We start from the raw sequence: 57,671 nt of genomic DNA on the forward strand, positions 1-57,671 counted from the left end.
TTAATGATTCTTCATATACAAATGGATGTTTTTTCCTTTCCTCCGGGAATAGTTCTGCTAATTCACTTCCTAGTTTTACATCGTCAATACCTAGCCGCTTAAGTCCTCTCGTCCACGCTTCCATACGATAGCTTGGAACAATTTCTTTCATTCTCTGGAAGGAGTCGCCTTCATCATTAAAATCCCCCCAAAGACCTTCAAAAGGATTAATACCGATTGTTTGTGTGAATTCATATATATCATAAGTTTCATAAAGTTTCCTGGCTTCGAACCTGACAGCTTCTTCAAGTACCACCGGATCAATATCATGTTTTTGTGCGGCATTTTCACAGGTTTTCTTGAATGCAACTGCCACACTTTTATTATCCCATAGCAACGTATCATCCAAATCAAAAATAATTGCTTTAATCATAAATGACCATCCCCTATTTGTTTTATATATAAGTATACATTAGATTACAAATTCTTTATCCAAACTACAAATATCAGTATTGTTAAAAATGCATATAGTTGATATCAGTTTGGGTTGTTTGTCGTTTAACTACTAAATGCTTTGCTTCATTCAAAGAAAAGGATAGCACCTTAGAGGGCTACCCTTTTCTACTTTCTTATTGAAGAAACGGTTACGCTTTTACCGGTTCAGTAACTTTGACTACCCAACCAAATGGATCTTCTACTTTTCCAGTTTGAATACCTGTGAGTGTATCATAAAGTTTTTTAGATAATTCACCGGTTTCATTATTATTAACGACCATTATTTCATCGCCCCAATTAAGTTCTCCAATTGGTGAAACAACCGCTGCCGTTCCTGTACCAAACGCTTCTTCTAACGTACCATCCATGTGTGCTTGCCTTAATTCTACCATTGAAATTTTACGTTCAACGACTGGGATATCCCAGTGTTTAAGTAATTGAAGGATTGACTTTCTCGTAATCCCTTCCAATATGCTGCCATTCAGAACTGGTGTTATGACTTCACCGTTTATTTTGAAAAAGACGTTCATGCTACCAACTTCTTCAATGTACTTTCGCTCTACTCCATCAAGCCAAAGAACTTGTGAATAGCCTTTTTTACTCGCTATCTCCTGTGCTCTCAGTCCTGACGCATAGTTGCCTGCTGTTTTTGCATTTCCTGTTCCGCCAGCTACTGCGCGCACATATTCATTTTCAACTAAAATTTTAACCGGATGGATTCCTTCTTTATAATAAGATCCAACAGGTGAAAGAATAATGATGAATTTATATTTCTTAGATGGTGCAACACCAAGATACGGTTCAGTTGCGACCATGAAAGGTCTTATATAAAGTGAAGTTCCTTCTGTTTCTGGAATCCAGTCTTTATCAACAGTAATTAATTGTTCCAAAGCTTCAATTGCAATCTCTTCGTCGAAATGCGGCATACACAAGCGTTCGCCCGATCTATTCATGCGTTTCATGTTTTCTTCCGGACGAAACAGCAGGACTTGGCCATTCTGACCTACATAAGCTTTTAGTCCTTCAAATACCGTCTGGCCGTAGTGGAAAACAGTGGATGCCGGATCCAACTCAAGTGGTGCGTACGGAACAATTCGATGATCCGTCCAACCTTGTCCTTCACAATAGTCAGCCACAAACATATGGTCAGAAAATACTCTCCCGAATTCCAATTGGTCGGATGATGGCTGTTGTTTTTTCGTTTCGCTTAATGTGACTGTAATTGTACGGGTCGTCATAATATGTGCATCTCCCTATTCCTAATTTTCCGGCCATTCGCTCTGGCCATTTCCGTATAGTTGTCGAATTAAAAGGAATACCTAGTTAAGCGACGTGTAACCACTTTAACCATATTCCTTTATTTGGATACAATCGATAAAATCATTATCTAATAATATTGATTATATCAACTTCTTTATAAATAAGCTATCTAATCCCTATAAAAAAGTATTTGTAAGTGAAAATGTTTTTTAACGAAATTGCTGAGTTGATGAAGATCTTCCGGGCCACACTAAGGATGAATCATCAATTCCATTTTAAAGGAGGAGCAAGAATGTCCAAACATTATTTCATCGGTATAAAAATACCATCGACTTTAGAAAATCATGTTGAGGGTTTCAGGAATAAATATGAACTACAAACAGCTTATAAAGTAATTCCGCATATAGAGGATTTGCACGTAACTTTGCTGTATATAGGACCCCTGTCGGAGCAACATTTGCCTTTCCTAACGGATAGACTTTCGGTAATTGCAGCTGGTCATGAACCCTTTCACATGCATATCAATGGTTTATCCTATTTTGGTCCGGCGTCAGGTCCGCGAGTTGTCTATTTGACTGTAAGCGAAACCTTGGAATTGCCATCTTTACAAAGAGAAATTGAGATCACTGTCGCCAAACAACTTGATATGCCAATCTCTGATCGATTCACTCCCCACGTCACAATCGCAAAAAAAAGGAAGACGAAGGATAAACTGACCATTCAAAATGAAAATTTTGCACCGATTAAAGTTCCAGTCCTCTCGTTTTCCCTGTTCACGATACATCCGGAAAAGTCTCCCAAATATGAGGCAATAAAAACGTTCCAACTGCAATCATAGGATGAAAACTAAATCATAAAACATATTACCTAGTGAAATTCAGGTTGAATTTCTTACCTTACTTGTTAATAGTCAAAAATAATTAGTATTATTGAAACCCAACGATTAGTAAGGATGTGAAGAAATATGGATTTTTTTCATGGACAAGAAACACTCACGTCAATCCAGTGGATTATACGGGCAATAATTTCATTTCTCTTCTTACTATTCGCAACTAAAATAATGGGAGCACGATCTATTTCACAGTTGCGACTAATCGATTTCACCGTTGCTTTAATTCTCGGAAATATTATTGCTCATCCATTATCAGATGAAAAATTGGGGATGAAAGGATCCTTGATAACAACGACAGTGTTAATTGTCTTATACATTATTTTTGTTTTCTTGAGTTTAAAATGGGACACATTCAGAAAGTGGTTTGAACCATCTCCTTATCCACTGATTAATAACGGTGAAATAGTTTATATGAACTTAGCAAAAGCACGGATTACACTCAATCATTTATTGTCAGAATTGCGAAAGGAAAGTATTGACGATGTCCAAAATGTTGCTCTTGCACAATGGGAGCCGGATGGAACCATTTCATTTTTCCTGTCGCCTCAACTCCAAGCACTGACTCGAGAAGACATACAATTGATAAAAAAACCATATTCTTTTCAAAGTATAATCATTAAAGAAGGGAAAATCGATTTTCAGGAATTACATCATTTAGGTAAGGACAATCAATGGCTGGAACATAAAGTTGCAATCTATAACGTGGAATTAAATGACATTTTACTCGCTACACTTGATGATAGCGACGATATGAAGATTTATTTGTATGACTAATTCAGCATGTGTGGTAGTTTCGAAGGAATAGCAAAGTTGCAACTACAAACTTAACAGGTACTTGAAAAAGTTAACCCAAATCGATGGTGACTGGCACCGTGATTCAGTTTTCCGATTCAGCCACCCTTTTTACTCGTTCTAGAAATTCAACAACAACTTTATCGTTAGAAAACAGTAAAAACAACTTCACAAACCATTTTAAAGGTCGATTCGTCATAGTATAGGAAAAAGAGGTTTTATGCTCACTGAGCTTAACCAATTCATAATACGCTGTAATTTCAAACATATTAGCAAGCGTGAAACCGGCTTTCATCTTTTTTTCATTTGGTAAATCTTGATATTGTAACGTTTTTACTTCGTACTCCATTACGCGCTTACCTTCTTTATATTTTTGCAAATACACACTTCCAACCTTTTCGTCTGTTATTGTTATTGGTTTGTTATCAACCACTTGCGGCATTATTTTCCTCATATTTTCTGTAGTTCCATCAAAAAACTTCCAGACCTGTTCAATTGGTGCATCAATCTCGATTTCTTTTGTCCATTGTTTCAATATAAAAACCACCTTTAAAATTTTTCCACCTACTAGTAAGTATCTAACTTTATCACACCAAATGACTAAATAATTATATACCTCCAAAAAAAGGAAAACAGTATAAGTGAACTCACTTCACTCATCTGCTTTCCTTACTATCTTTCGGCCAGATTAGAGCACTTTACTTAAAAATGCTTTTGTCCGCTCATTTTTGGGATTATTAAATACTTGGCCAGGTATACCTTCTTCCACAATAACTCCTTGATCCATGAACAATAGGCGGTCGCCCATCTCTCTTGCAAATCCCATTTCATGCGTGACAACGACCATCGTCATCCCTTCAATAGCTAGCTGTTTCATGACATCCAGCACTTCCTTCACCATTTCCGGATCGAGTGCAGAAGTTGGTTCATCAAATAGCATAATTTTTGGTTGCATCGCTAATGCCCTTGCAATCGCAACCCGCTGCATCTGCCCACCGGATAATTGTTCAGGGTATGAATTCGCTTTATCAGCAAGCCCAACCTTTTTTAACAATTGATGAGCCAATAGTTCTGCATCAGCAGGATTCATTTTACGGATTTTTCTTGGTGAAATTGTAATGTTATCGATTACCCGCATATGTGGAAATAAGTTAAATTGTTGAAAAACCATTCCCACATCTTTTCGAATTTCATTGATATCCGTTTTTGGATCATTTACTTTTACGCCATCAATATAGACATTCCCAGCTGTGATGTCTTCCAATAGGTTTATACAACGTAAAAATGTGCTTTTCCCAGAACCGCTTGGACCAATAACGCAAATGACTTCCTTTTCCTTCACTTCATAATCGATTCCCTTTAAAACATCTAACTGCCCAAATGATTTATAAAGGCCTTGTACTTTAATCACTCGATCACCTTCCTACTTAACGCCTACTCGAAAATATTTTCTTTCTTTGTGTGGGAACATAACTATTACTGAACCGATTTTCAACATACGTAATAATTTTTCCAAAGATATACGTTAGACATAGATATAGAATGGCAACCGTGATATAGGGTTCCCAAAATCTTGAATAAGCTCCCGCGACTACTTTCCCTGCATATAATAAATCATTTGCAGCGATAATCGTGACTAATGAAGAATCTTTGAGAAGTGCAATTAATTCATTACCAAGCGGTGGAACCATTCGCCTAAAAGCCTGTGGGAGTATAATATTTTTCATTGCAACATTTTGTGTCATCCCCAAAGACCTTGCTGCTTCCATCTGTCCTTTCTCAATTGACTGAATGCCCGCTCGGATAATTTCCGCATTGTATGCAGCACTATTTAAAACAAGAGCAAGTGCACCCGAAACAAAATAACCTAATGAGTGACCGAAAATCCCAGGAATAAGTGCTAAATGTATTAGTAGAATCTGTACGAGTAATGGTGTTCCGCGAAAGAAGTCTACATAGTATTTGGAAGGGTAATAAATCCACTTTTTCTTGGATAATTTCCCCATGCCTACGAATAGGCCTAATACAAAACCTCCCAAATAACCAACAATGGTAAGTGCTAAAGTAATTCCTATTCCACGAATGAACAATTCGCGATAGTTCCAAATCATATCCCATCTTATATCTAGGAAATCCAATTCAATCACTCCCATGTAATGACTTGCTGTATGCAAACCGTTTTTAATAAAAACGATTACTCAACATCAAATCCTGTGATTTCCTTCAATTCCCCAGATTCTTTTATTTTCTTTATTCCTTCATTTAACATTTCAAGTATTTCCGTATTCCCTTTTTTAACCATTAATCCATAATACTCTTTTTCGAAACTGTCATCTTCTATCGTTTTAACCTTTACGTTTGGATTATTTGCTTTGTAATCAATAATGACTGCATTGTCGCCTATGGATGCATCAGCATTTCCGTTAATCATTTCACTAATTGCTAGAGGCATAGACTCCGTAGCAACGATTTTAGAACTTGTATTCCCTAAAAGTTCCTTTGTCACGATATGACCCGTTGTATTGATTTGAACAGATACTCGTTTGTCTTTCAATTCCTCAAAGTTCGTGACTTTTGAATCTTCAGGAACTAGAATCAATTGATTCGCTATGAAATAGGGATCAGAGAAATCGTACGATTCCTTCCGTTCATCCGTAATTGTAATTGAAGAAACTGCGAAGTCTACTTCCCCACCTTTTAATGCTGGAAAAAGAGGCTCCCAACCATAGTTTTTAAATTCAACTTCAAATCCCGCTGCTTCTGCAATCGCTTTCACGATATCAATATCGATACCTACGATATTACCTTTTTCATCCATGTACTCCATCGGCGCATACGTAGCATCTGTCCCGACTTTTAACACTCTTTTTTCGCTAGCTCCATCTGTCGATGTCCCAGAATCTTCCTCAGCTGTTCCGCAGGCAAATAATAGAATGCTTACACTTGCCAATAATAGTCCTAGAGTTAAAATGCGCAATTTTTTTGTCATTCTTTTTTCCCCCTTGTATTTTCGAGTTTTCGAACACAAACCGATAGAGTTATCCGAAAGTTCAGGATAGTAGTTTTATTATATACGAGTCGTCTTTCCTATACAATAGGGAGATTGGAGATATGAAGTTGAATTATTCAGGTATTTTTATAGTATAAGAGTCACGGATAAGAAATATAGTTAACACTTCGTCCATCGTGCGTTGAATCGCTTCGTAACTCAACGCAAGCTAACCATATTTGTAGCACTGGTAATATGCAGTTCATGCATCGGTCTAGTCATAGTCACATAAAGCAATTTCCGATCGATATGGTGATTGCGGAATGGCTCGTTAAAAGAGGCAACAATGACCGCATCGAATTCTAGCCCTTTCGCCAAATGACTTGGAATGATGAGTAGACACTCATCGCTGATACCAGATTGTTCTCCGAGCAATTGGACTGGCATCCCGAACTTTTCAAGATGGCTATGAATCTTCTCCGCATCTTTCCGTGTTTTGCAGATAAGCGCTACTGATTGATGTCCGCGTTCAATAATCCCATCATAGATGCCCTTAATCCTGACACTATCAAACTCAGGCATATCGTAGAATTCAGGATCTCTCCCATGGCGTACGACAGGCTCTACAAGCGGCAAATCTTCATCCATCTGCGTAAGCACTTGATTGGCCAGATTCATTATTTCAATTGTTGTCCGATAGCTTTTTTGAAGTGTCGTATAAGTTGCTCGCGGAAATAATGTCTTAACAGGTTCCCATGATGTTAATGATCTATAACTATGGATTCCCTGGGCTAGATCTCCAACCATCGTAAACATATCTGTCTCAAGTCCATCTTGTAATGCGGCAAGCTGAAACTCGCTATAATCCTGTACTTCGTCAATGAAGACAACCCTCATCTTCCACTTATCCGCAACTCCTTTTAATAACGCATGCAAGTAATAAATAGCTGCTAAATCCTCAATTTCCCACGTTTCTTTTTCATGTGTTGTGAAAAAAGCCTCTCTCTCACTGTCGGACCACTCAGGCGCGAGCTCTGTTTGCAACTGCTTATTTGACAGCCAATCCCGATACAATTTTTTCACATTAAATTTTTTGAATCTACGCATGTAGGCGGAAGTAGTCGTTTTTCCTTCCTTTTCAATGATGGGAAGCCTTTCGTCACGCTCCTCCAGAATTCTTGTGAGCTTGGTTCTCCGTTTCTCTTCATCCCGAATTCCGTAAAGTGCTTTATCAAGTGCGGCATCGTATTTTGTTGTCAGCATATTCATAAGCTGCTTCCGTTTTCGCTTTACGTCACCATCGATGATGATCTTAATCCGCTCAATTCGTTTTTCTACTGGCATATATGAAAAATCTTTGAGAAAGAGCTGTCTCAAACGGGAGGCTTTCACGATTCGATACTTTTCAATGTAGACATCTTCAAACTGTTGAGCCATGTCGAGTTCCAATTTTTCTACATAACGTTGCATCATTCCCCTGTATTGAAGTGAACCCTTTAAGCGTGTCACAAATAGCAAACCCTTTTCTAAGGTTTCAGATTCAGTTAGCAGTTCTAGCTTGGCATCCGGATCTGTCAGCTTCAGTTTTAGCCCTGTCGCGTTCAGCACGTATTCCGTGTACGTAGTCTGACAGATACGTCCTACTCCTAGTTCTGGAAGTACGTCCGCGATATAATCCATGAATAACTTACTGGGTGCCAAAATCATTAATTTTTCAGACGGAAAGTTTTCACCCATTGTATAGAGGAAGTAGGAGATTCGATGGAGAGCGATTGTGGTCTTTCCACTTCCGGCTGCCCCTTGTACAATTATGGGCTGTTTCAAATTTGCTCGAATGATGGCGTTTTGTTCACTCTGAATCGTCGATACAATTTCAGTTAGCCGTGTATCAGCTTTTCCCGCAAGTGCCTCCTGTAAAAGTTCGTCATTCGTTGTCAGATCTACATCACGGATATCAAGCAACTCGCCCTTTTCAATTCGGTATTGCCGTTTGGAATAAAGGTGTCCTTCGAATTCTTCATCTCTTACTTTATAAGAAAGAGCACCGAGTCTACCATCATAGTAAACATTTGCCACAGGCGACCGCCAATCAACAATGATGGGCTCCTGCGTTTCACGGTGGAACAAAGAAGTCTTGCCGATATAAAGCATTTCATCTGCTTCATCTTCCTTTTGAAAATGAATGCGGGCAAAATAGGGCTTTTGCTGAATCGCTTCAAGCCCTTCTCTCTGGGATCGGGCCATTTCAAAAAATCTAGCGTTTGTTAAAATGTTGATGTAGCTTAAACTAGAGTCTAAATAATCCAAGTCTGCCATTGACTGTCGTATCTGCTCTTGAGAAGATTTCACATCACGAATTGTTTCTTCCAGTAGTTTTTGCATATATTGTTTTGTGTAATCTAAACGTTCTGATTCAAATTCGAAGTCAGGATGTTTCTGCATCATAACAGGCCCTCCATTTTACGTATTTGCGTTCTATTTTGTCATTTCGTTTCATTTCGTTTGACAGTTTTTTGCGGAAATTGGATAGCATTGTATTTTATCATTGTTACCAATCCAGTGCAATCCACTTTTGCGCAGTACTAAAGCATTCAAAACTGGAAATGAATCATTAAATCTATTCTCCTACAAGAAAGAAAAGCCGTTCATCACTAAATGATGAACGGCTTTTCTGCTTCTATGTTTGTTTAGTTTTCTGCAAATATAAAGTTACTGCCCATTAGTTGCTTACATTGTTTCTTCACTTCACTAACCTTTTTTGCCAAATCATATGTAGTTTGAAAATGATGATTCATTATACCGGCGATTGAAATTGTCAACAATGGAAACAACTCATCTTTTCCATGTCTATTTTTTGATGCAATCCATCCATTTTCAACGTCCTTTTTATTATAGAACTGTTTAACGGATGCTTCGAACTGGTCTATAATTTGCTCGCAATACATCACACTATTTTCTGAGGATACAACGGCAATGAAATCGTCTCCACCAATATGTCCTACAAATTCAGTCGGTAACACAATTCCCCTCAAAATATCGGCAAGTTTCATAAGCACCTTATCACCGTTCTCAAAACCATAAACATCGTTGAATGGCTTAAAATTATCTAAATCTAAATAAAGGATACCATAACCATCTGTTGTTTCAATACAGTGCTGTAACTGTTGCTCAATTAACAAATTACCAGGTAATTCGGTAAGCGGGTTCATATGTTTCGCAAAGTTAACTTCAATTTCCATCGTTTTCTCTAACAATTCTTTCACAGTAACAATTCCATAATACTGTCCGTTCTTCGTTACAGTAATAAAGTCATATAGGTGTTTTGGATTTCTCTTCATCGCAAGCTCTGAAACCTTGTGAAGGGGTGTATTGACATCCACTTGTAAAAAGTCATGATCCATTATTTCTGTTATTGCCTTATTGCTAAACAAACTATATCCATAAGGACCACTAATTTTAAAATGTAACTGATTTCGTGTAATGACACCCACCAACCGATTTTGATTAACGATGCAATAGCCCGGTAGAGTATGGTCTAGTTCCATTAATGATTTGACTTCATCGATTAACATCGTTTCGTCAAGCGTTACTAAGGGCGTCGCTATTTTTTTCACGAATGTATCCGTTATTCGATTCCTAGATTTACTTTGTTTACGCTTGTTTTCATCTACAATCAATGCAATTACCTCTTCCCTTATCGGTAATAGGTTGGATTTTGGCTTTTGGATAAAGTAGCCTTGGCCAAAATGAATGCCTAATTCAATGAGCTTAGACAATTCTTCCTTTGTTTCAATTCCTTCAGCAATGATACTTATCTGGGATATTGACGCAAATTCACATAAACTCTTGACAAGCGACTGTTTTGTTATATCACTATCAATATTGCGGATTAAATGCATATCCAACTTCATAAAGTGAGGGTGAATATCTGTTAATATATTCAAACCGGAATAGCCAGATCCTACATCATCAATTGCAATTTGATACAACTGCTCTTTATAGTGATTGATTGTATCTTTAAAGTGGGACAGTCTGGAAATGGCTTCTCTCTCCGTTATTTCAAAAACAATTCTTCCTGAATCCATATTAAACTTGCTTAAATATTCTCTAGTAAATCCATGCCTAAATTTTGGATCACTCATAATATTTGGATTTACGTTTAAAAATAACTTGCCTTCTGATTGAAGTTTATGAGCAGATTCCAATGCTCTTGAACGACATAAGTGTTCCAGATTCCAAAGTTGCCCCTGTTCCATTGCATAAGTAAATAGTTTTTCAGGGTTTTGTAGTGACGTATTGAATGGCCCTCGACTTAAAGCCTCATAACCCAGGACCTCACCATCTTCTAAAGATATAATCGGTTGGAAGACCGTTTGAATGTCTTTATTTCGAATGATGCTAAAAAGTAATTCTTGCAAATGATTTTCTTTTAACATGATCAATAGTACTCTCCCCATTCAATAGGTCATTATAATTAGTATATATACTATTCATTAATCCTTTGTCACAAGAAGGTAATTTTTGCGTAAAGAATTTGTAAACTGATAAGTGACTTTCAATTTTTAATAGAATTACATAATAGTGATCATTGTGTAGGTTTACTGTCCATTCATTTTGTTAAAAAGTCCATATGCTAATAAGAATGAAGAAAGGAGGTTATTATATGGATAAGCATTATAATCCGGACTGCCACTGCTCAAAAACAAGTCATCGACACGATTACGACCTTGATTACAAACATCGCTCGTGCACGCGATGTTGTTCGCATAAATGTAGTCCACATCAAGGCTGTCATGATAGATGTTCCTGTCACTGTCACCGTAGCCGTTGCAGTTGCCGTAAAAATTTGTGCGATACTGATTTCTCAATTCGACTAAGCGGGTTACAAGATGGGTTAAACTTCCGCCTACGTCAGCTACTATGGTGCGATGCTGAGTTCGAGTTAGAAGGCGGAAATACAGTCAAAGGGACGATTGTCACTGTAGGTTCCAATTTTGTTGAAGTACTTGTAGAAGAAACCTTTCCGTTAGAAAGCCCCGACCATGTTGAAGGGGAAATAGATGAAGCTTTCGAGGAAGACTTGGACAAAGAGTCAACAGAGAAAAAACCTGAAGAAGAAAACGAACTTGATGAGGAGTATGAAGAAAGGAAACATGAAAAAGGTAAGTCATGGATCTTTTCCGTTGATAAGATAGCAAATATTAAAGTGACTGGTTCTTGCCATCGTCAATGCACATGCTGTTAAATTTCTCAATATACAAAGCACGTCAGCCTAAATGAAGCGACACTTCATTTAGGCTGACTTTTTTATTTTATCGATTAATTGTAATGAGTGAAATCTTATCTATCGGGATGATATTTATTTCATCCTCCACTTTTAAAACAATCGTTTCTTTATTCACGTCTGTTAGAAGCCCTTCCACTGTTGAACCGTCAACTTTCACTTGAATTCGTTTAGCTTCTACTATAAGCAAATAAATATCTAAATGAATTCTGAAGAATAAGTGAATTAATTCTGGTGATGACGAAACGACCTCACCAAAGTTAAATGTTAAATTCCGACGTAAACAAGGATCTATCTCGGTTAATTTTGGATCAGGATAAGACTCTGCATATCGGCCAGAAGGCTTAATGTTTTCAATTTGACGATAAGGTAAAATTGAAACAATTCCCTCTTCCTGTAGGACGACAAAAGTAAATCCAGCTAAGGTTACTATTCCTTCAATCGTCTCACTTAGTTGATTTGTAATTTCAACTCGTAAACCAATTAATCCGTCAAATACTTTTTGAAATGTTTCTTCTGGCGACCGCTCATCTGCTAATGCAAGATCCAGTAGCAGTTCATTTGCATCTCTAATTTTTTCAATAACTCTTTCTAAAACTTCTGGCGGCAGACAGTCCACGGGGGAAGGGAGTCGCGGAGAAGGAAATAGTTCTGGACAACATCGCTCTGGAATATAAAAATCATTTTTTTGTTCTTGTTCCATTTTCTCACCTCCTTTCTTAAGTCATTTATGTAGAAAAAAGAGAAGAATACTCTCTTCTCTTCTTTATTGCTCTAACGGGGGTAAGTGTTCATTCGGCTCACTGTGCACCCTCATAATCCCCCACATGCCTTGCTCGATGTCCCATTGAATATTTCCAGAACGGTACATATAATCTCCTGGGAAATTCCCGTAAGCACCAGCCCCGCCCAACAGCTCCATGTTCCGTGTAGCCCCAGCTACGTTAAATCCAACAAATGATTCTGTTCGAGTATTAATATCCTTGGTATCAAAACGCCAGCGATGACCATGAAGATGGAACGTGTGTGACCTTCGTCTTTCTGCTGGCGTGACCAACCGAATTGTTACTGGATCCCCTGCATAACTTTCAAACAGCGGAGTAGCTGGATCACCGAACACATGTGAACTAAATAAATCGTGCAACACCGGATGTTTTTGATAACGATTAATTAATCGTTCGCTTCGATAATTAAAGCCCCTCGATCCTTGATCATACGTATCAACTACTTCTTCTTCAGCATCTATCGGTGGCAAGAGAATTCCAGCAATTGGGTCGAGAATAACCCGATCGTTTTTATCAAGCAGTCTTACTCCATCATGCATGATGATGACAAATTCCCTTATATCCGGTAAAAATGGGTTGCGTAAAATGACATTCGCTCCAGTGCGAACCGGCTTTAGTGTATATGGATCCAAATATTCCGTTCCCCTCGGCTCTGCAATAAATGCCCCGAAGGCTCCCTGAGATTTGTGGTTGCGGATATCTGCCATATCCCACATGCCACATGCCCCCACTTGAGTATCCACAAACCAGCGATACGTCCTTTTCTCTCCAGGTCCAACGGTTTGGTCGCCATTGAACCCGACTGTTTCTCCTGCCGAGGTTTTCACATCATACTCAATCAATTGAGGATGCAGCGAGATTCGTAAAGATGGTGGATAAAAGGCTTGCTCTTTCACCTCTGGATAAGGATATATGCCATCTTTGAAGGGAAATAAATCAAGCTTTAATTGACTTGTCAACGTCACTTCTACTGTATCTCCGACATTGGCCCGAATGATTAACGGCTCTAGCCTTTTTGTTCCTTTTAAAATAGCATCCATATCTTCCTTGAGTGCAAAGATGATTCCATTTGGATCGTGATCACCGAAATCGTTGTAAATAATCGGAAGTTGGAAAGCAACAATATCAAAATAGCGAATTGGTCCCTTTTCGACTGGAATTAATGTGGGGTCTTCCGCTTGCGGCGGATTTGTTCCAGTACATTCAGGCAGCGGTTTTGTTCGCTTTAACGGCTCTGGTCGGTCCGGTAAAGGTATTAAATCCGGCACCTTTTCGTCAAATGCCCGAATTAGGCCCCAAAGTCCGTTCCATAAATCTTCTTCTGTCTCGAACGCCCACAAATAATCTCCAGCCCGTGGAATAAACGATTCCATCGTAAACGATTCTGAAATACCGATATGCTGCTGCTCTTCCATATTAGAATTCAGACTGCCGCGCTCCCTCATCCACTTCAATCCATGGACATTAAAGCTATGGGATTCTTCTTGAGCTCCTTGAAGGAGGCGAAAGCGAATCGAATCCCCCTCGTATGCCCTTAGTATTGGGGTAATAGGATCACCATTCACATAGGAACTGAACGTAAAAGCAGGGTCGCAATCCGGACCTAAACGAAATTGCAGTGGTTCGTTTTTATAATTTACACCGAATACTCCAGGGTCATCTTCAGAACCTGGAAACTTTGGCGGTTGGAGCGGTTTTCCATTTTTATCAAACAACAAGGCAAAATCCTGAACAAATAACACAAAATCGCGGTAATCAGGAATTAATGGGTTCGTCGCAGTAATTTGTGCGCCATGAACGACTTCCTCTCCTGATGTTGAGTCGAGAAATTTCGTAAAGCGAGGATGAATAACACCCGATCCAAATACACCATGCTGTTGATGAGCATTTGGATATAAATGATCATGGAAGAACCATGCTTTTAATTCGGAATCTGCGTAATATGAGTACTGTATTGTTTCACCCGGTAAAACGGAGGAATCATAATTCCATCCGACATTCGCTCCGTCATTCACAAGAACATCAAATTTGACAAAGTGGATATGGAAGCCAGTTTCGTACGTTCTTGTGACGAGTTGGAATGCATCACCATCGAGAATGTGTGGCAATTTGTTTGTGAAATTAATGCGAATGCAAGTATGTTCCGGTGAATGGATTACGAGAGGCTCCGGTTCTTTTTTACCGGAACAAATATCTTCTAAATCTTTATCGAGAACAAACATCCGTCCTTTTGGATCATGCCAACCTTGTTTGTTGTATGTGATTGGCAACTCGATTAACGAGATGTTAAATTCATTCACCGGTGCCTCTTCAGGACAAGGATCAACAAATACCGCGCCAGGTCGCGGATTTTCAATCGCTGCTTGGCGCTCCAGTTCAGTCAATCCTCGCCCGCCTATTATACCTAGCGGCGGCCGCGGCGCCTTGTGCCCAACTTTACCAGGAATAAAATTCGGGAATCCCGGTTTTAATTTTGTTGGCTTCGGCGGCGCTTTTCGGTCCGGCAATGGATGTAGCGATTTAATGGGAACACCATTAGGATAACACTGGCTTCCATCTTGAAGCGTATTAAAAACCCGGTTCATTCCCCACATTCCAACCGCAAAATGTGGATAAAGATGGCAGTGAATAATCGCATCACCAAAAGAACCTTGCAAACTACCTAAACCATACAGCGGTTCAATCGTGTAATGAGACTGTGGACTGGTCGCTTGCGCATCAAAAATTTCAGATTCGAGGTCTTGCGGATCGCTCAACCATTGATGAACATGATAATGAAAGACATGTGTTTCTTTTGCACCGCCGTGCATAACTCGAATTTTGGCAGGGTCTCCTACATATCCCCGCAAAATCGGTGTGGATGGATCGCCAAATACCCATGAATCATGGTGAACTTCTTCTCCTTCAGTATTTGGACCAACGACCCCTTCTGCGATAAGCTGTTGGCGCCTGTTTATCGGTTCAAATCGGTAATTAGCGCCGTGAAATGATTCCTCATCCTGGTTCGTTAAATGATTGATTGGACGATTCCCGGTTAAATCATCCACTTCCATTTCATCATGAAAAATCCAAGCATATTCCCGGAAGGAAGGTAAAATCGGATGATGAACATCAGCATACACGCCACTATTCATCAGCTTCCCAGTCTCAGGATCCGTCCACCAGGAAAAACGTTTCTCGACAAACAACGCACCGAACAGACCGTTTGAATTGGAACCATTTTCACTGCTAGATGGATTACCTAAATCAGAAAAGTAATACGTTCCTTCTTTTACTACATTTATTCGATACAAAATCGAATCGGAAGGAGCCACTGTACTGTCTTTGTTTAGTCCAACATTCGCTCCATCAGCTTGGTCCACTTCATACTCTGCTTGTTGAAAATGCATACCTATGTTAAAAGATAGTTTATTTTCAAGCAAAATTTCCACTGTTTCTCCTTCATTCGCCCGGATCACAAGAGGCTGAACAACATCAACGGGAGTGAACAGATTTTTTTTCACTAATTCCTTTACTTTCTGTTCATTTTCTTTTAACACATACATCATTCCATTTGGATTATGATCACCAAACGTATTCAAGACGATTCGAATCGGAATGGCTACTACATGATACTTTCTTATCATAATGACGCCTCTTTTCTAACTAATCTTTTAAATCAGGAATTTTTGCTCCAATCCCCGTTTCAATATAGAACACATCAATTGCGTCGATATGCACGTACCATTCTTTTTTCTCTAAAGCAGGTACTGATGTCGTTTGCACATCCAATAAGACGATATCTCCAAGTATTTCTTTTATTTTCCCGATAAACATAAATGGAAATGATTCCGTCAGTATAAACACTCTTCGCCCGATATTTTTGCTAAAATGTTTGACGAGGGCCATCTCTCTAGTGTCATTAACTGTGCTGGCTTCATTCTGGTTAGTCATTTACTCATCACTCCTCTATTATGCTAATGGGAACACCAAGTCACTAGGTACTTCAGTTGAATAAGATACAATTTGCTCAAGTGGAATACTAATTGGAAACGGGAACTTATAAAATGGAGCATTTACCATTTTAATGATGACAGGCGACAGTGTTATATGCCCTTGATGGACGTCGGAAATTGTTCCAGCGAAAACGGGCCGAAATACTTGCCCCAACAAGTTAAGCTGTACTGCCTTTGTAATAACAAGCACTTCTTCCCCCATCAACTTTTTTAATTCCAAAAATAATTTATCTTCGGTATGTTCCAATCATAAAGCCTCCCATTTTCAAAATTTATTACTTTTCATTTGATCGTTTATTTAAAAATAGACTTTAACACCTTTTTCCATACAGGAAACATCCCAATCGTAGACACATATCGAATATCGCTTAATTTGATAACTTTCTCTGTCTTAAACAATTGAAGGAATAGCTCTTTTTTCGTCGTCTTTGTTATTTTTCCAAAAAATGCTTTTTCAGCCATTTTCACTTCTACCCACATTCCTCCCCATGAGTGAAGATTTGTTCGTAAAGATTCTTCAAAAAACTGTTTAATTAGCGCTTCCCTTTTAGCCACTGTCTCGCCGAATTGGAGCACGAGCTTTTGCTGCAACTGGTTATCATATATAAAGTGTTGATGGGTGTTTGAATAGGTAGGAAAACCGAAGGGAATGTTTGCGGATTCGATTGCAGTATAAGGGATCCAAATTCTTTTTTGAAGGTTAGTTAGCATTACGAAGTCTCTTCCAATTGTTGCGACTTTTCCCTCTGTCGTTATTTTTACATCTTCTTCGACAACGGAAGAAACTACCACTTGTTGATTTCGTTTCATTTTAAAAAACTGTTTCAACATAAGAGGCTTTCTGCGTTTTTCATCCCGATTAGCTACGTTAAATAAATTTTTCTGGCTATTGTATTCTGTAAGAATTCTCGTTTCTTCTAAGGAAACTGCACTTGTTGGAGACGAAAAGGAAGGAAGACTCTTCAATTCTTCCTCTGTCTTCTTTTCCTTCCCAAAAATTCCAAGCTCTTCTTGCACCATGTTTACCTCCAAACTACTCCTTTTTCATAATGAATGAATAACGAATGAATGAATGAATGGTTATAAATTAAAAATCGGAATATTTCACCTCCTTCAAGAGAATGCATCTGCAGTTCATTTTAATAGCTTCTGCAAATGGTCAGCAATTTCTTCGATATTCACTCGTTTATTACCTATTGCCATATCGTGATAAGCTCTTACTTGATCATTTGCATCCACTACATACATAGACGTTGAATGAGTTACAAATCCCCCCGCATCTTTTTCATAGAAAAAATTGAAGTATTGAGTAAACTTTTTTGTATCTACTTCCGAACCTCTTAAAAATAACCAATTGGGACTATCAATTTCAAAATTTTCCTTATACTGTATTATCCTCTCTTCCGTATCGTATTCAGGATCTAACGTGACTGCTAGGATAAGGTACTCATTTTCTGAAATACCTTTTTCCTTCATTAATTCCTGCAAATCTTTTAAGTCCCACATTGTAGTCGGACAAATGTCTGGACAGTTTGTAAAGAAGAAAGTAATTAGCTTCGGTTTTGTTTGAATGGATACATCTTTTCCACTCACTTCAGTCAGTGTCCACTCCTCTACTGTGCCAATTTTCGGCAAATCGATTGATTTTGGCCATAAGAAATAGAATGCAGTGAATCCGATGACGAATAAGAGTACACCTATAAATACTTTCACTAGAATTCTCCCCTCAGTCTCTTCATTTAAGGAAGTCAGATTACACCTTTAACGAATAGCGGATGAAATGACTTACGAGCGCATGAAGACAAGCAGTGAAAATAGCAAGACTATACATGTTTGTCGCAATCGTTGCTTCAGACTCGATTGGGATGTTGCATAGAGCTGGATTTTGAAGAACAGCACCGAGCATCATTCCCATTATCCCCCCCATTGCGCCGTTATAAATACCGTTTAGAGCGGCCGGGGCTTTTATTGTTGAACCAAATTTCCAACCGATAAATAACCCAACTACTATAGGAAGGAGATAAAAAGCCTTTAGATCTGCTGGAAGCAACAGTTTAAGGTACAGTGCCAAGACAAATGAAGCTATCATGGTGATGGCCATACACATCGTCTGCGTAAAACGATCATCAAATAATAAATGTTTCTTTTTAAAAATCCTATATACAGAACTTACTTCAACTATGTTCCAGATAAACAATAGGTAGATGAGTAGCAAGGCTGACATCACGACCTTTTAATTGAAATAAAAATAGTGAATAAACTTAAAACAAAAAAGCCGTGAATGAACCAGATAAACAACGATGGCATTTCTATAACTATTCCGATCATCGGTGACATCAACCCAATGATTATTCCATTCGTTAAACCCGTCACAAACGTTTGATAATCGAATAACAGACCAAACAAGGCTCCAGTTAGTAATCCTGCCAGTGTGGAGATAACGGTAACTAAGGTGAAATGAAAGGGATATTGGAGTATCAGTAGTACACCAGACAGTAAAGCATTCATGCCCCCCATAACAATGCTAATATTCATCCCTAATTGAAACCCGATAAGCTTCTTAATTCCACGTAAATACAAATAAAAAACAAGAAATATGCATATATCCACATACATAAAAACTAAGATTGCAGTTTCAGACATGGCCCCACCTCTACATAAGTAATGCTATAGGAGGTGCAAAAGAAACTTGTCCAATGGATAAACCATAGTAACCCTATCAATTCACATCCCCTCTACATAGACTATGTTGTGAAGGAATTTATTAAATAATTTCTAAACGATTTATATATTTAGAGGAGGAGTTTTATGGAAGTCGGACCCATTAATGCGTTTGATGGATTCCCTGTTTGGTATAAAGATGAGAATGGTTTACGCCTTCAACTAAACGTTGACCCTACTGACCCATTCTCTGGCATTACACCTGCTGATTTACCTGATCCAGCACAACCCGTTTCTTTTCCTGACAATTATCCAGGAGAAGCTTTTTATCATCAAGTCGAAGCTGAAATGACTACGGGTACAGGTGAAAGAGCGAGGCTCGTTTTAGCATTAGAAGCTGCATTTGTGAATGAAGTGCCGAGGGTCGAGGAACAAGTTGTATTTGGTAGAGTTCGTATTCGTATTTTCGGATTACGACCAAATGCGGAGTATACCGTCACTCACCCGTACGGAGTCGATACATTCATCGCGGAATCTGACGATGGAACTGCCGAAATTAATTTCACAGAAGATATTGGAGGATTTAACGGAGGAGATTTTGAACTTGCACTGAAAAGCCGTGTATTTCCATTTTTACAATGGGATCCAAACATAGCACCTGCAGCGCCTGAAGGTTATATTGGCGATCCAAATGTTCCACACGAAATAGTAGGCAGCTTGTTTGTGGATCAATTTGGGCAACCTCAAAATTTCTTCAGGATTGAAGGTTCTGGAATCGGTATAGGGTCACCGGATCGTTCAATGACACCAGGGCTTTCTCCTGATAATTCTATTGAAACTAGAAATTTTACAGTTGTTGGTAAAATTTCAACAATCTCAGGTGTTGATGTTTTGAGAGCCACTTTTACACAAACCGCAAGTACGGACGGATTAATAGATGTTTTTGCCACATCAGATGATATCGCTCAAATTATTGAAGTGACTGGTAACGGCATTAATCCAACGCAATTACAAGGCAGTAATGGACACTATTTTGCACGTGTTGGATATTCTGGTGAAACGCCTCCCACTTCGATTACTGTCACTAATCTAACTGATAATCCAAACAGTATAAAAGAAGTAGTACCTGTAGATTTTATTTCTGCGTCCGCTAATTTTGATACGGATTCGCAAAACCTTTCGATTACAGCTTCATCAAGTGATTCTGTTCGGACGCCTATTCTATCTGTCTCGGATTTTGGATTGGGAGAACTAACCATTCCTTCAGAAGGAACTCTTAATACGAATCTAACGTTTACACCACCTCATGTAATCATTACGTCTTCAGCTGGAGGCGAAAGAACGATACCCGTATCAGTATCCGGATTACCGAATGGTCCGATTCCAGTAACAGCCCATGCTGGTGATGACCAAACAGTCCTATTCGGTTCACCAGTTACACTTAATGGCCTCAATTCTACTGGTATCATTACTACTTTTAGTTGGACTCAACTATCGGGGACCGAAATCACTCTAGAAGCCGCGAATACGGCAACTCCAACTTTTACAGCGCCAAGTTCCGAAACAACACTACTATTTGAATTAACCGTTGATGGAGAAGGAGGACCTTCCAAAGATACAGTAGTCGTCGACATTATCGAATTTGCCTCAATACCGATTGCCAATGCAGGACCAAACCAAAGTGTCCAACAGGGAGAAGTTGTTACGTTGTCTGGGAGTGCAACTGGTACTGTGACAAACTATCAGTGGGAACAAATCTCAGGTCCTATAGTTCAGTTAACAAATGCAAATACGGCAACAGCAACATTTCAATTTCCCAATCAAACAGCTCCACTTTCTTTTCGACTAACAGTTAACGGACCCGGAGGCACTTCATTTGACGAAATCCAAGTGACGACTGTCCCCTTAATTCTTTCAATAACTCGTGCTGAATTTCGATCAAGAGATGCGGAATGGCGAATTAGTGGAAATTCAGATGTCATTGGAATTGGAGCTACTATTTCTATCTATATTGGCAATTCGTTGAGCGGTCTCCTCCTTTCTCAAGTGGCGGTTGATGCACTGGGAGAATGGGCGTATCGAATAGAAGATTCTATTGTGCAACCCGACGAAACGAGAGCAGTTTCTATTCAATCCAGCTCAAGTGCAACACTCATAAATGTTCCACTAGATATTAGAAGGTAACAGCGATGAAGGTAAAGGGAGGTTAATAAATGGAAAACTGTAAAAACTGCGGAGTGGGCCAGCCCTGTAAGTGTCAACGTGGCCCTAGAGGCCCGAGGGGTTATCAAGGCTTTACTGGATTAGATGGTGAAAAAGGAGAAAAAGGCGAAACAGGAAAACAAGGCGTCAAAGGGGATCGAGGTCCCCGGGGCTATGAAGGACCACCTGGAATAGTTGGGGAACGTGGGGAAAAAGGAGAACAAGGTGACAAAGGTGACAAAGGCGACAAAGGCGACAAAGGCGACAAAGGCGACAAAGGCGATCGAGGTCCCCAGGGCTATGATGGATCGTCTGGATTAGTTGGGGAACGAGGAGAAACAGGAAAACAAGGTGTCAAAGGTGATCGAGGTCCCCGGGGCTATGATGGATCGTCTGGATTAGATGGGAAACGAGGAGAAACAGGAAAACAAGGCCCCCATGGGATTCAAGGACCTAAAGGAGACAAAGGAGATACAGGAGATACAGGACCTGCAGGACCGATTAATGTTGCTTACGGCTTCGCCTATACCGAATTGGAGAGTTCTGGAAGTGGTAATATCAAATTTCGTATCGCTACGCCTCTGCAAGATGTTGGATTTTCACCCGAAGGCTTAGTGATAGGTAAAGACGGAATTTATCAAATCAGCTATAAAGTAGTATTGGTATCAAAAGCGATTACATGCGTTCCTTCAAAGTTCTATATAGAAATCAATGAAAAAATTAAGGCATCATCATCAATGACTGAATCCACTACTGCTAATACACTCACTTCCAGTCTCTTGTTTTCGTTACAAGAAGGTGATCTTGTAAAACTTGTTGCTGAATTACAAGAAAACTTCAGTTACAAACTGGCGACATTACAACTCGTTCGTGTGGGATAAATCTTTTTTAGTTAGTAATTTTCAAATATGGATTAAGTAAAGTTAGCACATCTGTTGATTTACCACTTACTTGCAAAAACACTGACGAGAAGGGCTTGAGAACCGCCATTTTTACTGGATTATTTTCGTTCCGCTTTCGGCGAATTAATCACTACCCTTTTGCCGAGGGGCAGGTGTGGCTAGAAGTGACTCCGTCACATCTAGCCACACTCTTTTCGGTCATCCTGTTGTGAATAATTGCCTGTCGCATTCCTATAGTATTTAAGTGAAAAATGTAGTTTCTTTTAAAAAAAGAATAGATGAGCTTTTATAAGAATGTAAGTGCCCTATGATGCAATTTAGGGCACTCTTGCACGTTGTATGTAGAAGGTTTGAGCGGTCAAAATTGTATCTCTGACCGCTTCTTGTAGCTGTATCTTTGGAGAGCGACGGATGAACAAAACCAAGAGCAACTATACACGTAGTCCCCAGTGTGTGATCAAGTTATTTACTAGTTATTATTGGTTCATCAACAAACGTGTAAAGGTAACATAAATCGCTTCAGACGCTAATCCACTCTGTTTTTGATATACTTTAAGAAGTATGTACTAGAATGGAGTGAGCAGAATGCAAACGATAAAAGGTAAAAACGCAATAATTACTGGAGCAGGTAGAGGTATCGGTCGTGCGACAGCAATCGCTTTTGCGAAAGAAGGTATAAACGTTGGTCTTATCGGAAAAACAGCTGCTAATCTTGAAAAGGTTGCAGAAGAACTTCGACAATACGAAGTTGAGGTGACGATGGCAACCGCTGATGTATCAAATAACGAATCCGTCATTGCCGCTGTCGAACATGTTAAATCTGAACTTGGTCCAATTGATATCCTCATTAACAATGCGGGCATCGGTAAATTCGGTAAGTTCCTCGAACTATCACCGGAAGAATTCAAAAATATTATCGATGTCAACTTAATGGGCGTCTATTATGTCACAAGAGCAGTTCTGCCAGAGATGATTGAAAGAGAATCAGGCGATATTATTAATATCTCCTCTACCGCCGGACAAAAAGGCGCACCTGTTACAAGCGCATACAGTGCCTCAAAATTCGGAGTTCTCGGACTTACGGAATCCCTTATGCTTGAAGTAAGAAAGCATAACATTCGTGTTAGCGCATTGACACCGAGTACAGTAGCTACAGATTTGGCGTTCGAAGAAAATCTTACGGACGGCAATCCTGACAAAGTGATGCAGCCGGAAGATCTTGCTGAAGTAATGGTTGCCCAGTTGAAACTGCATCCACGAATTCTTGTTAAATCGGCAGGTTTATGGTCAACGAATCCTTAATAAAACTTGATACATTTCTACAAAACAAAAGGACCTTTTCATAAAGGTCCTTTTGTTTTTGTGTTTTCAAGTAACTCTTCTTATAGTTAATGATAATATTAGTTTTGCTAAGCTTAAACCTCTCCCTGATCCATAACTCCATCTTCTTTTCTCCTCAAAAGTATCAATAAAGCGACAGCAAAACAAATTATTGAGAAAAGTCCTAATAACTGTATAGGGGGTTCTCCCCCATAAAAATAGAATGATAATGGCAATGAAACAATACCTAATCCTAAAAAACTTTTCCAACTCCGAACTATTAATGCATAAAACAAGGTAATGACTGAAATCAATAGTGATAGCCCAAATAAAACAGGGAATAAAATCGCCATATTTACCTCCCTCTAGACGTTCTGCCTGTTTATTTAAATAACACACTTATACAAGCTACTTCGGAATCCTTGGACGATTTTGCTTTATTTAAAAAAGTCCATTTTGCTCATCTCGCCGCGCCGCCTCTCGTAGTGAATCTGATTCCGCTGAGTTCTGATTTAATGACTTTTCCCGCTCATTAAAACTGTATTTCCGCCCAGTCAGAAAATCCACAAGATAGCCGCCTACTATCAAAGTCACCATGGAGCCCCAGAAAACCCACATCACCCAATGCATAACATTCCCTCCCCATTTCAACAGATACGTAGCTTTTGGCTAAATGTTACGTTTAATTTACTAAAGAAATAACCAGCCTTGTTAGTTTAAATACTCTTCTACTGATTGCAGGAAATCTCCCATTATCTGGAGGATTGAGATTTTTTTAAGCTTTTCATATGATGGTAAAACTATTAATCACATTCAAAAAAACAACTTGTAAATTACATATCCAACTAGTAATGAAATTATTAATAGCCCCATACCTTTCCAACCCAGTCCACCTGCTAAATCAACTAAATTGCCATTTTCAGCTCGATTTAATCCTTCTCTCAATGCACCTGTTGGATTTTTTTTGAGTTCTTCTTGTCTTAATCTCTCTCTTTTATCTGCCGGAGTTTCTTGTAGATTATTCAAACCAAACACCCCCTAAACAATACTGTACTATCAGGTTTTTTGCTGTTAATAGAAGAAGTAAAACTTAAATCCTGATTAAATGCCCAAGCATATTCCCCTGTTTCAGTATCGAATTTACTTTTTTAAAAATCAAAGAGAAATAACGTTTATTGTTTAAGTGGAGCGCCCGGTAAGTTAATAGTAGGTCTATTGAACTTCAATAATGAACACATAACTTGAATCACCTTCTTCCCACCTCGCATGAACGTCATATACATAAACACCTTTCTTGCTAGGCACTGTCAGTATATTTCCTTTTAAGTTTACGTTGTCTGCTTTAGCATCGTTTATCCATATATTCGCACCTAATGTACTTTTTTTAGGTTTATTCTTAAAATCTATTTTCAAATTGGCTTCAGGCGAAACGACAACTGCTTTCAATTCATGATGTGCTACGATTCCAGGTGGAGAAATCATATCTACACAGATTGAGTTCAAGAACCCCTCCCAGCAATAAGTTCCTTGCGCTGTGGTTATTTTCATGTCACCAACAGTTATCGTCGGTGAAGGTGGTTTGGAGGAATCGGATATTCGAATAATGCCATAAACTACAAGACCTATAACAATCAATAGTAAAGCGAGGCGTAAAATCTTAGCCATATAGTTCCTCCTTGGCTTTATAAACTTATTCCTTTCTCAACATCCGACTTCTCTTTGGAAAAAATAATGACGCCTATTGCCTGACCCAATTCATGTTAAACTTCAAACACTGGGATTCCTACTAAATAAAAAAGAGAAAATGAAATCAATTTTCTATCCCCCTGGATTTATATGACTCAGAAACCATTAACAATCATTCTAAAACCTGACTGGTAGTAGATTCTTTTTTTAACAAACAACCCATTTATTGAAAATGAACAGATACTTGTTCTATACTCCCAATATTCGACTCAGTGAATACGAATACCTTTTTACTCTTTGTTTACTTTTTGAACAGAAACCCTATCATCCTTTTGCTGAAGCGTAATCGAAGGAAATCTTTGCATCGACCTATTTAGGATTGTATGCAAATTGAAAAGGCTGATTCCTTTCCATATTTATTAATTCCCTAAAAATAATATAAAAAAATCAACACTGTCGATTGCCAGTGTTGATTCATGTTCTACTATGAAGTTAATTAAACTCTGAATCCATCATTGTTTGAAGCGATTCTAAATGACTACCTTCACTCACTTAATAATACGGCGATATCAGGATATACACCAACACGCCTGTAAAGCTGACGTATAGCCAAATCGGCATTGTCCATCTGGCAATTTTCTTATGACGCTCGTTCTCCATATTCCATGCACGTGCCACGCTCGTCAGCGCAAGTGGAACGATGGCTGCCGCAAGAATGATATGTGTAATTAGGATGAAATAGTAGAATCCAGCCATAAATCCTTCTCCACCATAAGATGTGGATGGCGATAGATAATGGTAAGAGACGTACGTGATCAGAAACAGAAATGTTGTGGAAAAAGCAGCATAAATAAAACGGCGATGAACTGTTATATTCCGCTTTAATATGGCGATAAGAGCACAGACAAGGAATACAAAAGTAAAACTGTTAAAGATTGCATTCATCATAGGCAGGATTGTTATATCGAATGCATCGAAATCTTTAACTCCCCGCATTCCCGAAAGAACAGCGATTGCACCGATCAGTATAACGGAAAGTATAATAATCATTGGTTTATAATTGCGTTTTTTAAACGGCTTTGCAGAGCTCCCATTATTATTCATGACAATCACTCCATTATTGTTTAGATAAAACACTATCCTTTAATTGTATAGTAAGATACCAAGCGGTGCCGTATAAAAAGGCACTTTTTTGTGAACGGGTGTCCGATTACTTTACTGCTTCACTTCTGTTCACTACTAACCAAGGTCTATCTTCTCTCCACTGAATACTAACAGGAATCCGGTATGTTTCACTCAGCAGATTATCGCTAACTACTTCTTCTTTTGGTCCACCTGCTACGACTTTCCCATCTTTAAGCAGAAGCACATGCGATATCCCTGGGACAAGCTCTTCAATATGATGGGTTACGTATACAATATGACACCCGTTCCCCATTACGTTATCAAGTGATTGTAGGAACTGTTCCCGAGATAAAATATCCAATCCTGAACATGGTTCATCCAATACAAGCATTTTGGGGTCACTCATTAAGGCTCGGGCGATGAGTACTCTTCTTTGTTCCCCTTCGGACAGTTGCAGATAGGGCTTTCCTTTTAAATACGTTAGATTTAAACTTTCAAGTAAAGAATTTGCTTTCTCCCAATCCTCTTTTTCCACTTGTTCATAAATACCGAAACTCGCAAACTTTCCGCTCACTACAACTCTTTCTATCTTTTCATTATTGTAATATTCCGCAAAGCGATCCAAGGAACTACTGACAAAACCAATTTCTTTACGCAGTTCCGGTAAGTTGGTTTTTCCAAACAGATTACCAAGAACAGAAACTTTACCGCTTGACGAGAAATTAAAACCGGACATGATATTGAGAAGTGACGTTTTCCCTGAACCATTCAAGCCAAGTATTCCCCAATGCTCATTTTGTTGAATGGACCAATTGACATCCTTTAATATTTCTCGGTCGCCTCGTTGGAACGATACATCTTTAAATGAAACAATTTCCTTCATATTAAGCAGCCTCACTTTCACAACAAAATAGGTTGACTTTTTATCATCATACCACTTCGAAATGAACCATGTTTCCTTTCCGAGAAATTTTAGTAACGTATATCGGACATTGTAATTTGTTCACTTTAAATAATGTACTACTTACACAATGTCAAGTTATATAGTTGATTAGTCGGAATTCTGCTATGCTAGTAGAATGACATATTCTTGGAGTTGAATCGAATTGAACTTGATTTTGATCATTTTACCCGTATTTATCATTTTTTTCATTGGCTTTTTAGGTCAGAGATTAATAGGCTTTGATATCAAGTCGATATCAACAGCTGCCCTATATTTAATGTCCCCCTTTTTGGCATTCCGGACATTCTACACAAATGAATTGACCATAGACTATTTTTACATCATCCTATTCAGTTTACTTCTTACAATCATTCTTCTTGTTGTTGTGTGGGTTACTTCTATCTTCATGAAAGCAACACGGCCACAGCTGTCGGCAATGATTCTTGGCGGTGTATTCATGAACAGCGGAAACTACGGAGCACCGGTTGTCCTGTTCGCATTCGGCGCTGTCGGATTTGACTATGCTGTGGTCATGATGGTGTTCCAATCGCTGCTAATGAATACAGTCGGGATTTTCTTTGCGTCCATCGGTGGTGAGGAAAAAGCTACTTTACGGCAGTCGTTTCAGCGCGTAATCCGTATGCCACTTATTTACGCAGCTATTTTAGGTATTGGACTTCAATTAGTTTCGGTATCTATCCCATCCGTATTAATGGAAGGCATCAGTCTGGTGGCAGATGCCTCGATTCCGACTGTCATGCTTGTACTTGGTATGCAGCTTGCGGTCATTTCCAAAAAGAGAGTAGCTTACCGTTATGTAACTGCGGTTACTGTCATCAGGATGTTTGCTTCTCCTATGATTGCAGTGGGTATTTTGTATTTCATGCCAGTGAACGACCTGCTTAAAGCGGTTATTATTGTCCAAGCATCAATGCCAGCTGCAGCGAATACGACGATGTTTGCATTGCAATTCGGGACGGAACCTGATTTAGTGTCGTTTACGACATTTATCACCACTCTGTTAAGTATCATAACCATTCCTATTGTCCTTTTCTTCGTAGGTGTATAACCACCCATATCGTATAACTTTCTACTTCCACGGTTAGATTGATTGTACGATGCCGAGAGAGGATGACCAACTTGGAAAAGATGCGGATCATACAGTTAATCGCACTGTTTTCTACTTTAGTTTTAATTATAGGCTGTAGCAATAGGAATATAGTGACTGAAATGGAGGACAAAACAGATACACCTAAGGAATCCATTGGTGACACATATGGCTTTACAATTTTTAATTTGACAATTGATACAAAAGATACGAAGAATGCAATTGTTGCCAATTACGATGAAAAAAGCGATAAAACAGAAGCGATCTATGAAAATAAATTGGAGGAATCCTTCTTGCACGGTAACAAAGCGATGGATAAGCTCAATACGATTTTCGAGGAGCTTTCGTTAGAACCTGATATGGATGCTGAAGATATGATCAAGAAAGCATCGGAGGCATTCGAAGTGATTGATTATACAACTTTGAAATTGGATGTGAAGTTTAAAGGTCATGACATGAAAAAATTGATGATGTCGAAGTAGTTTCATAAGTGTAAATAGAGTTTTCCCATAATTAAAGCCTTTGCGACCTGAGCATGCCTACGCTGGAGTGTTCATAACTGAAAGTAATTTTGAGATGTAAGGACTGAGATTACAAAGTGATTAATTCAAGAAATACACATTACAGATTGCAGGTCTAATCCCTGCGTGGTAACTGGAGGGATTCAGTTCAATCCCTCCCTGCTCTTCATTCTGGCTTATCACGGGAGGCATCCACAAAGCGGTGAAGCGGTATTAGCAGATTTCCTATTTCATTCTCTTGTTAAGATACGTCTCCAGTAGCCCTCCCATAAGCCAGATAACTTTTTCATCAGTCTTATTAGAGCTTGCGCTCAGTATAAATACTGTATTAAATCAGAAACTATCCATCTAGTTAATAGATACATTTAATTTTTTTGTTCTAAATCTATTGTTAACGCTTTCAATAGTCTGATTAATCTGTTAATATTATATAAAAGCGATTTATGAAGGGGGCTCACCGATTGTTTCCTTTTAAGAACAGAAAAACAGCGCATGTAAAAGAGGCTCAGTTGTATTACAGTTATTCATCGGAATCCTCAACGAAAGAAGATATGGATGAAATGTCCTTTCTGTTAACGACACTATGCAAGTCGTATAACAGAGAAATCATTTTTGTATGTATCGGTTCAGATCGATCTACAGGTGATTCATTTGGACCCTTTGTCGGAACGATGTTGAAAGAAAACCATTGCCCTTATCATGTCTTTGGAACAATTGCAGATCCTGTTCACGCACTGAATTTAAATCAAGTAATAAAAGACATTAATAACCGTTTTTCTGAACCAATCATTTTCAGCATAGATGCCTGTTTGGGTGATAGACATCAGGTTGGTTCCATTCTATTAAAAGAGGGCCCTCTTATCCCCGGATGTGCCATCAATAATGCTCTTCCTGAACTGGGCAACTATCATTTGAAAGCGGTTGTAAATTATTTGGATTCCATAAACCCCGTTAGTTCTTTGAATTCTACACGCTTGGATACGGTCCTGACTCTTGCAAAAATAACTTCTACTATCATTTTGAATTCAACAAAAAATAAAACCCATGCAAAAATGACGACGAATCATTATTGATTCGTCGTCATTTTAATTTCAACCAATTGTTATAACACCTAATCCTAATGCAGCTAGAGTCATAACGACTACGGTTCCGAATGCCCACTTCACAGCAAAACGTTGCAGATCACCAAACTCAGTTTCAACTAAGCCAATCAATAAATGAGCTGCTGCCACTAGTGGGCTCAGCACGTGAATCGGCTGACCTATCAAAGACGCCCTCCCTATCTCAACAGCGCTCACTCCATAAGCTTCGCCTGCTTGTGCCAAAATAGGCAACACGCCGAAGTAAAATGCATTATTCGACATAAAGAAAGTGAATGGCGCACTTAGAAATGCTACGATTACCGCTAAATATGGGCCAAGTGCATCGGGAATAATCATAACCATTGTCTTTGCCATCGCATCAATCATTTCCGTACCACTCATAATACCAGAAAAGATACCTGCAGCAATAACAATGGAGACAACTGCTAATGCATTTTTCGAATGGACCGCGATACGTTCTTGTTGCTGTTTCAATTCTGGATAGTTGACGAGCAATGCAATTGCAAATGCAATCATAAAGAGAACTCCCAATGACATAAAGTCAATGATCAAACAAGCCATAAGGGCTACCGTCAATGAAAGGTTGAACCAAACGAGTTTAGGGCGGCGGTAATCGGCTACTTCTGCAGTTGCCGCCAATTCCATATTCGCTCCAGTTTGTTTTGAATCAGTTTTTTTAATGGGTTCAAGTTCAACAACACCCAATCTCTTGCGTTCCATTTTCCCTAACATGAAAGCGGAAATCAGTACCCAAATCAAGCCGAATCCCATGACCGGAATCATCGGGATGAATAGCTCCGAAGAATCGAGTCCTAACGAAGCCATCGCCATAGCAGAGGCACCGCCCCACGGCGTCATATTCATGACACCCATCGATAGCATCGCCGTTGTAGCCAACACCAACCGATTCATACCAAGTCGTTTATATAAAGGCAACAATGCGGAGACCGTGATGATATAAGTCGTCGTCCCATCTCCGTCTAGCGCTACCATCATGGAAAGAACGGCTGTCCCAATAACAATCTTCAATGGATCGCCTTTTACTATTTGTAATATCTTCGCTATTAAAGGATCAAACAGACCCGTATCGATCATTATTCCGAAGTATAGAATCGCAAATAAGATCATTATTGCTGTCATTGCAACATTTTCTACACCCGCCTGCATCATCGGTCCAAGCTCAGTTAGGAATCCCCCAAGAATTCCGAATACGATAGGCACGACCATAATTGCAACCAATGCAGAAAGGCGCTTCGACATGATTAAATACATAAATACGGCAATCATTGAAAAACCTAAAACTGATAACATATTTCATCCCCCTATTTTCCGTTTATTAAATTGCAGCTTCATTTTGTTCGGTAGAAACAAAAACTAATGATAGCGCTTTCTTAAAAGAATAGTATCAATAATTTGGCCAAAGAAATAGATAAAGAAAGTAAAGCGTATTCTTTTTATAGTTTGTATTGTTTTCATATTTTCCACGGACACTCTAACAAATGAAAAAACCGATTGCTCAATTGTAAATAACAACTGAGCAATCGGTTTTTTTAGTTTGTTGTCTTTTTATATTTCCTCTCTGGTCTTCCAACATTTCCATATAATACTTCAACTTCTATTTCCTCAAGAGAAACGAGATATTCCAAATACCTGCGCATCGTTGAGTAACTAATTCCAGCCATTTGGCCGAGTTCATCTGCACTTAGACTTCCTTCCATATCCTCTATCTTACCTCTGACTAGTTTCAGCGTATGTTTGTCAATTCCTTTAGGGTATGTCTCTTTTTTAGGTCCAGCCGCCGCTAGCACCTTATTATTCGAACGAAATAGGTCATCTATATTATCCTGATTAACTAATTGATTTTGATAAAGTTGTCCTCTGACAACGTCATATTGCGTAAGCGTAGCAATTAACTTGTCGATTATTATCGGCTTTATCAAGTAACCGAAAGCACCTCCGCGTATTGCTTCACTGACCGTTTCTGTATCATTAGCAGCAGTTATCATAATAACATCAATGCCACGATACTCTTTTCGAATTTCGCGGAGAAGTTCAATTCCATTCATATCTGGTAAATAGACATCCAGTAATAGCAGTTGAGGTTGTATGACTTCCAATAGTTGCAAGGCTTGTCTACCTGAACTTGCTGTTGCAATAACATTGAAATGATCGATTTGATTGGTAAACTGCTTGTAGATTTTTGCTGCGTCTTCATCATCTTCAACGATAACAACGTTAATCGTTCCATTAGACATTTTCACACATCCTTTTCAGTCCAGCTCTCTTGTGGAATAACAATTGTAAATCTTGCTCCACCTAACTCACTTTTATCGACATAGATTTGACCATTCAGTAATCCAATTGCATTTTTTACAATCGATAAACCGATTCCATGATTCTCCCCACTTTTTGTCGTGTAGCCATCTAGGAAAATAACATCTTCCATCATTATTGGTATTCCCGCTCCGTTATCTTCAATATCAAAAATGATTTCATTACCCAAATCTGTAAATGAAACATTGACGATTCCTTTATTGCCATTCTTTGCTCTTGCAGCTTCCATCGCATTGTCGATGACATTACCAATGATTGGAACAAAATGATTCGACTTTGCATTATCTGAAACACTATCCAAGCGGCTTTCAGAGTCAATATCCAAATGTACTTGTAATTCCTTAGAGCGGTTTACTTTACCAAGTAAACAAGCCGCAATCAATGGGTCTTTTACCGACGACATCAGAAAAGAAATGATATCTTGACGTTCACTAACTTCTGAAGACACAATCTTAATAGCACGATCATACTCTTTTAACATAAGCAATCCATAAATCGTGTTTAATTTATTTAGAAACTCATGGTTTTGAGCACGCATACTTTCAGAAAATGTTTTTATCTTCGAAAACTCTTCCGTCAATTGTTCAATTTCTGTCACTGTCCGTATTGTTAAAACGATTCCCATAACTTCATCTGCCAGTATAATTGGAGATGTATCTAAAATATAAAGTTGTTGACCAAACAACAGCTTTTTATTTATATCACTTTCCTTTGTTTCGAGAACATTATCGATATAATTCCCCAAATGATTATCTCTAATAACTGAGCCCACAATTAGTTGTTGATCGTCGAATAATTCACGTGCCCGCTTATTCATTGAGGTGATTTCTTTTTCATTATTAACAGTAATTGTTGCATCACGAATTGACTCAAGTGTCGCCTCTTTTTCTGTAAAGAGGAGCGAAATCTCCTGCGGTTCCAAACCAAAAATAAGGTTTTTCAAACGTCTTGCTATCAAAATCGCCCCAATTATTCCTACAAGGAGAGGAATAATTGCCAACAAAATGATGCGTTTTCTATAATCAAGCACTTGCTGCTCGATATTATTCACTAAAAAACCGACGGATGAGACACCGATAACTTCCCCTTTGTCATTCCAAATGGGTGTCTTCGCTTTAATGGCGGGTCCAGATATCCCATTTCCCCGATAAATGATAGACTGGTGCAATTCAAGCACTTGATCATTACCCGTAGCTGTTGGTTTCCCTATATTTTCTGGATTGGGATGCGAATAACGCAGTCCTTTATCATTAGCGATGGTTACGTAGTCTGCACCTGATGACCGACGAATCGTTTCAGCAATCGGTTGGATTATCTGTGATGGTTTTCCATCGTTAAATGCTAAAATTATTGCTGGATGTTGGGCCGTTAACTTCGCAACTGTCATCGCTTGTTTTCCCATATAACTTTCAACTATATCGTCAATCATTGTATAAAAAAGAATACTTACCAGAAGCGTACTGATCAAAACAACGATTGTTATAAGTGATGTTATTTGAGTTAACAGAGTCATTCTAGATTTCTTAACCACTCTGACCATCTGTTCATTCACAACCTTTACGTCTTACTTTACTATTTCGGATAATCCTTCTATATTACCCGCTGTGTGAGCCTTATCTTTATAATACATCATAATTTATAAAACGAATTGTAACAGTAGCTATTAAATATTGAATTAAAATTGCGACTCTATCTGTATTCAAGTATAATTAAGTATTAATGATTACAAATAATGGTTTTAAATCAATAATATAATCATAATATAATTGGGAGGTATAGCATGTATTTACCTAGGTACTTCGAACATTCCAAAGTCAAAGCACAGTTGGCGAATGCAATTACCTTGATGAACTTAAGTTTTGGCGTTATAGCTATTATCCTTATTATAAAAGGCTTAGGCCATATGAGTTTACTATTTATATTCCTTGCTGCGTTATTCGATCGTTTTGATGGGATGGTTGCAAGACGTTATAATGCAGAATCACTTTTCGGAAAAGAACTAGACTCGTTGTGTGATCTGGTTTCATTCGGACTTGCACCTGCTTTATTAATTTATGAAACAACACTTAATACCTCGCCTTGGTTAGGAACCATTGCTACCATTTTTTATGTTTTAGCTGGAGCGGTTCGTCTTGCCCGCTACAATTCAAGTGAATTCGATGGTGCATTTTATGGAGTACCGATTACAGCGGCGGGTGTGGTTATGACATTAAGCTTTTTCCTTGTTCCTTATATGGCTCCATTATTTTTCGTTGTACTGATGTTTATTATGTCGTTATTAATGATAAGTAATATTCGAATTGCGAAAGTGTAAATGAATACTACGGAGGATACTAAATGAAAAAAGCACTCTTTAAATCTTTTGTTGAGTTGACGGGAAATCCTGTTTCTTCTGCTCTGTTAAAATCTTTTTCTAGTTCAATAGTAAGTCGGCCGTTGATTCGGCCTTTCAGCAATTTTTATCGTATTAGTAATGATGAAATGGAATACCCTATTTCACACTATAAAAGTTTACAGTCACTTTTCACACGAAACCTTAAACCAGGTATCCGTCAAATAAACCCTTCACCTCACGCTCTCATTTCTCCGGTGGATGGTATAGTCAGCGGTGCTGGAAAAATTGCTAACGACCAAACTTTCTTCATAAAAGGCCACCAGTATAGGATAAACGAAATAATGGGCACTGAAAAAAAAGCAGCTCCCTATAAAGATGGCTCGTATTTTATTTTTTATCTTTCTCCGAGTCATTATCATCATTTCCACTATCCAGTAACGGGCAAACTGGTATCACGTTACGCTCTTGGTGGAGTTTCTTACCCCGTGAACAGTTTAGGATTACGTCTCGGTCAGAGCCCCTTTTCTACAAACCATCGCCTCATATCTGAAATAGAGACAGCTTTTGGCAAAGTTGCGATTGTAAAAGTCGGCGCTTTAAATGTGAATAGTATACAACTCCTTAACGCTTCGAAAGATTGTATTAAGGGAAATGACTTCGGCTATTTCAGTTTTGGTTCTACTGTAATTCTATTTTTGGAGAACAATCCAGACTTCACTCCGACAATAGAGTTGAATAGCGAGGTAAGAGTGGGACAACCAGTTGGCAATTGGTTGTAACGGCTAAATTAAAAGCAATCCTTGATCAGTGTACATACTGTTCAAGGATTGCTTTTTAATGATTCTTTTAATCAACATCTAAAAAAACGTTAACTATTATATCCCGTCTTCCAAGTTTATTTGTTCAACAAAGTTAACAAAGGCTTTAACAATATTTAATTCCAAGGAATCTTCATGATATAACATCCATGTTTTTCGAATGATCGGCATGCCATCTTTCGTTTTGATAACGATTTTATGGATGTCCTCTACGTCATTTAAAATCATACTTGGTAATATCGCATAACCTAATCCGTTCACAACCATTTTTTTACATGTATCGACTTTATCAACCTCTATGCTGACCAATGATGGCTGGCTGAAATTCTCATACCACCAATTATCGACAGAAGTTTTAAGTAAAGGATCAGTACGATAATCAATTCTTGGCAAGGAAGGCAGGTTATTAATATCAATTTTTTCTTTGGAAGCAATACATAATGTTTCCTCAAATAACAATCTTTTTTGATCTTTCCAACCGTATTCTCCCTTTACAAAACCAACATGGACATCTTGATTATATATTAAATGTACAATATGACTGCTGAAGTCCGTCGTTACTTTAAATTCAATATTGGGATACTGTTCCTTAAAAAGTTTTAATAGATAAGGAAGCTTATAATCCGTGAAATAGTTCGAAACACCTAATCGTAATATTCCCTCTACTTGACCTTCCATATTCAAGACATTTTCTTTAATTTTCTGAAGGCGCAAAAGCATATCGTCTGCACATTTTGCTAAATACTCCCCTTGTGGAGTAAATTGAACTCCACGTCTTCCTCTACTTACGATTCTTACATTGAACTTCTTTTCTAATTGTTGAAGGCGATGTGTCAATGCTGGTTGTGAAATAAATAATTTTTGAGCTGCTTTTGTTATATTTTTTTCGCGATAGAGCATTTGTAAAACCACCCAATCCTGCTCGTCCATACAAATATCACCCTTCAGCTATCAATATATTTTATGTCTATTCATCAATATTCAATATTATTTTTATTTCTCATATTGTACTATACTGAATAAGAATTGCAAATACAGTGAGTAGACAAGATACAATAAAAATGTTATTGAAAGCGGGGAAGTTTATTGTTAAGAAAAAATGAATTCATAAAAACTTCCACATTTGTTGTCATCAGTGGAATGGGGGGATTTCTTCTTGCACTTACAGGCCTTCCAGTCGGTTGGATGATTGGAACCCTTCTAACTGCAACCCTCATTTTTATTTTTAGTCCCAATTTAATGAACATGTCCCTCCCACAAAAAGGTATTCCGAAATACTGGATGGCTATTGGGCAATGTATCTTAGGTATTGAACTTGGACAAAAAATGAATGATTCCGTTTTATTCATTTTCCTGGAAAATTGGGCAACTGTTATTACTATGCTTTTACTATCTATCTTGTTTTCTTTATTATCCGGACTCGTATTATGGAAGTTTAGCAATTTAGATATGTTAACTAGTTTTTTTGCTACTGCACCTGGAGGATTATCTTCTATCCCTAGTATTGCAGAAGAAGTTGGTGCTAATACAGGAGTTGTAAGCATCATTCAAACGATGCGTATATTTTTAGTTGTCCTTTCCATCCCACTCATATTATCTATTTGGCTAAGTAACCCTGTTGATACTACACCTATCCCTAGCACTACTTCGGTAATGGGACAATTTCAATCGGAACATATTGTTTCGACTGCTATGCTTGTTATTGTTGCATTCCTCGGATATTACGTCGGGAAACTTTTAAAATTCCCTGCTCCATGGCTAATTGGTAGTATGGTTTGCATCGCAATTGTAAAGTCTTTCAGTTCAATAGTTATTGGCTATACGATTGTAGCCTGGTGGCCATCAGGATTAATCATAATTTCCCAAGTGCTCATTGGCGCAAGTATCGGTTCTCGAATTCATAGAAGTATGTTTATAGGATTAAAGAAAACGTTAGCCATTTCATTTTTAAGTACAATTTTTCTTATATTTTCCATGTTCCTATGTGCGTATATTGTTTCAGTGATAACAGGATTACCTTTGATTACTTCGGCTTTGGCTTTCGCTCCCGGCGGCATCGCTGAAATGACGACCACTGCGGTTGTCCTGAATGCGGACTCTACATTTGTCGTAGCCGTACAAGTGCTGAGAGTAATAGCTGTTTGTATGATTCTTCCACCCTTTTTCAAGTTCTTGAATCGCTGGAATCTCAAAAAGAACACCCCCGCTCAATTATCCGCTTAGGTTATTGCAATGTTATATATTGATATAAAGAATCCCTCCATATCGACTTCGACGCTAGGGGCAACATACGCTAGATTCATATGTTCAACTAATATAGTTAGTTTTTGAAGCAACAGTTTAGTTTACAGGATGCAGCCATTAACCAAAAAGCAATCCTTGATCAGTGAATCTACTGATCAAGGATTGCTTTTTTAATTGGATGATTATTTATTCGCTCTGTGTACTTTCAATAACTTTCCTTTAACCGTTGTCGTTTTCATTTCATTCAAAACAAGTTTCCCTTTTCCATTAAGTATATCAATATACGTCACAGTATCCTGGATTTTGATGATGCCAATGTCTTCAGCGGATACGCCGGGAATTTTTGTAATTGTACCGACAAAGTCAACAGCACGAAGCTTTTTCTTTTTTCCGCCATTGAAATACAATTTCATAATATCTTTATTTACCAATTCGTTTTTATTCTTTTTTAATTCAGGTAAGCTTTCCAGTTTTTCAGTGAATGCATCTTTTGCTGCAGCAACTGCCGCCTTCGAAGGTGCGTTTCGTTGTTGAATTTCAAAACCGATGTACGCTTCGATTTCTTCTAAAAAATGATTTTCATTCGGTGTCACGAAAGAAATTGCTTTCCCTCTCTTACCTGCACGTCCCGTTCTTCCTACTCTGTGCACATAGCTTTCAGTTTCCACTGGCAGGTCATAGTTAATGACATGTGTGATACTGTCAATATCTATGCCACGTGCAGCAACATCTGTTGCAACCAAGTAACGGAATTCACCTCGTTTAAAATCATCCATTACAGAAAAACGATCTTCCTGCATCATACCTCCATGTAGTTTATCGCAAGTATAGTGCAGTTGCTCAAGTTGTTCAGTTACATTATCCACCTGATCTTTTGTACGACAAAAGATAATACAACTGTCTGGATTTTCAACTACAGTTACATCGCGTAACATATCAAACTTTTGGGGATCTCTGACGATGATTAGAGAGTGGTCTATTTGATCCGTCAATGTAACGGTTGATGCTATTTCAATATTTTTGGGATCTTTCATATATTTACTGCTAAGCTTTCCAATTTTCTCAGGAAGTGTCGCCGAAAAAAGCATTGTTGTTCTATTTTTCGGTAGTTTATTGATAATGGATTCAACTTGATCAATAAAACCCATGTTTAGCATTTCATCCGCTTCATCAAGAACAAGATATTCAATCCGATCAAGAGCAATTGAGCCTCTTTCAATATGATCAAATACACGCCCAGGCGTTCCAACAACGACGTGGCATTTTTGCTTCAGTTCTTCTTTTTGATAAGCAAATGGAGATTTCCCGTAGACCGCGGCAGCTTTTATACGCTTAAAACGGCCAATGTTTGTAATATCTTCCTTGACCTGATCTGCAAGTTCGCGTGTCGGTGTTAAGATTAGTGCCTGTGGTTTGTTCTCATCCCAGTTCACCATTTCACATATCGGAATACCAAATGCAGCAGTCTTACCGCTTCCCGTTTGTGATTTAACAACTAAATCTGTCTTTGTAAGAGCCGCAGGAATTACTTTCTCCTGGACTTCTGTAGGTGAAGAATACCCGAGCCCGTCGAGCGCTCGAGTAATCTCCTTGCTCAGGTTATAATTTTGAAATGTCATTGTAATCAGCCTCTCATTCTTAGTGTATTATCTCACAAACAGAGGTCTTTCGTCATTTAATGGAGTATTATGATTTATTTTTGACTTGTGCAAATAAGGTTCATTCTTTTGATTCAGGAAAGTCCTAGATGAAAAGAGCAGATTTGAAGGAAATGAACGAACTTCTATGCAATCGTCCATCACTATCTAAGTATTTACTGTTTATTTGATTTCATGACGTATTCAAAAATTCCCCTATATAATTCATTTTCTATGTATGTCGAAGAATGCCTTAACCATTGGTAAGGCACCCGACTTCTTTATTTTTCTTGCACAAGTACACCGTCTGTCATTTTGAATACCTTGTCGCAATAGCCTACTAGACGTATATCATGTGTGACGACAATGGTCGTTGTGTTTTTGTTCTTTGTTTCGTTTTTCAGAAGCTCCATTACTTCATAGGCACGATCTGAGTCAAGAGATGCCGTTGGTTCATCAGCTAAAATAATAGAAGGATTACTGTATAACGCTTTTGCAATTGCGACACGCTGACGTTCTCCGCCAGATAAGTCTGCAGGATATTTAGTTCGTAAATCCCCAATACCCAAGTCATCATATAACTCTTCCAATTGTTTTTTCGTCATATTTTCTTTCTTAACTTGGTCCAATAGTTTCAACTGATTGGCGACCGTTAAAAAGGGAACTAGATTCGATGCTTGTAGAATGAGAAAAAGGATCCTATTGTGATGAATTGGAATTATATCTAGTGTTGCAGCAGGCTTATCATTCTCTCGGATTAAACGATTTTTTAACATCCGTGATCGTTCCATTTTTAAACGAGACAGGAATCTGTATCAAGCTTGGTCGTACGAGACTTCCTAGTGCAAATTCGTCCTAACTATCAAAGTAGTGACGATGCACCTTTAGTCTTAGGAGCATGCCTGCCTTATGAACGACATGAAATCCCTTTGCACATACTATTATTGCAATTTATGATGAAAGGCTAGAAAACAGTATTGGTTGGTACTTCTCCTGCTCCTCGCGCTATAGAGTCGCTGGTAGAAAAATTGAAGCTTGCAAAAGTACTGCTATCAGCAACGACAACGACCCCTTTTATAAATGATCCGGATTTACTGGAGAGTTTAGATCAGTTTGCCGCTAATAATAAACAAATTGATTTTTACCTAGGCGGCACGGGTGCACTCGACTACGCAACGAACAAAACACTTCAGGCAATCCACGTCACCAGTTCACTTGAAGAAGCCTTACACCAATAAAACCGAAAAGAGGGTACCAGCTCCTAACGCTGGTACCCTCTCTTTTCACGGTGTAATCTCTTGTGGTTCCTCACCTTTTTTATTCATCAAACGAATTGAATCGGGTGAAATTTTTAAGATGATAAGATTGGGGTCCTCAGGACCACTGAACCAAGGTTTCAAATGCTTATTCCATACCTTTTCTTTTACACTTTCATCATCGGAAATACTGACAGTACCTTCTATCTCAAGATATTCGTCGCCCATACCTTTTCCTTCATAACCGATTAAGATATGCGTATGTGGATTTACTTCCAGTTCATCCACTTTCTGCGTTTGTTTTGATGTTGCAGTGTAAAGCGTAAATTCATCATTGAAAAACGTCATGTAACGTGTGTGCGGCTTATTCTGTTGAACGGTCGCCATTGTTCCAACGAAGCTTTCCTTCAAAACTTTCAGCGCTGTTTCTTTTGCATTCACAAAGATCTACTCCCTTTCTCAATGTTATTGTAGTTTACCTCTATAAGTAAGAAGCTAAACATCACTTACAGGGATAGGTATATATCGGTAATTTGGTATTAGATTATGTGATTATAATCCACAATTCATATCAATGAAGCAATTTCATAATTGCATACTCTAATTAAAATCCTAATATTAACGAAATTTCTTAATTGAGTATTCGTTTAAATGGATGAGTTTCGTTGATTGTAACGTAATAAAAAGGCACCAGCGTGTTGAAAGCTGATACCTCTAGACTATACAGGATTAGACTATTAACAGATTAAGATTTAAACATTCGCAGCCATCCTTTATATTTGAACAGCCCTAACATAGCTACCCCAATTGTAAACATTATGACTAAGACAATGATATATCCATAACGCCAAGAAAGTTCAGGCATAAAGTCAAAATTCATACCGTATACACCAGCTATAAAAGTCAATGGTATAAAAATCGAAGAAACAATTGTTAAAATCATCATAATCCGATTCATCTGATTGGAATTTATGGATAATTGACTATCTCTAATATCTGCCGTTAATTCTCGATTTGCTTCTAAGATATCGCCGAGCCTTAACAGATTATCATAGATATCACTAAAATAGGCTTGTTCATTCACGGATAATTTCAGCGAACCGGAAGTGGTCATCCGGTGTAGAAGTTCCCGCATCGGTACGATTGTCCTTCGTAATCGAAGCAAATTGCTACGTACATCAAATACGGAGTCCATGGATAAATGGACGGTGGATGGCGCAAGGCTGTCTTCGATTTCATTTAGATGATCTTCTATTTTAAGTAGTACCGGAAAGTAATCATCGACAACTTTATCGATGATTTGGTGAGTAACAAAAATATGACCTTGCTCCCACTTATTCGGGTTCTCAACAATACGTTTCTTGGCATTTTCTAGCTCTTGAATTTTTGTGGAGTGATAGGTGATGACATAATTCATCCCTAGAAAGAGATTCAACTCCTCAGCTTTTAGATTATCATCGCATAAGGAATGCAATACCAAAAATGCGTATTCGTCATAAAAATCCACTTTCGGCCTTTGAAGACGGTTCAAACAATCTTCGATGGTAAGCGGATGGAAATGAAAAAATGAATCCAATAAGGTGGTCTCTTTATCATCGGGCTGATCAAAGTCAATCCAATACCACTTGAATGTTTGAGTATGAATTTCTGTTAACGGAAATTCAAAAACCATCTTATTCTCTGTTGTCAGCCCCATTGTCCGAATCAAGTAAACACCCTCTTCCTAACTCTTACGTTCCTGTGCTGGAAAGCCCATGTAAAGTTATCGCATTTATTACATTATCGGGCATTAAAGCGAGCGCACGCGATTACACCAGTCCCTATACTACACGTATTTATATGTTCAAGTATAGTTTACGAAAGAAAATTCATGCTTAGCATATTTTTTCTATTTTCATAAAGGGTTTAATTCGTTACATTATTCCCATCCTAGTTGAATGTCGTTCAATATTGTCAGGAGAGTGGGAGGACTAATAATCGATGTAAAGCAACCGATTCTAAACAATCACAAACTAATTGCCTTGGGGATTGCCCTATTGCTGTTGGCCACAGCTGATTCCTTTTTTACCGACTTCGGTATTCAACAAAAGCATATTACGGAAGCAAATCCAATAATGCGTTTCGTTTATGATCGAAGCGTTTGGGGATTCTATGGAATTAAAATTTGTCTGCCGTTTGTGTTGCTGGTTTTATTGGCACGGATTGAAGCGAGAAGGTATTTACAGTTTTTAATGGGATTTAGCCTTCTTCTATATAGTTTGGTCTTATTTCAGCATATTTTGTGGATTTCCTTAGTATTGTAAAATGAAAGATATTGAATTTTATACAAACAGACTAAAAAGTAAATACCACTCAATCTACGTCAATTGAGTGATATTTACTTTTGTATGTCTTATTTAAGCTGCTGCCTGTAATCCGCGAACTCTTGCTTAAGTGCTTCAACTTCCTCGGGGGCAGCTGGGACTAGCGAACTCCAACCGTGTTGGAACTGTAATTCAAGCAACTTTCGATGTAGTAGAGAAGTCTCTTTCAGCAAATCGAAAAATAATGAATAGAACATATTTTGACCGACTTCATGCATTGCCGTTACGTAGGTGATGTCCAAGCTTTTTTCAGTAGCTAATGCAGCACTGAGTAAATCATGGTCATTGACACCGGCCTTTTGTGAATGCGGTCTCTTTGGATTTTCAATTTTTTTAGAAGATGTCATTGAGCTTGACCTCCATTTTCCGACATGAAACTTAGCAATTTATCATATTGCGACAAATGCAATTGACCCGCTTCCTCGAATTGACGCTTTAAATCTGGCATCTGACAGTTTTGAGCGGCCTGTCGATATTGTTTCACCGCAAGTAAGTTCGCGCTCAGCAAATTTTGCAAATAGCCTATGTGCAAAGTGGATATCACTTTCGGGGGCTCAAGATAAGAGGGAGGCTCCATTGCTTTGTCTTTTGTTTTGGGTTGTGATTTTTGCTCTTGCTGTTGTTGTTCGGGTGCCTTTGGCTGTGCTGCTTGTGCCGGCTGTCCTGTCTTTGCTGGTTGTTCTGTTTGTACCGGCTGTTCTGCCTGTGTCGGTTGTTCTGTCTGTGCCGGTTGTTCTGCCTGTGTCGGCTGTTCTGCCTGTGTCGGTTGTTCTGTCTGTGCCGGCTTTTCTGCTTGTGCCGGTTGTTCTGCCTGTGTTGGCTGTTCTGTCTGTGTCGGTTGTTCTGTCTGTGCCGGCTTTTCTGCTTGTGTTGGTTGTTCTGTCTGTGCCGGCTGTTCCGTTTGTGTAGGTTGTTCCGCTTGTGTCGGCTGTTCTGTCTGTGTCCGTTGTTCCGCTTGTCCTGTCTGTGCCGGCTTTTCTGTCTGTGTCGATTGTTCTGCTTGTGCCGGCTTTTCTGCTTGTGTCGATTGTCCTGTCTCTGTCGGCTGTTCTGCCTGTGTCGATTGTTCTGATTGTTCTGCTTGTACCGGTTGTGCGGACTCAGGCTTTGGTTGTTTTTGAATTTGTCTGGACTGTGGTTGTTGTGCTGCCGATTTTTTTATCTGTTCCTCTTGTTGAAGTTGTATTTGAAGTTCAAGTTGCTGCAATTGTATTTGTAGTTGTTTAAGTTGCTGAAGCTGTTGTAGCGACTGTAAAGACTCCACTCTCTTCGCTCCTTTCATGCAATTTGCATGTAGTATGATTCCAGTGATGGAAATTATACGGTATGGATGGAATTTATCATGATGAATGGGAATCGACAATTTATATAATCATGAAAATAACATAGAGTACTACAATTCTATATAATGCGTATCATAGTAAAAAGGAGAAATTTAATGAATCCGTTCTTCTCGATTTGGTCACAACCAAGCAAAACGATTCGCTACATTATTGAGCAAAAATCCATTTTCTATTCGTTCATGCTCATCTCCATTTCTTCTCTCGGAAGCAGCTTCATGGCATTTGCGGATACAGGTCTATTTGCTGAATTGTCATTATCGACCACCATCACATTTATTTTATTTCTGAGTTTATTATCTGGAATCGCTGGATGGGGAATTGCGTCATTTGCATATACTTGGTTTGGTAAATTGCTAGGTGGAACAGGAACACCGCAAAAAATGGCACGCGCAATTGGTGCCAGTACAATACCCGCCATTTGGACAGCGCCTATTGGTATTATTGCGGTTTCCTTATACGGCAAGCAGCTTTTTGAGGCACCGAGTAATCTGTTTGGCACGAATATGGATTTCGGTTTTTTCTTTTTGCAAACGTGGATTATAATAGGGATATCTATTTTTGGGATTATTCTCCTCAGTAAAGGAATTGGTATTGTCCATAACTTTTCGGCTTTGCGTGGATTTGGAACAATCATGTTATTTGCCGGTTTCATGTTCGTTATTTCAATCATTATTCTAGGGTCCTTGTTTTCAATACTTCTGTTTATTGGAGTACGGTAAAAAACGTTATGAGAATTTCCAACAAATAATATCGTAGATAGACTGTAATAACTCTAAAAACAGTTGTAAAACGAAATGTTTGCGCTGCATAATGAGAGATTTCTTCACAACTTCTTGTCTGTCTTGACAGGTAAACAGTCATAATAAGGTGAGTACCAATCATTCAAAGACTCCACTCCTAGCCAGAGTAAGGTCAACATCAACGTTGACTTTCATTTCCTTGTACATTTCATGCCACTTCTCTTCCGTCAGTTTAGAATGACGTACAGAGCTTCTGTAAAATTCACCGTATCCAAAAACGTCCGAATCAATTTTTTGGCAGTAAGCAATTATTCTTGATATTTCACTCGATAACTTCTTACTGATTGCTTTTTCAAGTTTTTCCGTGTTTTTGGCTTCCCCTTCCCCTATATTAACATCTGGTTTTATTTCTAATAATGTTGCTTGCGCTGTAAGGTGTAGGTCAAATTCAGGAGTTGTTGGATTGACTACCTTCACATCTTTGTGCGTTTTAATCGGATCGAATACCAAACTAATTTCATCAGGGGGATCCTTCGTTAAAGATGAAGGTAAATCATCGCCTTTAATTTTCATTTCGTATGTTCCGGCTTTATAATTATCTCGACTTAGCTTTACGTAAAAACTATCCTCAACAGAAAGTTCACCTATCATTTTGTCCTTTTTAAACAAGGCAATTCCGGAAATCTCCACTAAATCTTTTTCCCTTTTTATGATGGGCAACGCAATATCCCTGCCCGCGGAATAATAATCATAGGTTACTTCATGAAGCGTGGATGAAACCACTTGCTCACTTTTAGCGTTTTGCTTTAACAGCTCATGAATATATTCCCCAATGTCATCGATATCTGGGTACTGGAATTCAAGTAATGGTCTCGTCTCTCCCTCAACCACTGCCACAACAACCTCCCCACTCATTGCAGGGTTTTTCAACAGGGCATCAATATAATGACCAATGCCGTCTTTGGCAAACTCTTCACCGAATAAGACCACTCTCAATTGTCCGTTCTCTATCTTTTTAGCTGACTTGCGATTGATTTTTGCACGTGTCCCTTGACTTGTTTCGTTTTCAGCGGTAATAATTAGAACTTTACTTTGTAATTCTGTGCCCACTTGGCGAACAACTGCTGTAGTCTCCACGCTTTCCTCTTTACCGATATCATAGCCAATCAAACTGACTAAACCTACTCTTTCAAGGAGTTTTGTTTCTGCACATCCGGTCAAACCATTGCAAAGAAATAGCAGTAGTAAAAAAAAATAAAATTTTTTCATTCTATTTGCTCCTTACGTGATTTAAATTTCTTTTTCGCCACTGCTAACACATACAAGATGATAGGGTAAACAAAAACAATATAAAACGCCACCTGGCCATAGTAATTATTAAACGTATTTATTTGAGGCCGGGTTTTAAACGTTACACTTACAAGTAAAATGATGAACGAGAATACCCAGACAAATTTAGTCGCACTTACCTTTACCAGTCGTCTAGTTCCGCGAAAAGCAGCCCATACAAACAGACAAAGGAGCGGCAATATGATCAACATCCAAAAACAAACCACTATATACTCAAATCGTTCAATGAACGGAAGTTTAACAATACTAAACAATGATAAAGTCGCCCAAATGGTTTTCGTTAATTGTTCCCCGCTGAAGTAAGTTAGTGCAACCAACATGACGCTTAGGTAAATCAATGTTGTTACGAACAAAGCAAGATGAACATTTTTTCTTACATTCGTTTTATCCTTTACAAAGGGGTAAATCACATAGATTATTTCAAATCCAATAACCGTAAATGTCATGGACTTTACACCTTTCAATATCCCGCTCATATTGGCCTCTAAAATGGGAAAAAGACTTCTCGGTTCCATATACTTTATCGGATAAGCCAACATCGGGAAAAGCCATATGGAAAGTACAACACAAAAAAAACAAACGCCCACAATAACGCGCAGACCGCCCGTAAACGTGTAAATCATGATTAGCAGTAATGTGGCTGCAAGAAACCAAGTATCCAAATCCGAAAAAACCCATGTTTGAACGACTTCAATATAATTCCTTAAAACGGCAAAAAATGCAACTGAACAATAAAGAATGTACATAATATTGAAGAAATTCCCTATCCATTTACCAAATATATCTTGATGAATACCGTATAAATCATTTGAACCATATATCTCCAACGTTTTAATCATAAAAATTGCAATAATATGCGTGGCAAGACCTGCAAGTAGTACAGAAATCCATGCATCATGTTTTGCGTCCTGGTAGATAATCCGTTGAAATCCTTGCATTCCAATCCCGGTTTGAGCGGCATGAATGATGAAAAAAAGTAGAAAAGCACTAATCGTATCATTGGGACCAATTTGTACGGAACTTTTCACTTATTTCACCTTCGCTTCATTTTTCTCGGGATTTATGGGTTCAGGTTCATATTTGTCTTCATCCTCTGGTCTGGTATCTGAAGATCTCTTAAATGTAAATGGCAAGGGTAATCTGATAAGATTATCCCGCCAATCAAGCAGGCGAGGAGGATAAAAAGGTGCTGTATACGGCGAACCCAAGCTTGTTTGACGTAAAAGGTGAATAAGGATAAAACAAAGCCCCAGCATAATGCCATAAAAGCCCCAAAGTCCTGCTGCTACTATCAACGGAAACCGAATAATTCGAATAACGTTACCCATCATATAACTTGGTGTGGTGAAGGATGCCAATGCCCCTAAGGCGACAATGATAATTAAAATATTACTTGTAATTCCTGCTTGCACAGCTGCCGTTCCAATGACGATACCGCCAACAATCCCGACTGTTTGACCAACCTTTGACGGTAATCTAATTCCTGCTTCTCTAAGGAGTTCAATAAAAAGTTCTAAAATTAGAGCTTCAAATAAAGGGGGAAAAGGAACCAATGCTCTTGATTCACTTAACGGGACTAAGAGCGTTTGTGGAATAACTTCGTAATGAAATGTTAATGTCGCTACATATAAAGGGGATAAAAAAATTGATAGGACGACTGCACTAAATCTTAATAACCGGGCAAATGTAGCAATCTGCCATCGTAAATTTTGATCTTCCTGACTTTGGAAGAACTCAAGAAATGAGAATGGGCAAACGATTGCATGGGTACTACCCTCCACGATGATCCCCAATTTCCCATTCAAAAGTTCAGCACTAAGCTTGTCCGGTCTTTCTGTTAGTAGCATTTGGGGAAAAATCGATAACGAATTGTCGTCTAGCAATTGTTCAAGAATCGAGCTATCCATTACAGCATCAACCTTAAGGTTGGTGATCCTTTGTCGTAGCGTATTCACCATTTCGTCGGAAGCAACGCCTTTAATGTATAACATTGCAATCGCTGTCTTCGATTGTTTTCCAATTTCTAATCTTTCATTGCACAAGTTTGGATTTTTTATATACCTTCGAATCAAGGAAACATTCGTTGACAGTCTTTCATTAAAACCGACCTGGGAACCGATAACTTGGGATTCATTTTCCGGCGTTGATAAAGCCCGCGCTTCATTTGTGGGGATATTCGCCAATACGACTTGTGAGTATCCCTCCACATGAATAAGCACTATCCCATCCATCATCGCAATAACGGCTTTCTCGAGTTCATCAGCCAATTTCACCTGAGGTATTGTAAGGATGGATGTAACGATTTCAGGTGTGACAAGTGTATACTTCAACAGATCTTGAAGGATATGATTATTTAACGTCGGGATATCCACTAGATTATCTATATATATGATCGTGAGATTCGAAGGTAACGATTTAGTGATTAAGTCAGATGTATTGTGAGTGGCTTCTTTTATCGACTGGAGAAAAATATCACCAGAGGTTGAAATCATTGTTTGTTTTTCTTCTGTGCTTTCGTCACTCACACCTGTTGTCTGTTTTTTCCCAGAAGATTGTTTAGACTTTTTGTTAAACAGTAGTCTCACCTCGTTTGTATCTTTGTTCCTAGAATAGGCTTTAATGGGATGATCTATACCCTCGGATACAGTCAGCGATAAAGTGCTAGACGGGACTTCGACCTAGGCATTTCACCTATAGCACAGAACTAATGAGTGTATAATTAGGCGTGAATCTAAATCCGCAGCGAGGTGAAAAACATGATTGATAATGTGGTCTTGAATGAAGTGTCTATTGCTATAACTAATTACCATGAGGAACTTACTTTTGATACAACTGTTAATAAAGAACTAAGGAAAATCGGGTTTGATTTTAAAGTTACAAGTACCGACTATCATAAGATCACCACATTGCTGTACGAGATGGAGTTCCAAGTGAAAGTGCCAGGAAAAAATCTTGAATTTCCAGCAATGATTCATTCCTATTCCACTTCAATTACGAATTTATATAAGGAAAATGAAGTGGGCGATTTTAACTTGGTGTTACTAGAAAAAGTTTGATATCACTCATCGAACACATACACTAGTTGGTTTTCCAACTGTTGTATGTGTTTAGTTATGCCTGTATAGTGGTACAAAATAGATAAAGACAATTTACTAGTCTGGATTGGGGATGAAATGTTAATGGAGATACTTTTATACGCAAGCGCTATCATTGCGGCCTTATCCTTGCTGCTCATTGCAGTTTTTGTTGTCATTACTTTGAAAAGCGCAAAACAGGCGATCAGTGAAGTTTCAGAGACTTTGAAACGGGTCGAGACGAAACTTGGCGGAATTACCGAAAAGTCTGAGCAGTTGATGGAAAAGACGAATCGGATTGCTGAAGACGCGGAAAACAAACTACAAACCTTGAACAGCTTGTCACTTTCCGCGAAAAACCTCGGAGACTCCACTGAGCATATGAACAAATCGATTCGTGCCATTTCAGATGAAGTCGCAGCACCACCTGAAAAGTATCAAGACTTCATGGAAAAAGCGTCTATACTGACTGAAACAGCAGCACGTGTCTATTACCGCTTCCAACGTGAAAAACAGAATACCGAATCGGATGAAGTTAAGGCTCGGTCAAAACGTTTGCCGATGCCGCAACAAAAAAATAGGTCATAAACTTAATAATGGGGTGAATGAATATGGATTGGTTAGGTATTGGTGTACTCATTATCGGAATCGCATTTGCTGTACTGGTCATTTTTCTCTTGAAACCGATTAATAAGTTGTCGGATGTACTTGCAAGTCTCCAACAGACGACAGATCGTTTGCCCGAGGTGCTCGACGATGTGACACATCAAGCTTCGGATATACTTCAAACAAGTAATGCGACACTCAGTAATGTCAACGAACAAGTGAATGAAATAAGCCCACTTTTCCATATCGTTGGTGATGCAGGGGAAGCTTCAAGAAAACTCACAACAGCCGCCCTTGCTAAAACAAACTTATTAAAACAACAGACCGGCAGTGCAAAAGAGTTTGTTAGACGCGAAAAGTATGAAGGTATCTATGGGCTTCTATCATTTTTATTTTTTCTATCACAGAGACGAAAAGAGATTAAAGAAACAATGCCCATTGCAAAATCAAGGTAAACAACAAAAAATCGTGTGGAAGGAATTCTTTCCTTCCACACGATTTTCATTTTTTATGTTGCATCTTCACTGATGAATTTTCCACTTCTTGCAGCTTCTCTCGCTTCGGCCTTCATTCTATCAATATCAAAAGTACGTTTCTCACCTTCCGTATACAAATTCCTTGCATGCCTCGCACCTGTTCCTTTTTTAGTATCCTTGCTTTTTCGCATGGCATAAAATCCAAGAGCAGCAGTACCGTATAATCCACCTAATCGCTTATCCTGTTGACCAAGGTCAGCTCCGCCCATCTTATCTTTTGCAGAAGCTGTCAAATCGACAAGCGATGATGATAATGTTCTTGTAGACTCACCTACATCTCCAACGATATGGAACAATGGCGTCAGCGTTCCCAGTTTTTCATTAACATCGGCAAGTGTTTTGTTACTGTTATGGATCAAATTCCCCGTCTCTTGTAAAATACTATCCAATTGATCCGGCAGTTGTTCAATTGTCTTATCCACTCCACTTAGTATAGATGAAAAATTATTTAATACGCGTGCTACAAAAACTGCTAACACCAATAATGCGATACCTATCAGCAATACGCCAATTCCTGTTAAATCCATGTTCATCCCTCATTTCAAAATTGTTTTGATGAAGCACCCTTGCCTCGCTTCCAGGAAGTGAATAGACCAGAAGCGAATTCAGAAAACTGGATGATTCGTACGAACGGTTTTGTACCTGGTAATGATGTGTCTTCCGAATAGCGTTTTGTTCTTGCAGCTAATTCATCACTCATGAGCGACGTTGAATCACCTACATGTTTGGCTGTGTAGAAAATACTATTTAATGCTAGTGATTTTTCTTCGATGTCTGTTGCTGTTAGATTCGTTTCTGTAATCATTTGTTCCAATTCAATGACTGTCTTGTCCAGTTTTGATTCCATATTACTGATTGTTTGTCCGACGGAACCAATGACGCCTGATACGCTCATAAGCAATTTAGCAATGAATACCGCAACAATTGCAAATGCGACCGACATGAGAAATACGCCAATATGTATGAAAGTCATTTACCAACAACTCCTCCCTACTCGTCTTATACCACTAAAACATAGTCTGTGAAACATGAATACGCCCAACTTTAAACTCTTTGTTGCGTTCCATTTGACTATTCTAATATTAAGAAGAAATGTCTTCATTCAAAATACTACTTATTTGAATAAAAATAAACTATCTCCCAAGTATGTACATCCGGATCTTGAAAATGTCCAGTATAGCCCCAATCAAATTTCTTTGGCTGATTAGGTAAAAGTGTTCCACCTGCTGTTATAGCCCTTTTCAAGATTGAATCTACTTCTTCTTCACTGTCAGCTGCAATGCTAAGGATAAATTCCGAAGGCTTTTTGGTAGTGTTCGTTTGATTTGCAAACACTTCTAGCTTTGAACGCGAATAAAGCACCAATGACAAATTGTCTTGCATTTCAAATAGAATATGGTCTTCTCCATTATCTATCCCTTGCTCTGGTAATTCCAATACATCCTGATAAAAGGAGACAGACTTCACTAAATCATCCACGGCAAGTGTAATTATATTAATTTTCGGTCTCATCTAATCCCCTCCTCTATTTACTGATTTGGATAGGCTTCTTTGGTAATTCGTATGGATTCTTTGATTAACTTCTTTAGTATATCTATTTGAATATCCGCTAATTTATTGATGTATACACATGATTTCCCTGTTGTATGTTTTCCAAAATCCTTCAATAAATCTACTCGTTTTGGGAATTCTGGTTCTAAGTACAAACTGATTTTTGCTTTTCGAGGAGAAAAACCGGCTAACGGCGCATCTCCTTCATGACCAGATTCATATTTATAGTGATAGGAACCAAATCCAATAATACTAGGGCCATACATCTTTGGTTTGAAACCTGTTGTTTCAGTAAATATATCTAACAATCTATATGCATCTTCACGTTTTTTAGGGTTCTCAATATTTTCTATAAACTCAATAACACTATTGTCATTTTCTTTTGTTTTTAGTTCGTACATAATGCTAATCACTCCTTTTCTAAATGAAATTTCAATTAGCTCGACAAATCTTGTTCAGTTCCATATGTTCAGATTAAATACGAATGCATCGTAACACGTTTGTTTTTTCTTCTTTAAGTTCCTATACTTAAAGAACACGTATAGGAGGTTGTTAACATTGAGTAATGGCTGTTCATCAATAGTTGTTAAGAAGAATATAAATACAGTTTGGAATGCGATTGCTAACGACAAGGAATTTTCAATCTGGTACGCTCCAGGATCCAATTGGGTTATTCCAATTTTGAAAGCTGGAGAACAAGCGGTTTTCACATTAATGCCGAGCTTATGTAACGACCTTAAAGAAGGGGAAAGCATGCCCATGACCTTCACAATAATAGAAGTCATCCCAAATCAAAAATTTTCTTATTACTGGGATTCAAATCAAATGCTGTTTACCATTGAGTTAACTACTGAACTGGACGGAACGCGCGTACAATTCAATCAAGAAGGATTCGATTATTCATTGGAAAATCTAAATGCTTATTTAGAAAGTAGAGAACTCCCCTATTCTTGATTTGCGATATGCCGCCCGCCATGTGTTTGGGTTACAGTTCTAGTGTGAACTCGGCTTTTCAGTTTGTCACACTAGACTCTTCATTTCCACACAGTCCTATATTTCTTACGGTATTTGATATCTTCTTCTGTCTCAATCAAATCCATTGCTATTTGTTTAATTTCTTCATCTTTTAATTCATCATATAAATTTTTCAACCCTTGAATGATATCAAACCGAATCAAGGTGTAATGTTTTTCATCCGCACCGTTTTGAAAGCGCTCTACTAAATGATGAATCACCAGCTCTTTTTGTTCCATTCCAGCCATGCCCACTTTCCATATCGATTGCAGGCTATGTCGGGCCGTTACAAACTTCGGATCCTTCGTCACTTCCCATAGCGCTGGAAAATCTCTGAGTATGCGTTTTTCAGGATCGCTTTTCGCTAGACCTGCTAGGAACTGTGCTGCCCTAGATCTTCGATGATTATCGGAATCCGTCAACCAATCCCTTAATTGATCCCAAACCTCATAAGCCCAGTCCACTTCTTCTTTAATAACTGCAATAATTGTAGTAAATGCTTCATATTGTACCCCTTTGTCCTTTGCTTCCAGGTTTGCAAAGTAGGTTCGGATTGCACTGTCCACTATCTACAACTCCCTCTATATAAAATAAGTGGTAAGGTTAACACTATATAAATCATAATTCGAATTCTTTAACCCCATTTAAAGCCCCATTGACATATGTTCGCTCGATGAAAGTAATACTATGATCATGACCTATGAGTAAGACTGAGGAAGAACGGGTTCCATAGTTTAGTGTTTTGATGAACAGTGGTGACAGTTGCCGTTCAAGGTCCAGGCCTACCCCGGTATTCGGCAGTAGTGCATCTGGCGCGACGTCAGCATCAGAAATGATATCGAAAAGAACATCTGTGTTAACGATTTCATGTGCCAATACATAATCCCGAAGCTTAGTCCTCCCTTTCACCACTTTCGGCCACGCCGTATTCAGAAACTGATTGCTCAAACCATGTGTTCCTTCAGATATTTTCGCGGTTTCTGCTTGCTTATTGGAAAAGTAGTATAAAGAATCAAAATCGCCGACGAGAATATTAAATCCTGCATAATCGTCTTTCTTCCTCTTCAATGTTTCAAGGTATTCTTCAGGCGACACAGTTTCTGATAAAAAGCTAGCGACGATATCGCCGCGGGATTGTTTATCAACAGTGATTTCCTGCGGGTCTCGGTAATTCGTCAATGCAGCGAATCGCCCTGATTTCGTTACACCAAGCCAAGTTCCCCTGTGCAACAAATCACGTCCTGCCAATATATCAGGCTTGTCTGTCCAGAAATCTGCCGAGGCAGTCGGACGCTCATAAAACTCATCCCTGTTCGCGGCGACAATCAATTTGTAAGTCGGATGTTCGTTGTAATGAAAATTAATCAGACACACTTTTCGACACCCCTTTCCCTCCATTATACGCCTAGCCCAGTACATATAGTAATTCGCAATACCCATTTGCAAGACTATTCCTTTAGTTGACCAAATGACAATTAAAAAGGGGTGTATTTCATTTGAATCTATAACAGAATACATCCAAGCATAACTAATAATAAGCAAAAAAGTTATTAATGGAACTTTTCACACGGGATAACGTACAATTAATATCAAAGAAAGAGGCGAAACTAAAAGTGGCAGATTCTAAGGAATGGTTAACAGAGGAATTAAATAAGGTTGAGGTTTGGGAAAAAAATCAGAGCGATTTATGGTTTTGGGAAAAGCTTGGGCGTTTGCCATTTAAGATCATCGATAAATTCACCCCTGCTTTTATTCAAAAAAAAATCGGCTTACTTTTGGATGAACTCGGTCAATATGTACAAACGGGCGGCAGCTATTTAAGTTCAGCTACTAAAATCCCTGCTTATTATCCCGACTTAACTGTAAATACATTGGAAGATGTCGAAAAGCTTGATATTTCAACAATGGACACAGCTGTAGAAAAAATTACTGGTAGCAGAAAAAAGTTTGCAACGGTTCAAGGTGCTAGTACTGGTATTGGCGGTATTTTTACGTTAACAATCGACATTCCTCTACTTCTTAGTTTACAGCTAAAAACATTACAGGATATTGCGATTTGTTATGGTTATGATCCTAAAGTAAAAGAGGAACGTTTGTTTATCGTAAAATGCATGCAATTTGTATCTGCTGACATTGTAGGTAAACAAGCCATTCTTACACAATTGTCTCAATTCGATAATCCCGATGACTCTACAAAACGCGAAGTTCTTTCTGAACTGCAAGGCTGGCGCGAGGTCGTTTTTTCTTTCCGGGATCAATTCGGTTGGAAAAAGCTATTTCAAATGGTACCTATCGCAGGGCTCGTGTTCGGCGCATTCATCAATCGCTCTGCTGTGAGTGATATTGCTGAAGCTGGTAAAATGCTTTACCGAAAAAGAAGAATTATTGAAAGGCTTAGGAATGATGTTAGTTCTAAAAGCCAAACTACCTAACTCTTCAATATGTACAAATGCATCAGTCGCATTAAATTTGTGACCCGCTGATATCATTCAACCGAACTTTTTTACTGCTATAAAACAGGGATTTCTACTTGATTCACAAGATTCCCCCTTCACTTAAATTATAAAAATTGACAATCATCATCTGATGTAACTATAATGATTACATCGGGAGGTTACTTGCAATGAAAATCAGTAGTCGCTTTACAGTTGCAGTTCATATTCTATCCCTCGTAGCAATCGAAAGAAACGAGCTTTGCACTTCTGAATGGATTGCGGAAAGTGTGAATACAAATCCTGTAGTCATACGAAGAGTAATTGGTAAACTAAGAAACGCAGGACTTATTCAAGTTCGGCGAGGTCTTGGAGGAGCTACACTTCAAAAATCATTAAAAGATATTACCCTGCTCGATGTGTACAGGGCAGTTGAAGTCGTAGAAGAAGGCGAGCTTTTTCAATTTCATGAAAAACCAAATCCAAATTGCCCTGTTGGTGCCAATATCGAGGCTGTTCTTGAACTGATTTTACTACGGGCTCAAGATGCGATGGAATCTGTTTTACATGAAATTTCGATGGAAGAGTTAATATCGGTATTAACACAAAAAATTGGATAGTTTATTCGGTTTTTTGATTACCGTTGTAACTGTAACCATTACAGTTACATTCTAAATCGTTATCATGAATAGCTACAAATCATTAGGAGCATATTAGTATATATGTGCCAAAAACTGGAGGAATTGTCATGAACATTGGAATTATCGGAGCAACAGGAAAAGCAGGAAGTCTTATTGTAAAAGAAGCGATTGACCGAGGACACGAAGTTACAGCTATCGTTAGAAACGCAGCAAAAATGTCTGGGGAAAAAACGAACATTCTCGAAAAAGATATATTTGACCTGCAAGCTGAAGACATTCAGCAATTTGATGTTGTCGTAAATGCATTCGGCGCACCTGCAGGACAAGAACACCTCCATGTAGATGCTGGAAAAGCATTAATTGAAGTGTTTAAGGCTGCTCCCAAAACAAGATTAATTGTTATAGGTGGTGCAGGTAGCTTGTTTGTAGATGAAGCTAAAACCATCCGCCTAATTGACACACCCGAATTCCCTAAAGAATACTTTGCAACTGCTTCCAATCAAGGACAGAACTTACTAGATCTGCAAAAGACGAGTGGAGTTAAATGGACATTCATTAGCCCAGCAGCATTCTTCAATCCTGAAGGAAAAAGAACGGGTTCGTATCAAAAAGGAAAAGACAATTTAATGGTAAATTCAAAAGGTGATAGCTACGTAAGTTATGCAGATTACGCAGTCGCAGTTCTTGATGAAATCGAGAATCCTCAACATATAAATGAACGTTTTACTCTTGTTTCTGAAGCAAAATAACTAAGTTTTGGGAGATGAGTACTATGCCAAATGAAACCAAGAAATCTGGAATTGAGATTGGAATATATACATTCGGGGATCTTGGTCCAGATCCTCAAACTGGAAATACAATTAGTATTCAACAGCGCCTTCATGAAGTAATGGCTATTGGAAAGCTGACTGAAGAAGTCGGACTTGATATTTTTGGTGTCGGTGAGCATCATCGCTTGGATTATGCAGTATCGGCTCCGCCAGTTGTTCTTGCAGCAGTGGCACAAAACACAAAGCGTATTAAATTGACGAGTGCAACGACTGTTTTGAGTACGGTCGACCCCGTTCGTCTATTCGAGGATTTTGCAACACTGGATTTGATTTCGAATGGCCGTGCTGAGATTATTACAGGTCGTGGTGCATTCGTAGAATCCTTTCCGTTATTCGGCCATGACTTAAACAATTATGACGAGCTCTTCGATGAAAACATTCGACTTCTCCAACAATTGAATGCCAATGAAATCGTCAGTTGGAATGGGTCATTCCGTTCGCCTCTAACTAATTCTATGATTGCCCCCCGGCCTGTTCAAGATAAACTGCCGATTTGGGTTGGTGTCGGTGGCACACCTGAAAGTG

The 57,671-nt window shown here is 38.6% G+C and carries 63 protein-coding genes and 1 pseudogene (2 of these 64 only partly in view); 23 read left to right on the top strand and 41 right to left on the bottom strand.

The window, feature by feature from the left end:
- Both AC25Y6_RS05525 and AC25Y6_RS05530 read right to left on the bottom strand, forming a co-directional pair.
- Positions 1 to 412: the 5' portion of an HAD family hydrolase gene (locus AC25Y6_RS05525; RefSeq protein WP_482105620.1), read on the bottom strand. It extends 383 nt beyond the left edge of the window; only the first 412 of its 795 coding nucleotides appear in the window; the start codon lies at positions 410 to 412; its stop codon lies off the left edge, out of view.
- A gap of 211 nt (positions 413 to 623) precedes the next feature.
- Positions 624 to 1,712, bottom strand: a complete 1,089-nt coding sequence (locus tag AC25Y6_RS05530; protein WP_488142285.1) for a branched-chain amino acid aminotransferase — start codon at positions 1,710 to 1,712, stop codon at positions 624 to 626.
- A gap of 314 nt (positions 1,713 to 2,026) precedes the next feature.
- Between AC25Y6_RS05530 and thpR the strand changes: the two genes are divergently transcribed.
- Positions 2,027 to 2,572, top strand: a complete 546-nt coding sequence (thpR, locus tag AC25Y6_RS05535) for an RNA 2',3'-cyclic phosphodiesterase (protein WP_488142286.1) — start codon at positions 2,027 to 2,029, stop codon at positions 2,570 to 2,572.
- Between the two features lie 126 nt (positions 2,573 to 2,698).
- A complete protein-coding gene (locus AC25Y6_RS05540) occupies positions 2,699 to 3,400 on the top strand; it encodes a DUF421 domain-containing protein (protein WP_488142287.1) in 702 nt (233 codons plus the stop codon).
- 103 nt (positions 3,401 to 3,503) lie between these two features.
- On the opposite strand, the gene AC25Y6_RS05545 is transcribed toward AC25Y6_RS05540, so the two are convergent.
- From AC25Y6_RS05545 to AC25Y6_RS05570, 6 genes are all read right to left on the bottom strand, one after another.
- On the bottom strand, positions 3,504 to 3,953 hold the full coding sequence (locus AC25Y6_RS05545) for an SRPBCC family protein (RefSeq protein ID WP_488142288.1): 450 nt from the start codon (positions 3,951 to 3,953) through the stop codon (positions 3,504 to 3,506).
- A 153-nt stretch (positions 3,954 to 4,106) separates the two neighbouring features.
- Positions 4,107 to 4,829: an amino acid ABC transporter ATP-binding protein gene (locus AC25Y6_RS05550; RefSeq protein WP_488142289.1), complete on the bottom strand. Its 723-nt coding sequence runs from the start codon at positions 4,827 to 4,829 to the stop codon at positions 4,107 to 4,109.
- A gap of 16 nt (positions 4,830 to 4,845) precedes the next feature.
- Positions 4,846 to 5,571 carry an amino acid ABC transporter permease gene (locus AC25Y6_RS05555; protein WP_488142290.1) on the bottom strand — a complete coding sequence of 242 codons (726 nt, stop codon included), beginning with the start codon at positions 5,569 to 5,571 and terminating at the stop codon, positions 4,846 to 4,848.
- A 41-nt stretch (positions 5,572 to 5,612) separates the two neighbouring features.
- On the bottom strand, positions 5,613 to 6,407 hold the full coding sequence (locus tag AC25Y6_RS05560; RefSeq protein ID WP_482105614.1) for a basic amino acid ABC transporter substrate-binding protein: 795 nt from the start codon (positions 6,405 to 6,407) through the stop codon (positions 5,613 to 5,615).
- Between the two features lie 219 nt (positions 6,408 to 6,626).
- Positions 6,627 to 8,852: an RNA polymerase recycling motor HelD gene (gene helD / locus AC25Y6_RS05565; protein WP_488142291.1), complete on the bottom strand. Its 2,226-nt coding sequence runs from the start codon at positions 8,850 to 8,852 to the stop codon at positions 6,627 to 6,629.
- Between the two features lie 242 nt (positions 8,853 to 9,094).
- Positions 9,095 to 10,864 (bottom strand): EAL domain-containing protein, encoded by a 1,770-nt coding sequence (locus AC25Y6_RS05570; protein ID WP_488142292.1) that lies wholly within the window; start codon positions 10,862 to 10,864, stop codon positions 9,095 to 9,097.
- A 389-nt stretch (positions 10,865 to 11,253) separates the two neighbouring features.
- Here AC25Y6_RS05570 and AC25Y6_RS05575 point away from each other — a divergent pair, with 389 nt between their 5' ends.
- Positions 11,254 to 11,652 carry a hypothetical protein gene (locus tag AC25Y6_RS05575; RefSeq protein WP_488142293.1) on the top strand — a complete coding sequence of 133 codons (399 nt, stop codon included), beginning with the start codon at positions 11,254 to 11,256 and terminating at the stop codon, positions 11,650 to 11,652.
- Between the two features lie 67 nt (positions 11,653 to 11,719).
- Here AC25Y6_RS05575 and AC25Y6_RS05580 read toward each other — a convergent pair whose 3' ends face one another.
- The 8 genes from AC25Y6_RS05580 to AC25Y6_RS05615 all read right to left on the bottom strand — a co-directional run bounded on the left by AC25Y6_RS05580 (position 11,720) and on the right by AC25Y6_RS05615 (position 19,114).
- Entirely contained in the window at positions 11,720 to 12,394 is a 675-nt protein-coding gene (locus AC25Y6_RS05580; protein ID WP_488142294.1) for a hypothetical protein, read from the bottom strand.
- Between the two features lie 63 nt (positions 12,395 to 12,457).
- The gene (locus tag AC25Y6_RS05585) at positions 12,458 to 16,102 is read right to left on the bottom strand and encodes a multicopper oxidase domain-containing protein (RefSeq protein WP_488142295.1); all 3,645 of its coding nucleotides are present in this window, start codon (positions 16,100 to 16,102) and stop codon (positions 12,458 to 12,460) included.
- A 19-nt stretch (positions 16,103 to 16,121) separates the two neighbouring features.
- Positions 16,122 to 16,409 (bottom strand): hypothetical protein, encoded by a 288-nt coding sequence (locus tag AC25Y6_RS05590; RefSeq protein ID WP_488142296.1) that lies wholly within the window; start codon positions 16,407 to 16,409, stop codon positions 16,122 to 16,124.
- An 18-nt stretch (positions 16,410 to 16,427) separates the two neighbouring features.
- Positions 16,428 to 16,718 (bottom strand): hypothetical protein, encoded by a 291-nt coding sequence (locus AC25Y6_RS05595; protein WP_488142297.1) that lies wholly within the window; start codon positions 16,716 to 16,718, stop codon positions 16,428 to 16,430.
- Positions 16,719 to 16,765: 47 nt separating this feature from the next.
- Positions 16,766 to 17,491 carry a hypothetical protein gene (locus AC25Y6_RS05600; protein WP_488142298.1) on the bottom strand — a complete coding sequence of 242 codons (726 nt, stop codon included), beginning with the start codon at positions 17,489 to 17,491 and terminating at the stop codon, positions 16,766 to 16,768.
- A gap of 114 nt (positions 17,492 to 17,605) precedes the next feature.
- Complete coding sequence (locus tag AC25Y6_RS05605) at positions 17,606 to 18,184, bottom strand: SCO family protein (protein WP_482099980.1); 579 nt, start codon at positions 18,182 to 18,184, stop codon at positions 17,606 to 17,608.
- Positions 18,185 to 18,224: 40 nt separating this feature from the next.
- Positions 18,225 to 18,521: a hypothetical protein gene (locus AC25Y6_RS05610; protein WP_488142299.1), complete on the bottom strand. Its 297-nt coding sequence runs from the start codon at positions 18,519 to 18,521 to the stop codon at positions 18,225 to 18,227.
- Between the two features lie 173 nt (positions 18,522 to 18,694).
- Complete coding sequence (locus tag AC25Y6_RS05615) at positions 18,695 to 19,114, bottom strand: hypothetical protein (RefSeq protein ID WP_488142300.1); 420 nt, start codon at positions 19,112 to 19,114, stop codon at positions 18,695 to 18,697.
- A 165-nt stretch (positions 19,115 to 19,279) separates the two neighbouring features.
- Here AC25Y6_RS05615 and AC25Y6_RS05620 point away from each other — a divergent pair, with 165 nt between their 5' ends.
- From AC25Y6_RS05620 to AC25Y6_RS05630, 3 genes are all read left to right on the top strand, one after another.
- On the top strand, positions 19,280 to 21,316 hold the full coding sequence (locus AC25Y6_RS05620) for a PKD domain-containing protein (RefSeq protein WP_488142301.1): 2,037 nt from the start codon (positions 19,280 to 19,282) through the stop codon (positions 21,314 to 21,316).
- Positions 21,317 to 21,345: 29 nt separating this feature from the next.
- Entirely contained in the window at positions 21,346 to 22,215 is an 870-nt protein-coding gene (locus AC25Y6_RS05625; protein WP_488142302.1) for a collagen-like domain-containing protein, read from the top strand.
- A 606-nt stretch (positions 22,216 to 22,821) separates the two neighbouring features.
- Entirely contained in the window at positions 22,822 to 23,538 is a 717-nt protein-coding gene (locus tag AC25Y6_RS05630) for a 3-ketoacyl-ACP reductase (RefSeq protein ID WP_482105601.1), read from the top strand.
- A 113-nt stretch (positions 23,539 to 23,651) separates the two neighbouring features.
- Here AC25Y6_RS05630 and AC25Y6_RS05635 read toward each other — a convergent pair whose 3' ends face one another.
- The 6 genes from AC25Y6_RS05635 to AC25Y6_RS05660 all read right to left on the bottom strand — a co-directional run bounded on the left by AC25Y6_RS05635 (position 23,652) and on the right by AC25Y6_RS05660 (position 27,250).
- A complete protein-coding gene (locus AC25Y6_RS05635; protein ID WP_488142303.1) occupies positions 23,652 to 23,909 on the bottom strand; it encodes a hypothetical protein in 258 nt (85 codons plus the stop codon).
- Positions 23,910 to 23,997: 88 nt separating this feature from the next.
- Positions 23,998 to 24,186: a hypothetical protein gene (locus AC25Y6_RS05640; RefSeq protein WP_482105599.1), complete on the bottom strand. Its 189-nt coding sequence runs from the start codon at positions 24,184 to 24,186 to the stop codon at positions 23,998 to 24,000.
- Positions 24,187 to 24,369: 183 nt separating this feature from the next.
- Positions 24,370 to 24,582 carry a DUF6366 family protein gene (locus AC25Y6_RS05645; protein WP_482099987.1) on the bottom strand — a complete coding sequence of 71 codons (213 nt, stop codon included), beginning with the start codon at positions 24,580 to 24,582 and terminating at the stop codon, positions 24,370 to 24,372.
- 186 nt (positions 24,583 to 24,768) lie between these two features.
- Positions 24,769 to 25,221 (bottom strand): hypothetical protein, encoded by a 453-nt coding sequence (locus tag AC25Y6_RS05650; protein ID WP_488142304.1) that lies wholly within the window; start codon positions 25,219 to 25,221, stop codon positions 24,769 to 24,771.
- 573 nt (positions 25,222 to 25,794) lie between these two features.
- Positions 25,795 to 26,346, bottom strand: coding sequence for a DUF420 domain-containing protein (locus AC25Y6_RS05655; protein WP_488138593.1), 552 nt, complete (start codon positions 26,344 to 26,346; stop codon positions 25,795 to 25,797).
- Between the two features lie 106 nt (positions 26,347 to 26,452).
- Positions 26,453 to 27,250, bottom strand: coding sequence for an ABC transporter ATP-binding protein (locus AC25Y6_RS05660; protein ID WP_488142305.1), 798 nt, complete (start codon positions 27,248 to 27,250; stop codon positions 26,453 to 26,455).
- A 223-nt stretch (positions 27,251 to 27,473) separates the two neighbouring features.
- On the opposite strand from AC25Y6_RS05660, the gene AC25Y6_RS05665 reads away from it, so the two are divergent.
- From AC25Y6_RS05665 to yyaC, 3 genes are all read left to right on the top strand, one after another.
- The gene (locus tag AC25Y6_RS05665; protein ID WP_488142306.1) at positions 27,474 to 28,379 is read left to right on the top strand and encodes an AEC family transporter; all 906 of its coding nucleotides are present in this window, start codon (positions 27,474 to 27,476) and stop codon (positions 28,377 to 28,379) included.
- A 161-nt stretch (positions 28,380 to 28,540) separates the two neighbouring features.
- Complete coding sequence (locus tag AC25Y6_RS05670; RefSeq protein WP_488142329.1) at positions 28,541 to 28,900, top strand: YusW family protein; 360 nt, start codon at positions 28,541 to 28,543, stop codon at positions 28,898 to 28,900.
- 500 nt (positions 28,901 to 29,400) lie between these two features.
- Positions 29,401 to 30,012, top strand: a complete 612-nt coding sequence (gene yyaC / locus AC25Y6_RS05675; protein WP_482105593.1) for a spore protease YyaC — start codon at positions 29,401 to 29,403, stop codon at positions 30,010 to 30,012.
- Between the two features lie 18 nt (positions 30,013 to 30,030).
- Here yyaC and AC25Y6_RS05680 read toward each other — a convergent pair whose 3' ends face one another.
- From AC25Y6_RS05680 to AC25Y6_RS05690, 3 genes are all read right to left on the bottom strand, one after another.
- Complete coding sequence (locus AC25Y6_RS05680; protein ID WP_488142307.1) at positions 30,031 to 31,353, bottom strand: CitMHS family transporter; 1,323 nt, start codon at positions 31,351 to 31,353, stop codon at positions 30,031 to 30,033.
- 239 nt (positions 31,354 to 31,592) lie between these two features.
- Positions 31,593 to 32,297, bottom strand: a complete 705-nt coding sequence (locus tag AC25Y6_RS05685; protein WP_488142308.1) for a response regulator — start codon at positions 32,295 to 32,297, stop codon at positions 31,593 to 31,595.
- 2 nt (positions 32,298 to 32,299) lie between these two features.
- Positions 32,300 to 33,916, bottom strand: a complete 1,617-nt coding sequence (locus AC25Y6_RS05690; protein ID WP_488142330.1) for an ATP-binding protein — start codon at positions 33,914 to 33,916, stop codon at positions 32,300 to 32,302.
- A gap of 240 nt (positions 33,917 to 34,156) precedes the next feature.
- Between AC25Y6_RS05690 and pssA the strand changes: the two genes are divergently transcribed.
- Both pssA and asd read left to right on the top strand, forming a co-directional pair.
- Positions 34,157 to 34,690 carry a CDP-diacylglycerol--serine O-phosphatidyltransferase gene (gene pssA / locus AC25Y6_RS05695; RefSeq protein WP_482099996.1) on the top strand — a complete coding sequence of 178 codons (534 nt, stop codon included), beginning with the start codon at positions 34,157 to 34,159 and terminating at the stop codon, positions 34,688 to 34,690.
- A gap of 23 nt (positions 34,691 to 34,713) precedes the next feature.
- Positions 34,714 to 35,490: an archaetidylserine decarboxylase gene (asd, locus tag AC25Y6_RS05700; protein ID WP_488142309.1), complete on the top strand. Its 777-nt coding sequence runs from the start codon at positions 34,714 to 34,716 to the stop codon at positions 35,488 to 35,490.
- 96 nt (positions 35,491 to 35,586) lie between these two features.
- Here the strand turns inward: asd and AC25Y6_RS05705 are convergent, their stop codons facing one another.
- Complete coding sequence (locus AC25Y6_RS05705; RefSeq protein WP_488142310.1) at positions 35,587 to 36,459, bottom strand: LysR family transcriptional regulator; 873 nt, start codon at positions 36,457 to 36,459, stop codon at positions 35,587 to 35,589.
- Positions 36,460 to 36,615: 156 nt separating this feature from the next.
- Between AC25Y6_RS05705 and AC25Y6_RS05710 the strand changes: the two genes are divergently transcribed.
- Complete coding sequence (locus AC25Y6_RS05710; RefSeq protein WP_482105587.1) at positions 36,616 to 37,752, top strand: AbrB family transcriptional regulator; 1,137 nt, start codon at positions 36,616 to 36,618, stop codon at positions 37,750 to 37,752.
- A 203-nt stretch (positions 37,753 to 37,955) separates the two neighbouring features.
- On the opposite strand, the gene AC25Y6_RS05715 is transcribed toward AC25Y6_RS05710, so the two are convergent.
- Both AC25Y6_RS05715 and AC25Y6_RS05720 read right to left on the bottom strand, forming a co-directional pair.
- Positions 37,956 to 39,401: a DEAD/DEAH box helicase gene (locus AC25Y6_RS05715; RefSeq protein WP_488142331.1), complete on the bottom strand. Its 1,446-nt coding sequence runs from the start codon at positions 39,399 to 39,401 to the stop codon at positions 37,956 to 37,958.
- A gap of 290 nt (positions 39,402 to 39,691) precedes the next feature.
- Positions 39,692 to 40,096: pseudogene (locus tag AC25Y6_RS05720) on the bottom strand (ABC transporter ATP-binding protein); the annotation flags it as partial.
- A 342-nt stretch (positions 40,097 to 40,438) separates the two neighbouring features.
- Between AC25Y6_RS05720 and AC25Y6_RS05725 the strand changes: the two are divergent.
- Positions 40,439 to 40,648, top strand: coding sequence for a hypothetical protein (locus tag AC25Y6_RS05725; protein ID WP_482105586.1), 210 nt, complete (start codon positions 40,439 to 40,441; stop codon positions 40,646 to 40,648).
- Between the two features lie 45 nt (positions 40,649 to 40,693).
- On the opposite strand, the gene AC25Y6_RS05730 is transcribed toward AC25Y6_RS05725, so the two are convergent.
- Both AC25Y6_RS05730 and corA read right to left on the bottom strand, forming a co-directional pair.
- On the bottom strand, positions 40,694 to 41,107 hold the full coding sequence (locus AC25Y6_RS05730) for a pyridoxamine 5'-phosphate oxidase family protein (protein ID WP_482105585.1): 414 nt from the start codon (positions 41,105 to 41,107) through the stop codon (positions 40,694 to 40,696).
- Positions 41,108 to 41,411: 304 nt separating this feature from the next.
- Positions 41,412 to 42,374 (bottom strand): magnesium/cobalt transporter CorA, encoded by a 963-nt coding sequence (gene corA / locus AC25Y6_RS05735; protein WP_482105584.1) that lies wholly within the window; start codon positions 42,372 to 42,374, stop codon positions 41,412 to 41,414.
- A gap of 253 nt (positions 42,375 to 42,627) precedes the next feature.
- Between corA and AC25Y6_RS05740 the strand changes: the two genes are divergently transcribed.
- Positions 42,628 to 42,969 (top strand): DUF5658 family protein, encoded by a 342-nt coding sequence (locus AC25Y6_RS05740; protein WP_482105583.1) that lies wholly within the window; start codon positions 42,628 to 42,630, stop codon positions 42,967 to 42,969.
- A gap of 89 nt (positions 42,970 to 43,058) precedes the next feature.
- Here AC25Y6_RS05740 and AC25Y6_RS05745 read toward each other — a convergent pair whose 3' ends face one another.
- Together AC25Y6_RS05745 and AC25Y6_RS05750 are read right to left on the bottom strand one after the other, a co-directional pair.
- Positions 43,059 to 43,376, bottom strand: coding sequence for a spore coat protein (locus AC25Y6_RS05745; protein WP_482105582.1), 318 nt, complete (start codon positions 43,374 to 43,376; stop codon positions 43,059 to 43,061).
- Positions 43,373 to 44,293, bottom strand: a complete 921-nt coding sequence (locus AC25Y6_RS05750) for a ferritin family protein (protein ID WP_488142311.1) — start codon at positions 44,291 to 44,293, stop codon at positions 43,373 to 43,375. Before AC25Y6_RS05750 ends, AC25Y6_RS05745 begins: the two co-directional genes overlap by 4 nt.
- A 174-nt stretch (positions 44,294 to 44,467) precedes the next feature.
- On the opposite strand from AC25Y6_RS05750, the gene AC25Y6_RS05755 reads away from it, so the two are divergent.
- Complete coding sequence (locus AC25Y6_RS05755; protein ID WP_488142312.1) at positions 44,468 to 45,091, top strand: YIP1 family protein; 624 nt, start codon at positions 44,468 to 44,470, stop codon at positions 45,089 to 45,091.
- Between the two features lie 159 nt (positions 45,092 to 45,250).
- On the opposite strand, the gene AC25Y6_RS05760 is transcribed toward AC25Y6_RS05755, so the two are convergent.
- From AC25Y6_RS05760 to AC25Y6_RS05770, 3 genes are read right to left on the bottom strand one after another with little or no spacing between them, the layout of a single operon-like run.
- Positions 45,251 to 46,381 (bottom strand): Ger(x)C family spore germination protein, encoded by a 1,131-nt coding sequence (locus AC25Y6_RS05760; RefSeq protein WP_488142313.1) that lies wholly within the window; start codon positions 46,379 to 46,381, stop codon positions 45,251 to 45,253.
- Complete coding sequence (locus AC25Y6_RS05765) at positions 46,378 to 47,490, bottom strand: GerAB/ArcD/ProY family transporter (RefSeq protein ID WP_488142314.1); 1,113 nt, start codon at positions 47,488 to 47,490, stop codon at positions 46,378 to 46,380. Before AC25Y6_RS05765 ends, AC25Y6_RS05760 begins: the two co-directional genes overlap by 4 nt.
- Positions 47,491 to 49,047: a spore germination protein gene (locus AC25Y6_RS05770; RefSeq protein WP_488142315.1), complete on the bottom strand. Its 1,557-nt coding sequence runs from the start codon at positions 49,045 to 49,047 to the stop codon at positions 47,491 to 47,493.
- Positions 49,048 to 49,218: 171 nt separating this feature from the next.
- On the opposite strand from AC25Y6_RS05770, the gene AC25Y6_RS05775 reads away from it, so the two are divergent.
- The 3 genes from AC25Y6_RS05775 to AC25Y6_RS05785 all read left to right on the top strand — a co-directional run bounded on the left by AC25Y6_RS05775 (position 49,219) and on the right by AC25Y6_RS05785 (position 50,597).
- On the top strand, positions 49,219 to 49,518 hold the full coding sequence (locus tag AC25Y6_RS05775) for a DUF3219 family protein (protein WP_482105576.1): 300 nt from the start codon (positions 49,219 to 49,221) through the stop codon (positions 49,516 to 49,518).
- A gap of 123 nt (positions 49,519 to 49,641) precedes the next feature.
- On the top strand, positions 49,642 to 50,124 hold the full coding sequence (locus AC25Y6_RS05780) for a DUF948 domain-containing protein (RefSeq protein ID WP_488142316.1): 483 nt from the start codon (positions 49,642 to 49,644) through the stop codon (positions 50,122 to 50,124).
- A 23-nt stretch (positions 50,125 to 50,147) separates the two neighbouring features.
- Complete coding sequence (locus AC25Y6_RS05785; protein ID WP_482105574.1) at positions 50,148 to 50,597, top strand: DUF948 domain-containing protein; 450 nt, start codon at positions 50,148 to 50,150, stop codon at positions 50,595 to 50,597.
- A gap of 53 nt (positions 50,598 to 50,650) precedes the next feature.
- On the opposite strand, the gene AC25Y6_RS05790 is transcribed toward AC25Y6_RS05785, so the two are convergent.
- The 4 genes from AC25Y6_RS05790 to AC25Y6_RS05805 form a co-directional block, all read right to left on the bottom strand.
- A complete protein-coding gene (locus tag AC25Y6_RS05790) occupies positions 50,651 to 51,205 on the bottom strand; it encodes a DUF948 domain-containing protein (protein WP_482105573.1) in 555 nt (184 codons plus the stop codon).
- 14 nt (positions 51,206 to 51,219) lie between these two features.
- Positions 51,220 to 51,651: a DUF948 domain-containing protein gene (locus AC25Y6_RS05795; protein WP_488142317.1), complete on the bottom strand. Its 432-nt coding sequence runs from the start codon at positions 51,649 to 51,651 to the stop codon at positions 51,220 to 51,222.
- Between the two features lie 137 nt (positions 51,652 to 51,788).
- A complete protein-coding gene (locus tag AC25Y6_RS05800; protein WP_482105571.1) occupies positions 51,789 to 52,190 on the bottom strand; it encodes a VOC family protein in 402 nt (133 codons plus the stop codon).
- Between the two features lie 17 nt (positions 52,191 to 52,207).
- Positions 52,208 to 52,630 carry a DUF1801 domain-containing protein gene (locus AC25Y6_RS05805; protein WP_488142318.1) on the bottom strand — a complete coding sequence of 141 codons (423 nt, stop codon included), beginning with the start codon at positions 52,628 to 52,630 and terminating at the stop codon, positions 52,208 to 52,210.
- A gap of 157 nt (positions 52,631 to 52,787) precedes the next feature.
- On the opposite strand from AC25Y6_RS05805, the gene AC25Y6_RS05810 reads away from it, so the two are divergent.
- Positions 52,788 to 53,183 carry an SRPBCC family protein gene (locus tag AC25Y6_RS05810; protein ID WP_488142319.1) on the top strand — a complete coding sequence of 132 codons (396 nt, stop codon included), beginning with the start codon at positions 52,788 to 52,790 and terminating at the stop codon, positions 53,181 to 53,183.
- An 80-nt stretch (positions 53,184 to 53,263) separates the two neighbouring features.
- Here AC25Y6_RS05810 and AC25Y6_RS05815 read toward each other — a convergent pair whose 3' ends face one another.
- On the bottom strand, positions 53,264 to 53,809 hold the full coding sequence (locus AC25Y6_RS05815) for a hypothetical protein (protein WP_488142320.1): 546 nt from the start codon (positions 53,807 to 53,809) through the stop codon (positions 53,264 to 53,266).
- Between the two features lie 52 nt (positions 53,810 to 53,861).
- Positions 53,862 to 54,617 (bottom strand): NRDE family protein, encoded by a 756-nt coding sequence (locus AC25Y6_RS05820; RefSeq protein WP_488142321.1) that lies wholly within the window; start codon positions 54,615 to 54,617, stop codon positions 53,862 to 53,864.
- 239 nt (positions 54,618 to 54,856) lie between these two features.
- On the opposite strand from AC25Y6_RS05820, the gene AC25Y6_RS05825 reads away from it, so the two are divergent.
- The 4 genes from AC25Y6_RS05825 to AC25Y6_RS05840 all read left to right on the top strand — a co-directional run.
- Positions 54,857 to 55,675 carry an EcsC family protein gene (locus AC25Y6_RS05825; protein WP_482105566.1) on the top strand — a complete coding sequence of 273 codons (819 nt, stop codon included), beginning with the start codon at positions 54,857 to 54,859 and terminating at the stop codon, positions 55,673 to 55,675.
- Between the two features lie 191 nt (positions 55,676 to 55,866).
- A complete protein-coding gene (locus AC25Y6_RS05830) occupies positions 55,867 to 56,295 on the top strand; it encodes an Rrf2 family transcriptional regulator (RefSeq protein WP_482100026.1) in 429 nt (142 codons plus the stop codon).
- 128 nt (positions 56,296 to 56,423) lie between these two features.
- On the top strand, positions 56,424 to 57,065 hold the full coding sequence (locus tag AC25Y6_RS05835) for an NAD(P)-dependent oxidoreductase (RefSeq protein ID WP_482105565.1): 642 nt from the start codon (positions 56,424 to 56,426) through the stop codon (positions 57,063 to 57,065).
- Positions 57,066 to 57,088: 23 nt separating this feature from the next.
- On the top strand, positions 57,089 to 57,671 hold the 5' portion of the coding sequence (locus tag AC25Y6_RS05840) for an LLM class flavin-dependent oxidoreductase (protein ID WP_488142322.1). 482 nt of this gene lie beyond the right edge of the window; the window shows 583 of its 1,065 coding nt (coding positions 1–583); it begins with the start codon at positions 57,089 to 57,091; the stop codon falls past the right edge of the window.

The sequence above is a fragment of the Sporosarcina sp. Y1004 genome, assembly GCF_057669665.1.

What these genes read in the sequence shown, in the direction of transcription:
- AC25Y6_RS05530 (WP_488142285.1), bottom strand. Translation starts at nt 1,712, where the DNA reads ATGACGACCCGTACAATTACAGTCACATTAAGCGAAACGAAAAAACAA.
- thpR (WP_488142286.1), top strand. Translation starts at nt 2,027, where the DNA reads ATGTCCAAACATTATTTCATCGGTATAAAAATACCATCGACTTTAGAA.
- AC25Y6_RS05540 (WP_488142287.1), top strand. Translation starts at nt 2,699, where the DNA reads ATGGATTTTTTTCATGGACAAGAAACACTCACGTCAATCCAGTGGATT.
- AC25Y6_RS05555 (WP_488142290.1), bottom strand. Translation starts at nt 5,571, where the DNA reads ATGGGAGTGATTGAATTGGATTTCCTAGATATAAGATGGGATATGATT.
- AC25Y6_RS05560 (WP_482105614.1), bottom strand. Translation starts at nt 6,407, where the DNA reads ATGACAAAAAAATTGCGCATTTTAACTCTAGGACTATTATTGGCAAGT.
- helD (WP_488142291.1), bottom strand. Translation starts at nt 8,852, where the DNA reads ATGATGCAGAAACATCCTGACTTCGAATTTGAATCAGAACGTTTAGAT.
- AC25Y6_RS05570 (WP_488142292.1), bottom strand. Translation starts at nt 10,864, where the DNA reads ATGGGGAGAGTACTATTGATCATGTTAAAAGAAAATCATTTGCAAGAA.
- AC25Y6_RS05580 (WP_488142294.1), bottom strand. Translation starts at nt 12,394, where the DNA reads ATGGAACAAGAACAAAAAAATGATTTTTATATTCCAGAGCGATGTTGT.
- AC25Y6_RS05585 (WP_488142295.1), bottom strand. Translation starts at nt 16,102, where the DNA reads ATGATAAGAAAGTATCATGTAGTAGCCATTCCGATTCGAATCGTCTTG.
- AC25Y6_RS05590 (WP_488142296.1), bottom strand. Translation starts at nt 16,409, where the DNA reads ATGACTAACCAGAATGAAGCCAGCACAGTTAATGACACTAGAGAGATG.
- AC25Y6_RS05600 (WP_488142298.1), bottom strand. Translation starts at nt 17,491, where the DNA reads ATGGTGCAAGAAGAGCTTGGAATTTTTGGGAAGGAAAAGAAGACAGAG.
- AC25Y6_RS05615 (WP_488142300.1), bottom strand. Translation starts at nt 19,114, where the DNA reads ATGTCTGAAACTGCAATCTTAGTTTTTATGTATGTGGATATATGCATA.
- AC25Y6_RS05620 (WP_488142301.1), top strand. Translation starts at nt 19,280, where the DNA reads ATGGAAGTCGGACCCATTAATGCGTTTGATGGATTCCCTGTTTGGTAT.
- AC25Y6_RS05625 (WP_488142302.1), top strand. Translation starts at nt 21,346, where the DNA reads ATGGAAAACTGTAAAAACTGCGGAGTGGGCCAGCCCTGTAAGTGTCAA.
- AC25Y6_RS05630 (WP_482105601.1), top strand. Translation starts at nt 22,822, where the DNA reads ATGCAAACGATAAAAGGTAAAAACGCAATAATTACTGGAGCAGGTAGA.
- AC25Y6_RS05635 (WP_488142303.1), bottom strand. Translation starts at nt 23,909, where the DNA reads ATGGCGATTTTATTCCCTGTTTTATTTGGGCTATCACTATTGATTTCA.
- AC25Y6_RS05640 (WP_482105599.1), bottom strand. Translation starts at nt 24,186, where the DNA reads ATGCATTGGGTGATGTGGGTTTTCTGGGGCTCCATGGTGACTTTGATA.
- AC25Y6_RS05650 (WP_488142304.1), bottom strand. Translation starts at nt 25,221, where the DNA reads ATGGCTAAGATTTTACGCCTCGCTTTACTATTGATTGTTATAGGTCTT.
- AC25Y6_RS05655 (WP_488138593.1), bottom strand. Translation starts at nt 26,346, where the DNA reads ATGAATAATAATGGGAGCTCTGCAAAGCCGTTTAAAAAACGCAATTAT.
- AC25Y6_RS05660 (WP_488142305.1), bottom strand. Translation starts at nt 27,250, where the DNA reads ATGAAGGAAATTGTTTCATTTAAAGATGTATCGTTCCAACGAGGCGAC.
- AC25Y6_RS05670 (WP_488142329.1), top strand. Translation starts at nt 28,541, where the DNA reads ATGGAGGACAAAACAGATACACCTAAGGAATCCATTGGTGACACATAT.
- AC25Y6_RS05680 (WP_488142307.1), bottom strand. Translation starts at nt 31,353, where the DNA reads ATGTTATCAGTTTTAGGTTTTTCAATGATTGCCGTATTTATGTATTTA.
- AC25Y6_RS05685 (WP_488142308.1), bottom strand. Translation starts at nt 32,297, where the DNA reads ATGTCTAATGGAACGATTAACGTTGTTATCGTTGAAGATGATGAAGAC.
- AC25Y6_RS05690 (WP_488142330.1), bottom strand. Translation starts at nt 33,916, where the DNA reads ATGGTCAGAGTGGTTAAGAAATCTAGAATGACTCTGTTAACTCAAATA.
- pssA (WP_482099996.1), top strand. Translation starts at nt 34,157, where the DNA reads ATGTATTTACCTAGGTACTTCGAACATTCCAAAGTCAAAGCACAGTTG.
- asd (WP_488142309.1), top strand. Translation starts at nt 34,714, where the DNA reads ATGAAAAAAGCACTCTTTAAATCTTTTGTTGAGTTGACGGGAAATCCT.
- AC25Y6_RS05705 (WP_488142310.1), bottom strand. Translation starts at nt 36,459, where the DNA reads ATGGACGAGCAGGATTGGGTGGTTTTACAAATGCTCTATCGCGAAAAA.
- AC25Y6_RS05745 (WP_482105582.1), bottom strand. Translation starts at nt 43,376, where the DNA reads ATGACATCTTCTAAAAAAATTGAAAATCCAAAGAGACCGCATTCACAA.
- AC25Y6_RS05755 (WP_488142312.1), top strand. Translation starts at nt 44,468, where the DNA reads ATGAATCCGTTCTTCTCGATTTGGTCACAACCAAGCAAAACGATTCGC.
- AC25Y6_RS05760 (WP_488142313.1), bottom strand. Translation starts at nt 46,381, where the DNA reads ATGAAAAAATTTTATTTTTTTTTACTACTGCTATTTCTTTGCAATGGT.
- AC25Y6_RS05775 (WP_482105576.1), top strand. Translation starts at nt 49,219, where the DNA reads ATGATTGATAATGTGGTCTTGAATGAAGTGTCTATTGCTATAACTAAT.
- AC25Y6_RS05780 (WP_488142316.1), top strand. Translation starts at nt 49,642, where the DNA reads ATGGAGATACTTTTATACGCAAGCGCTATCATTGCGGCCTTATCCTTG.
- AC25Y6_RS05785 (WP_482105574.1), top strand. Translation starts at nt 50,148, where the DNA reads ATGGATTGGTTAGGTATTGGTGTACTCATTATCGGAATCGCATTTGCT.
- AC25Y6_RS05790 (WP_482105573.1), bottom strand. Translation starts at nt 51,205, where the DNA reads ATGGATTTAACAGGAATTGGCGTATTGCTGATAGGTATCGCATTATTG.
- AC25Y6_RS05795 (WP_488142317.1), bottom strand. Translation starts at nt 51,651, where the DNA reads ATGACTTTCATACATATTGGCGTATTTCTCATGTCGGTCGCATTTGCA.
- AC25Y6_RS05800 (WP_482105571.1), bottom strand. Translation starts at nt 52,190, where the DNA reads ATGAGACCGAAAATTAATATAATTACACTTGCCGTGGATGATTTAGTG.
- AC25Y6_RS05805 (WP_488142318.1), bottom strand. Translation starts at nt 52,630, where the DNA reads ATGTACGAACTAAAAACAAAAGAAAATGACAATAGTGTTATTGAGTTT.
- AC25Y6_RS05830 (WP_482100026.1), top strand. Translation starts at nt 55,867, where the DNA reads ATGAAAATCAGTAGTCGCTTTACAGTTGCAGTTCATATTCTATCCCTC.
- AC25Y6_RS05835 (WP_482105565.1), top strand. Translation starts at nt 56,424, where the DNA reads ATGAACATTGGAATTATCGGAGCAACAGGAAAAGCAGGAAGTCTTATT.